At 70.5% G+C, this 56042-nt stretch carries 55 protein-coding genes, 1 tRNA gene and 1 pseudogene (1 of these 57 running past the window's edge); 21 read left to right on the top strand and 36 right to left on the bottom strand.

The window, feature by feature from the left end; translation table 11 throughout:
* The 3 genes from DI005_RS20530 to DI005_RS20520 form a co-directional block, all read right to left on the bottom strand.
* Positions 1-48, bottom strand: the 5' end (the start) of a protein-coding gene (locus DI005_RS20530) for an A/G-specific adenine glycosylase (RefSeq protein WP_113643172.1). The gene continues 828 nt to the left of window position 1, outside the view; 48 of the gene's 876 nt are visible here — the first part of the coding sequence; the start codon lies at positions 46-48; its stop codon lies off the left edge, out of view.
* A gap of 15 nt (positions 49-63) precedes the next feature.
* Positions 64-555, bottom strand: a complete 492-nt coding sequence (locus tag DI005_RS20525) for a carbonic anhydrase (RefSeq protein WP_113643171.1) — start codon at positions 553-555, stop codon at positions 64-66.
* A gap of 61 nt (positions 556-616) precedes the next feature.
* Positions 617-1717 (bottom strand): LacI family DNA-binding transcriptional regulator, encoded by a 1101-nt coding sequence (locus DI005_RS20520; RefSeq protein WP_112264859.1) that lies wholly within the window; start codon positions 1715-1717, stop codon positions 617-619.
* A gap of 191 nt (positions 1718-1908) precedes the next feature.
* On the opposite strand from DI005_RS20520, the gene DI005_RS20515 reads away from it, so the two are divergent.
* From DI005_RS20515 to DI005_RS20505, 3 genes are read left to right on the top strand one after another with little or no spacing between them, the layout of a single operon-like run.
* Complete coding sequence (locus DI005_RS20515) at positions 1909-2931, top strand: metal ABC transporter solute-binding protein, Zn/Mn family (RefSeq protein WP_112264857.1); 1023 nt, start codon at positions 1909-1911, stop codon at positions 2929-2931.
* Positions 2928-3746 (top strand): metal ABC transporter ATP-binding protein, encoded by an 819-nt coding sequence (locus DI005_RS20510; RefSeq protein WP_112264855.1) that lies wholly within the window; start codon positions 2928-2930, stop codon positions 3744-3746. The genes DI005_RS20515 and DI005_RS20510 overlap by 4 nt, the downstream gene beginning before the upstream one ends.
* Before the next feature lie 6 nt (positions 3747-3752).
* Entirely contained in the window at positions 3753-4646 is an 894-nt protein-coding gene (locus tag DI005_RS20505) for a metal ABC transporter permease (RefSeq protein ID WP_112264853.1), read from the top strand.
* Here DI005_RS20505 and DI005_RS20500 read toward each other — a convergent pair.
* Positions 4606-5835 carry a DUF445 domain-containing protein gene (locus DI005_RS20500; RefSeq protein WP_112264851.1) on the bottom strand — a complete coding sequence of 410 codons (1230 nt, stop codon included), beginning with the start codon at positions 5833-5835 and terminating at the stop codon, positions 4606-4608. The two genes, DI005_RS20505 and DI005_RS20500, sit on opposite strands and share 41 nt — an antisense overlap.
* 114 nt (positions 5836-5949) lie before the next feature.
* Between DI005_RS20500 and DI005_RS20495 the strand changes: the two genes are divergently transcribed.
* The 3 genes from DI005_RS20495 to DI005_RS20485 all read left to right on the top strand — a co-directional run bounded on the left by DI005_RS20495 (position 5950) and on the right by DI005_RS20485 (position 9457).
* Positions 5950-6885, top strand: a complete 936-nt coding sequence (locus tag DI005_RS20495; RefSeq protein WP_113643170.1) for a DivIVA domain-containing protein — start codon at positions 5950-5952, stop codon at positions 6883-6885.
* Positions 6886-7109: 224 nt separating this feature from the next.
* Positions 7110-7796, top strand: a complete 687-nt coding sequence (locus tag DI005_RS20490; protein ID WP_112266593.1) for a hypothetical protein — start codon at positions 7110-7112, stop codon at positions 7794-7796.
* Positions 7797-7843: 47 nt separating this feature from the next.
* On the top strand, positions 7844-9457 hold the full coding sequence (locus DI005_RS20485; RefSeq protein ID WP_113643169.1) for a DASS family sodium-coupled anion symporter: 1614 nt from the start codon (positions 7844-7846) through the stop codon (positions 9455-9457).
* Here the strand turns inward: DI005_RS20485 and DI005_RS20480 are convergent.
* Positions 9426-10055: a dihydrofolate reductase family protein gene (locus DI005_RS20480; RefSeq protein WP_112264845.1), complete on the bottom strand. Its 630-nt coding sequence runs from the start codon at positions 10053-10055 to the stop codon at positions 9426-9428. The two genes, DI005_RS20485 and DI005_RS20480, sit on opposite strands and share 32 nt — an antisense overlap.
* A gap of 68 nt (positions 10056-10123) precedes the next feature.
* On the opposite strand from DI005_RS20480, the gene DI005_RS20475 reads away from it, so the two are divergent.
* Together DI005_RS20475 and DI005_RS20470 are read left to right on the top strand one after the other, a co-directional pair.
* Positions 10124-10408, top strand: coding sequence for a hypothetical protein (locus DI005_RS20475; RefSeq protein WP_113643168.1), 285 nt, complete (start codon positions 10124-10126; stop codon positions 10406-10408).
* An 83-nt stretch (positions 10409-10491) separates the two neighbouring features.
* Positions 10492-10836, top strand: a complete 345-nt coding sequence (locus DI005_RS20470) for a hypothetical protein (RefSeq protein ID WP_113643167.1) — start codon at positions 10492-10494, stop codon at positions 10834-10836.
* Between the two features lie 34 nt (positions 10837-10870).
* On the opposite strand, the gene DI005_RS20465 is transcribed toward DI005_RS20470, so the two are convergent.
* The 7 genes from DI005_RS20465 to DI005_RS20435 form a co-directional block, all read right to left on the bottom strand.
* A complete protein-coding gene (locus DI005_RS20465) occupies positions 10871-12307 on the bottom strand; it encodes an MBOAT family protein (protein WP_112264839.1) in 1437 nt (478 codons plus the stop codon).
* A 99-nt stretch (positions 12308-12406) separates the two neighbouring features.
* Complete coding sequence (rlmB, locus tag DI005_RS20460; RefSeq protein WP_112264837.1) at positions 12407-13375, bottom strand: 23S rRNA (guanosine(2251)-2'-O)-methyltransferase RlmB; 969 nt, start codon at positions 13373-13375, stop codon at positions 12407-12409.
* 3 nt (positions 13376-13378) lie between these two features.
* Positions 13379-14758: a cysteine--tRNA ligase gene (gene cysS / locus DI005_RS20455; protein WP_113643166.1), complete on the bottom strand. Its 1380-nt coding sequence runs from the start codon at positions 14756-14758 to the stop codon at positions 13379-13381.
* Between the two features lie 16 nt (positions 14759-14774).
* Positions 14775-15461 carry an HAD family hydrolase gene (locus DI005_RS20450; RefSeq protein ID WP_113643165.1) on the bottom strand — a complete coding sequence of 229 codons (687 nt, stop codon included), beginning with the start codon at positions 15459-15461 and terminating at the stop codon, positions 14775-14777.
* Positions 15462-15477: 16 nt separating this feature from the next.
* Positions 15478-15942: a 2-C-methyl-D-erythritol 2,4-cyclodiphosphate synthase gene (gene ispF, locus DI005_RS20445; RefSeq protein ID WP_112264831.1), complete on the bottom strand. Its 465-nt coding sequence runs from the start codon at positions 15940-15942 to the stop codon at positions 15478-15480.
* Positions 15939-16586 (bottom strand): 2-C-methyl-D-erythritol 4-phosphate cytidylyltransferase, encoded by a 648-nt coding sequence (locus DI005_RS20440; protein WP_369973604.1) that lies wholly within the window; start codon positions 16584-16586, stop codon positions 15939-15941. The genes ispF and DI005_RS20440 overlap by 4 nt, the downstream gene beginning before the upstream one ends.
* Positions 16587-16591: 5 nt before the next feature.
* Positions 16592-17083: a CarD family transcriptional regulator gene (locus tag DI005_RS20435; RefSeq protein ID WP_009156479.1), complete on the bottom strand. Its 492-nt coding sequence runs from the start codon at positions 17081-17083 to the stop codon at positions 16592-16594.
* 309 nt (positions 17084-17392) lie between these two features.
* Here DI005_RS20435 and DI005_RS20430 point away from each other — a divergent pair, with 309 nt between their 5' ends.
* The 5 genes from DI005_RS20430 to DI005_RS20410 all read left to right on the top strand — a co-directional run bounded on the left by DI005_RS20430 (position 17393) and on the right by DI005_RS20410 (position 21946).
* On the top strand, positions 17393-17935 hold the full coding sequence (locus DI005_RS20430; protein ID WP_228714031.1) for a copper chaperone PCu(A)C: 543 nt from the start codon (positions 17393-17395) through the stop codon (positions 17933-17935).
* 36 nt (positions 17936-17971) lie between these two features.
* Positions 17972-19342, top strand: a complete 1371-nt coding sequence (radA, locus tag DI005_RS20425) for a DNA repair protein RadA (protein WP_113643162.1) — start codon at positions 17972-17974, stop codon at positions 19340-19342.
* A gap of 112 nt (positions 19343-19454) precedes the next feature.
* Positions 19455-20549: an exo-alpha-sialidase gene (locus DI005_RS20420; protein WP_233520217.1), complete on the top strand. Its 1095-nt coding sequence runs from the start codon at positions 19455-19457 to the stop codon at positions 20547-20549.
* Entirely contained in the window at positions 20550-20822 is a 273-nt protein-coding gene (locus tag DI005_RS20415) for a MoaD/ThiS family protein (protein WP_112264824.1), read from the top strand.
* 161 nt (positions 20823-20983) lie between these two features.
* Positions 20984-21946, top strand: a complete 963-nt coding sequence (locus DI005_RS20410) for a hypothetical protein (protein WP_233520216.1) — start codon at positions 20984-20986, stop codon at positions 21944-21946.
* Between the two features lie 87 nt (positions 21947-22033).
* Here DI005_RS20410 and otsB read toward each other — a convergent pair whose 3' ends face one another.
* The 3 genes from otsB to DI005_RS20395 are packed head-to-tail and all read right to left on the bottom strand — an operon-like array spanning position 22034 to position 27585.
* Positions 22034-24565, bottom strand: a complete 2532-nt coding sequence (gene otsB / locus DI005_RS20405) for a trehalose-phosphatase (RefSeq protein ID WP_113643161.1) — start codon at positions 24563-24565, stop codon at positions 22034-22036.
* A gap of 36 nt (positions 24566-24601) precedes the next feature.
* Positions 24602-26047 carry a trehalose-6-phosphate synthase gene (locus DI005_RS20400; RefSeq protein ID WP_112264820.1) on the bottom strand — a complete coding sequence of 482 codons (1446 nt, stop codon included), beginning with the start codon at positions 26045-26047 and terminating at the stop codon, positions 24602-24604.
* 23 nt (positions 26048-26070) lie between these two features.
* Complete coding sequence (locus DI005_RS20395) at positions 26071-27585, bottom strand: threonine/serine exporter ThrE family protein (protein WP_112264819.1); 1515 nt, start codon at positions 27583-27585, stop codon at positions 26071-26073.
* A gap of 224 nt (positions 27586-27809) precedes the next feature.
* Between DI005_RS20395 and DI005_RS20390 the strand changes: the two genes are divergently transcribed.
* Positions 27810-27885 (top strand) — tRNA-Thr (locus DI005_RS20390).
* 150 nt (positions 27886-28035) lie between these two features.
* Here DI005_RS20390 and DI005_RS20385 read toward each other — a convergent pair.
* The gene (locus DI005_RS20385) at positions 28036-28512 is read right to left on the bottom strand and encodes an SRPBCC family protein (protein WP_113643160.1); all 477 of its coding nucleotides are present in this window, start codon (positions 28510-28512) and stop codon (positions 28036-28038) included.
* Positions 28513-28534: 22 nt separating this feature from the next.
* Here DI005_RS20385 and DI005_RS20380 point away from each other — a divergent pair, with 22 nt between their 5' ends.
* Complete coding sequence (locus DI005_RS20380) at positions 28535-29170, top strand: TetR/AcrR family transcriptional regulator (RefSeq protein WP_113643159.1); 636 nt, start codon at positions 28535-28537, stop codon at positions 29168-29170.
* Positions 29171-29219: 49 nt separating this feature from the next.
* On the opposite strand, the gene DI005_RS39045 is transcribed toward DI005_RS20380, so the two are convergent.
* Positions 29220-29531, bottom strand: coding sequence for an SDR family NAD(P)-dependent oxidoreductase (locus DI005_RS39045; RefSeq protein ID WP_233520215.1), 312 nt, complete (start codon positions 29529-29531; stop codon positions 29220-29222).
* A gap of 105 nt (positions 29532-29636) precedes the next feature.
* A pseudogene (locus tag DI005_RS39725) lies at positions 29637-29891 on the bottom strand (hypothetical protein); the annotation flags it as partial.
* A gap of 208 nt (positions 29892-30099) precedes the next feature.
* On the opposite strand from DI005_RS39725, the gene DI005_RS20370 reads away from it, so the two are divergent.
* Together DI005_RS20370 and DI005_RS20365 are read left to right on the top strand one after the other, a co-directional pair.
* Positions 30100-31077, top strand: coding sequence for a DUF2382 domain-containing protein (locus tag DI005_RS20370; protein WP_113643157.1), 978 nt, complete (start codon positions 30100-30102; stop codon positions 31075-31077).
* A gap of 92 nt (positions 31078-31169) precedes the next feature.
* Positions 31170-32798, top strand: coding sequence for an amidohydrolase (locus DI005_RS20365; RefSeq protein ID WP_113643156.1), 1629 nt, complete (start codon positions 31170-31172; stop codon positions 32796-32798).
* Between the two features lie 3 nt (positions 32799-32801).
* Here DI005_RS20365 and DI005_RS20360 read toward each other — a convergent pair whose 3' ends face one another.
* Positions 32802-33974, bottom strand: coding sequence for an exo-alpha-sialidase (locus DI005_RS20360; RefSeq protein WP_113643155.1), 1173 nt, complete (start codon positions 33972-33974; stop codon positions 32802-32804).
* Positions 33975-34129: 155 nt separating this feature from the next.
* Here DI005_RS20360 and DI005_RS20355 point away from each other — a divergent pair, with 155 nt between their 5' ends.
* The gene (locus tag DI005_RS20355; RefSeq protein ID WP_113643154.1) at positions 34130-34846 is read left to right on the top strand and encodes an SIS domain-containing protein; all 717 of its coding nucleotides are present in this window, start codon (positions 34130-34132) and stop codon (positions 34844-34846) included.
* Between the two features lie 116 nt (positions 34847-34962).
* Positions 34963-35520 carry a TIGR03086 family metal-binding protein gene (locus DI005_RS20350; RefSeq protein WP_113643153.1) on the top strand — a complete coding sequence of 186 codons (558 nt, stop codon included), beginning with the start codon at positions 34963-34965 and terminating at the stop codon, positions 35518-35520.
* Here the strand turns inward: DI005_RS20350 and DI005_RS20345 are convergent.
* The 11 genes from DI005_RS20345 to DI005_RS20295 all read right to left on the bottom strand — a co-directional run bounded on the left by DI005_RS20345 (position 35461) and on the right by DI005_RS20295 (position 46641).
* On the bottom strand, positions 35461-36516 hold the full coding sequence (locus tag DI005_RS20345) for a sigma-70 family RNA polymerase sigma factor (protein WP_112266581.1): 1056 nt from the start codon (positions 36514-36516) through the stop codon (positions 35461-35463). The two genes, DI005_RS20350 and DI005_RS20345, sit on opposite strands and share 60 nt — an antisense overlap.
* A gap of 148 nt (positions 36517-36664) precedes the next feature.
* The gene (locus tag DI005_RS20340) at positions 36665-37498 is read right to left on the bottom strand and encodes an aldo/keto reductase (RefSeq protein WP_113643152.1); all 834 of its coding nucleotides are present in this window, start codon (positions 37496-37498) and stop codon (positions 36665-36667) included.
* A 14-nt stretch (positions 37499-37512) separates the two neighbouring features.
* Positions 37513-38361 (bottom strand): phosphogluconate dehydrogenase C-terminal domain-containing protein, encoded by an 849-nt coding sequence (locus DI005_RS20335; protein WP_112264776.1) that lies wholly within the window; start codon positions 38359-38361, stop codon positions 37513-37515.
* Positions 38358-39155, bottom strand: coding sequence for a sugar phosphate isomerase/epimerase (locus tag DI005_RS20330; protein ID WP_113643151.1), 798 nt, complete (start codon positions 39153-39155; stop codon positions 38358-38360). Before DI005_RS20330 ends, DI005_RS20335 begins: the two co-directional genes overlap by 4 nt.
* A complete protein-coding gene (locus tag DI005_RS20325) occupies positions 39155-39883 on the bottom strand; it encodes a triose-phosphate isomerase family protein (protein WP_113643150.1) in 729 nt (242 codons plus the stop codon). The genes DI005_RS20330 and DI005_RS20325 overlap by 1 nt, the downstream gene beginning before the upstream one ends.
* Positions 39877-40347: a ribose-5-phosphate isomerase gene (locus DI005_RS20320; protein WP_112264770.1), complete on the bottom strand. Its 471-nt coding sequence runs from the start codon at positions 40345-40347 to the stop codon at positions 39877-39879. Before DI005_RS20320 ends, DI005_RS20325 begins: the two co-directional genes overlap by 7 nt.
* Positions 40348-40355: 8 nt before the next feature.
* Positions 40356-42089, bottom strand: a complete 1734-nt coding sequence (locus DI005_RS20315; protein WP_113643149.1) for a dihydroxyacetone kinase family protein — start codon at positions 42087-42089, stop codon at positions 40356-40358.
* Complete coding sequence (locus DI005_RS20310; RefSeq protein WP_113643148.1) at positions 42086-43435, bottom strand: MFS transporter; 1350 nt, start codon at positions 43433-43435, stop codon at positions 42086-42088. The genes DI005_RS20315 and DI005_RS20310 overlap by 4 nt, the downstream gene beginning before the upstream one ends.
* Before the next feature lie 149 nt (positions 43436-43584).
* Positions 43585-44532 carry a sugar-binding transcriptional regulator gene (locus DI005_RS20305; RefSeq protein WP_113643147.1) on the bottom strand — a complete coding sequence of 316 codons (948 nt, stop codon included), beginning with the start codon at positions 44530-44532 and terminating at the stop codon, positions 43585-43587.
* Positions 44529-46226, bottom strand: coding sequence for a dihydroxyacetone kinase family protein (locus tag DI005_RS20300; protein ID WP_113643146.1), 1698 nt, complete (start codon positions 46224-46226; stop codon positions 44529-44531). Before DI005_RS20300 ends, DI005_RS20305 begins: the two co-directional genes overlap by 4 nt.
* Before the next feature lie 22 nt (positions 46227-46248).
* Positions 46249-46641, bottom strand: coding sequence for a hypothetical protein (locus DI005_RS20295; protein WP_112264760.1), 393 nt, complete (start codon positions 46639-46641; stop codon positions 46249-46251).
* On the opposite strand from DI005_RS20295, the gene DI005_RS37970 reads away from it, so the two are divergent.
* Positions 46640-47059, top strand: coding sequence for a hypothetical protein (locus DI005_RS37970; RefSeq protein WP_137095708.1), 420 nt, complete (start codon positions 46640-46642; stop codon positions 47057-47059). The genes DI005_RS20295 and DI005_RS37970 overlap by 2 nt on opposite strands.
* On the opposite strand, the gene DI005_RS20290 is transcribed toward DI005_RS37970, so the two are convergent.
* The 6 genes from DI005_RS20290 to DI005_RS20265 form a co-directional block, all read right to left on the bottom strand.
* Complete coding sequence (locus DI005_RS20290; protein WP_113643145.1) at positions 47050-47493, bottom strand: hypothetical protein; 444 nt, start codon at positions 47491-47493, stop codon at positions 47050-47052. The genes DI005_RS37970 and DI005_RS20290 overlap by 10 nt on opposite strands.
* A 67-nt stretch (positions 47494-47560) precedes the next feature.
* The gene (locus DI005_RS20285) at positions 47561-47881 is read right to left on the bottom strand and encodes an STAS domain-containing protein (protein ID WP_113643144.1); all 321 of its coding nucleotides are present in this window, start codon (positions 47879-47881) and stop codon (positions 47561-47563) included.
* Positions 47878-49491 carry a SpoIIE family protein phosphatase gene (locus DI005_RS20280; protein WP_112266579.1) on the bottom strand — a complete coding sequence of 538 codons (1614 nt, stop codon included), beginning with the start codon at positions 49489-49491 and terminating at the stop codon, positions 47878-47880. Before DI005_RS20280 ends, DI005_RS20285 begins: the two co-directional genes overlap by 4 nt.
* Positions 49492-49558: 67 nt before the next feature.
* The gene (ligD, locus tag DI005_RS20275; protein WP_112264754.1) at positions 49559-50464 is read right to left on the bottom strand and encodes a non-homologous end-joining DNA ligase; all 906 of its coding nucleotides are present in this window, start codon (positions 50462-50464) and stop codon (positions 49559-49561) included.
* A complete protein-coding gene (ligD, locus tag DI005_RS20270; protein WP_113643143.1) occupies positions 50461-51888 on the bottom strand; it encodes a non-homologous end-joining DNA ligase in 1428 nt (475 codons plus the stop codon). Before ligD (DI005_RS20270) ends, ligD (DI005_RS20275) begins: the two co-directional genes overlap by 4 nt.
* A gap of 31 nt (positions 51889-51919) precedes the next feature.
* The gene (locus DI005_RS20265) at positions 51920-55129 is read right to left on the bottom strand and encodes a S8 family serine peptidase (protein WP_113643142.1); all 3210 of its coding nucleotides are present in this window, start codon (positions 55127-55129) and stop codon (positions 51920-51922) included.
* A gap of 203 nt (positions 55130-55332) precedes the next feature.
* On the opposite strand from DI005_RS20265, the gene DI005_RS20260 reads away from it, so the two are divergent.
* A partial coding sequence (locus DI005_RS20260; protein WP_147263870.1) for a metal-dependent hydrolase occupies positions 55333-56042 on the top strand: 710 nt, incomplete at its 3' end.

Here is a 56042-nt window from a genome sequence, read left to right as displayed (position 1 = left end):
GCCGACCGTGTCGAACCAGTCGATGAGGGTGTCGGTGTCGATGGGCATCGACGGAGACTCTAGTCAGGACACCTCGGAGAGCACGCCCGTGTGCACGTCGTAGACGAAACCCCGCACGAGGTCCTTGTGGGGCAGGAAGGGGCTCGTCTGCACCCGCCGCACCGACTGGCGCACACTGGCCTCCACGTCCCGGAACGCCTCGACGGCCCAGGTCGGCCGCAGCCCGCTGGCCTCCTCGAGTTCGTCCTTGAAACCGTCCTCGGTCACCGTGTTCAACCCGCAGCTGGTGTGCTGCATGATCAGCACCTCGCGGGTGCCGAGCTTGCGCTGGCTGAGCGCGAGCGAGCGGATCATGTCGTCGGTGACGACGCCGCCCGCGTTGCGCAGCACGTGCGCCTCGCCCTGCAGCAGTCCGAACAGCTCGAACACGCGGATGCGTGCGTCCATGCACGTCAGGATCGCAACGTGCATGGACGGGCTCGCTGAGGAGCGGTCGCCCGGCACGACGTTGCCCAGTTCTTCGTTGCGCTTGAGCAGGAGGTCGATCGCGGTCATGCGGTCAATGGAACGGGGCCGCCGCGCGCCGCACAACTCGGGCGGATGAATGTCACTTCGGCTATGGGCCGAACCAGCGTTCCTCGGCGGTCCGGGGCGGGGCGGAGGTGGTGCCCACGCGCAGTTCGGTGGGCAGCGTGATGACCTTCGGCGCCACGCGGTCGGCGGCGCCGAGGAGGAGCCTGCCGGCGGACTTGCCCTTCTCCAGCACGGGCTGGTGCACGGTCGTCAGCCCGGCGCGCGTGGCCTCGGCGATGCCGTCGAAGCCGGTGATCGTCAGATCGGCGGGTACGCGCAGGCCGCGCCGTCCCGCCTCGGCGAGCGCGCCGAGCGCCAGGATGTCCGAGGTGCAGATCAGTGCGGTCACGCGCGGGTAGGCGTCGAGCAGTTGGCGTGCCGCGGAGGCGCCGTCGTCGACGTTGTGCTCGAAACGCTCCACCACCGGCACGCTCTCCCAGGCCACGCCCGCAGCCTCGAAGGTCCTGGCCAGCGCGGCGAGCCGGGTGCGCTGTACGTGGTAGTGCGCCTCCTGCTGGCGCGACATGGGCACGAAGTCGTCGTTGCGGTCCCGCGCCAGCCGCATGCACAGCACGCCGACCTGCCGGTGACCGAGCCCGACGAGGTGGTTGGCGAGGCTCACGGTCGCCGCCTCGTCGTCGGGTCCCACGCGGTCGACGCCCTCCACCTCCGGCTGGTCGACGATCACGGTGGGCACCGGGCGCTGGAGCACGGCGGCGAGGTGAGGGTCGTCGTCGGGAACGGAGTAGACGACGAAGCCGTCGACGCCGGCGCGGTGCACGGCGGCGACGTCCTCCCTGCCGGGGCTCGCCGGCACGAGATGCAGGCCGACGCCGGCGTCCTCGCACGCGAGCGCGAGACCCTCCAGCACGCCGACGGCCGCGGGGTCACGAAACGCGTACGAGAGGTTCTCGGTGAGCAGCAGGCCCACCGCGCCCGCCTTGCGGGTACGCAGCGACCGGGCCACCGGGTCAGGGCCGGGGTAGCCGAGGCGCCTGGCGGTCTCCAGAACGCGTTTGCGCAGCTCAGGCGATAGCTGATCCGGCCGGTTGTAGGCGTTCGAGACCGTCGTCCTGGACACGCCCAGCTCGGCGGCAAGGGACGCCAGAGTCGCCTGCCGCCGGGTTCGCATCGGCCGGTTCATGAACAAACCGTAACGGTTCAGAAGCCGATGCAGAAGTTCTGGCCCACGTGCGTCACATCTTGACGGTGCGTCGTGACGTCGGTCGCTGAGCTGTGGGTTCGTCACCGGTTGGGGTAAAGTTGAACCGACAATGGTTTCCATTATCTTCACTGAGTGTCACCCACCACGATGTTGACGGAGTGTGTTTGCCGATGAGCTCTCGCCGCGCGAGGCACCTGCTCGCCACGACCTCGGTGCTCACAGCGCTGACCCTTGGCCTCACCGCGTGCGGTGACGGCGGAGGAGGCAGCGGGCAGGCCGCCGAGGACGGCCGCATCTCGGTGGTCGCGTCGACGAACGTGTGGGGCAGCGTCGTCGAGGCCGTCGGCGGTGATCGGGTCGACGTGAAGTCGATCGTCGAGGACCCGTCCTCCGACCCGCACTCCTATCAGGCCAGCGCCGAGGACGCGGCCGATGTGCAGGACGCCCAGCTGCTCGTCTACAACGGCGGCGGGTACGACGAGTTCTTCGAGCAGCTCGCGGGCCAGAACTCCGGGGGCGAGCCCGTGGTCGCCTTCGAGGGCGAGGGCCACGCGCACGGCGAGGAGCACGCCACCGAGGAACACGGTGACGAGCACGCCACCGAGGAACACGGTGAGGAGCACGCCACCGAGCAGGGTGGCGAGGAGCACGGTCACGACCACGGCGAGGTGAACGAGCACGTCTGGTACGACCTGCACGTCGTCGCCGAGGTCGCCGACAAGGTCGCGGCCCGGCTCGGCGAACTGGACGCGGAGGCCAAGCAGACCTTCACCGACAACGCCAACGCGTTCAAGGCCGACCTCGACGAGCTGACCCAGCGCATCGAGAAGATCGGCACCGACCACCCCGGCACGAAGGTCGTCGCCACCGAGCCGGTCGCGCACTACCTGCTCCAGACCGCGGGCATCACCGACGCCACGCCGCACGACTACGCCGAGGCGATCGAGAACGAGACCGACGTGCCCGTCGCCGCCCAGCAGCAGGTCACCGAGCTCGTGTCCGGCAAGCAGGTGCAGGCGGTCGTCAACAACTCCCAGACCGTCACGCCGGTGACCGAGAAGCTCGTCCGCGCGGCCAAGGACGCGGGCGTCCCCGTGGTCGACGTGACCGAGACCCTGCCCGAGGGCGCGACGGACTACATTGCCTGGATGAGCACGCAGGTGGACGCGTTGGCGGGAGCATTGGGTCAGTGAGCCGTGGAGTCGTCGAGATCGAGGGCGCGGGGCTGCGGTTCGGCGACCGGGTGCTGTGGTCGGGTCTCGACCTCGACGTCCAGCCCGGTGAGTTCCTCGCCGTCCTCGGTCCGAACGGCTCCGGCAAGACCAGCCTGCTGCGGGTGCTGCTCGGGTTGCAGTCGCTGAGCGCGGGCGAGGCCCGCGTGGTCGGCAAGGCGCCGGGCCGGGGCAACCGCAAGGTCGGCTACATCCCGCAGCAACGCGCGATGGACGAGCAGCTCACGTTGCGCGGCACGGACCTCGTCGGGCTCGGTCTCGACGGCGATCGCTGGGGCTTCGGCCTGCTCGGAGCGGGCAAACGGCGGCGCCGCATCGCGGAGCTCGTGGAGTCGGTCGGCGCGGAGTCCTACGCCTCGTCGGCGGTCGGCAGGCTCTCCGGCGGTGAGCAGCAGCGGCTGCGAGTCGCGCAGGCGCTCATCGGCGAGCCAGAGGTGCTGTTGTGCGACGAGCCGCTGGCCTCGCTCGACCTCACCCATCAGCGCGTGGTGAGCGAGCTGATCGACCGGCGCAGGCGCGAGGCGGGCACGGCCGTGCTGTTCGTGACCCACGAGATCAATCCGATCCTGTCCTATGTGGATCGAGTTCTGTACCTGGTCAACGGTCAGTTCCGCATCGGCACGCCGGACGAGGTGATGAACTCGCAAACCCTCTCCGAGCTGTACCGCACGCGGGTCGAGGTGTTGCGGGTCGGCGGCCAGATCCACGTCGCGGGCGCACAGAGCGCGCTGTGCGAGGACGAGGTGCACCATCACGTCGACGAGCGGGTGTCGTAACCGATCATGGACAAGCTGTTCGACTTCGAACTGACCGCACGCCTGCTCGGCCTGGACTTCGTGCAGATGGCGCTGCTCGCCGCGGCCGTGCTCGGCCTCGTCGCCGGCACCCTCGGCCCGCTCATCGTGATGCGCCGGATGTCGTTCGCCGTCCACGGCACCGCCGAGCTGGCCTTCACCGGCGCCGCCGCGGCGCTGCTGCTCGGCATCGGCGTCAGCTACGGCGCGCTGCTGGGCGCGGTGGTTGCCGCGCTGCTGCTCGGGTTGCTCGGCGGCCGCGAGTCAGAGCGCGACTCCGTCATCGGCGTGATCCTCTCCTTCGGGCTCGGTCTCGGCGTGCTCCTGCTGTGGTTCTACGAGGGCAGGGCGTCCAACAAGTTCGGCATCCTCGTCGGCCAGATCGTCGCGGTCGAGCCGCAGGACCTCACAGCGCTGCTGGTCGCGGCGGTCGTGGTGCTGGTGGTGCTCGGCCTCATCTACCGGCCGCTGCTGTTCGCGAGCGTCGACCCCGGGGTCGCGGTTGCCAGGGGTGTGCCGGTGCATCTGCTGTCGCCGCTGTTCGCGGTGCTCGTCGGCATCGCGACCGCGCTGGGCGTCCAGATCGTCGGCGCGCTGCTGGTGGTGGCGCTCATGGTCACGCCCGCCGCCGCGGCGGCCAGGCTCACGGCCAGCCCGCTGCGGGCCACGGTGCTCGCCGTGGTCTTCGCGGAGATCGCCGCGATCGGCGGCATCGTGCTCTCGCTCGCGCCCGGCGCGCCGGTGAGCTTCTTCGTCACCGCGATCTCGTTCACCATCTACCTGGTGTGCCGCCTGGTCGCCTACGTGCGGGGCCGCGAGCGGCGCGGTGCCGTCGACGCCGTCAGTGCAGCATCAGCAGTACCTGCAGCTCACCAACGATGAAGCCGATGACGCCGCCCACCACGATGAGCTTCCACTCGTCCTGCCGGAAGGCGGGCCGCAGCAGGCCCTCGTACTCCACCGGCGTCAGCTTCATCATCCGCTCCTCGACCATGTTGGCGACGTTCATCGCCTTGGTGAGGTAGCCCTCCGCGTGGGAGACGGTGTCGGGCATCCGCTCGATCGCCTTCGCCGCTGCCGCACGCTTCATCTCCTCGAGCCGCCTGGTCCCGATGGCCACGGTGACCAGCGGCTTCGCGGCGCTGGCCTGCTCGTCGATCGCCTCGGCCACCATGCGCCGGATCATCGCCATCAGCCGGTCGGAGCGCGGGCCGCGCAGGATCGACTCCATCAGGTTCGGCACGGTCAGCACCTCGCGGGCGATCAGCTCGCCGTACTGCCGCGCGACCTCTGTGCGCCGCCGCTGGAACTTGCCCTGCAACGTGAAGCGGTGGAAGACGCGGACCGGCTCGCGGGGGACGAAGATCAGCTTGATCGCGAGCCAGTCGGTGAAGAAGCCGATGCAGGCACCGAAGATCGGCATCACCAGCGGTTCCTTCGTCACCGCCCAGATGACCGACTGCACGATGCCGAGCACGAATCCGAAGTAGATGCCGGAGCGGGCGATGAACGCCATCTCGGGCCGCGACGTCTCGCGGATGAGCCGCACCAGCAGCGCCTTGTCCTGCGTCAGGCGCTGCACTGTCATGTGCTTGACGTCGAGGACGTCGTCGAGGTTCTCCCGCACCTCGTCCATGAGCTGCCGGACGAGCCGGGGTGAGGACGCCTGCAGCTGCTTGACGATCAGCTCCTGGGCCATCGGCGGCAGCCGGTCCCACATGCGCGGGTGGTACTCGGCGAGCACGTCGCGAGCGATGTCGTCGACGGCCCGCAGCAACGGCTGCTCGATCTCGCGCGCGATCCGCCCGGAGTCGATCCGGTCGAACACATCGCGAATATCGAGCAAATTCGCGGTGAGCAGATCGGTCGCGATCGCGGCCATGCGCCCGCCGTGCCGGGGGACCACGCCCTGCCAGCCGAGGAACGTTCCCTTGATCCCGGTCCACTCCAGCGGCCGGAACATCATCTCGATGGCGACCCGTTTGGTGACGTAGCCGATCAGCGCGGCGACGAACGGGATGGCCGCGTACAGCGGCCAGTGCCGTGCGATGTCGTCGAGGACCGCGTCCAAGTCAGACGTCCCTCCCCACGTGGGCGCAGCGTTGCACGCACAGTATCGGGCGAGTCCAGAAAGCGTCCGTTTGGAGGTATGGGATTCAGCCTGTGGACTCATTAAGGTTGCCGAATGGCAGAAGCCGGAGCACCCCCCAACCCCACCAGGTCCACCCAGTTCACCACGGTCTTCCGGGGCTACGACCAGGTACAGGTCGACGAGCACCTGAAGAAGATGGCCGCCGAGCTCAAGCGCACCTCCCGCAGCCGGGACGAGGCCACGGCGTCGGTCGCCGACCTCACCAAGGCGCTCAGCTACGCGCAGCAGGAGCTCACCGAGGCCAAGGCGGCGCTGACCCGCATGGTCGAGGACCCGTCAGGGCCCGCGGCCATGAGCGAGCGCGTCAAGACGATGATGCAGCTCGCCGAGGAGGAGATCGCCGACCTCCGCAAGAAGGCCGAGGAGGAAGCCGCGGCCACGCGTTCGGCGGCCGACGCCTACGCGGACAAGACCCGCGAGAAGGCCCGCGCGGAGGCCGAAAAGCTGGCCGCCGAGGCCGAGCAGGAGCGCAACCGCCTCGACGCCGAGGCCAAGGAGCGCCGCACGGCGGCCGAGCGGAAGTCGCAGGAGAGCATCGCCGCCGCCGAGAAGGCCTCCGCCGACAAGATCGCGAACGCGGAGAAGGCGTCGGCCGAGAAGATCGCCGCCGCGGAGAAGAAGTCCGCCGAGGAGATCGCCGCGGCCGAGAAGAAGTCCGCGGAGAGCATCGCCGCCGCCGAGAAGGCGTCCGCGGAGAGCATCGCGGCCAAGACCGCCGAGGCCGAGCGCCGCGCGGAGGAGCTCGAGTCCACCGCGAAGGCCCGCTCCGAGAAGATGATCGCCGAGGCCGAGAGCAAGCTCGCCGACGCCAACGCCAAGCGCACCGAGGCGCTCGAACTGCGCAGCCTCGTCGCCGACCGCCTCGCCGCGAGCCACACCGCGCTGCAGGAGGCCATCGAGCGGCTCGGCCCCTCACCCGAGGCGGAGAAGGTGAGCAAGAAGAAGGAGCCCGCCACCCAGCCCGCCTGATCGCGGTCCACACCAGAGCTGGTCGGGTACTGCAGTGAAGGCCACCCTCACTGCGTTCAACGCAGTGAGGGTGGCCTTCACTGCAGTGGGGTGTGCCCTCATGCGCTCCACTGTGGAATCGTCCACTCCAGACCGTCACGGCCGGGCTCGCGCAACGTCACCCAATGCTGCGGCTTGGTAACGATCGAGCTGCCGACGCTGGTTGAAGAGTGCAGTATTTCCGGGTGAACTCGGATGTCGCAGACAAAAAATCGTTGCCCGTCGACTTCGCCGTGTACGGGCTCGACTGGGGTTTCCGGGGCCCTCGCTGGGTGGACTTCTTCGAAGGGACCCCGGACGGCCGGCCGTGGGCGTTGTGGCTCGGTCACCGGCAGCAGGAGAGTGAGCACGGGGTTCGGATCGGCACGCTGCCGAGGCCTCGCTACGACGAGACCATGTGCCCCAACGGCGGCGACCCGCTCGCGGAGGTGGCCTTCGGCGGCGCGTTCGGCCTGGTCAACCTGACCCTTCCGGACGGGTCCGTGCCGCGCCCCGATGGGCTGATCCTCGCGCTCGTCGAGCACGCGGAGAAGCAAGCAAAGCGGTACGAGGAATGGCCGCAGGTCACCTGGCGGGTCGAGGGCGAGCCGGTGCGGGCACGGGTTTGGCACTTCGCGGGCGCGTGGGCGGGCTTCACCACCGAGTTGCCCGACGCGTACGTGGTCGCGATCGGCATCGGGTTGCCGCCGGAGGAGACGCATCTGGTGCGGATCGACAAGACCGACTCCTACGGCACCGACTTCGGCGCGCCGCTGAGCCTCACGGATCTGGGCAAGCACAAGAGCAACCGGCCCGAGGCGTGGCTGCCGCCGCCTCAGCGCGACGGCTTCCACCCCGACCAGCTCGCTCTCGTGCCCGAAACCGAACATTGACCGCCGTACCCTAGTGACGTGGATCACTGACTCGATAGGGTCCCGGTATGGGACGAAGCGACGATGCTGAAGGCGGGCGTACGCAGAGCGTCACGTCGGCCCTGCTCTCCGGAAGTACCTATCGCGGGCTGGCCGAACAGAAGCTGACGCCGGCCGAGGAACGGTTCGAACGAGCGCGGAGAACGGTGGGCTTCGTTCTCGCGCCGCTGGTGACGATCGTCTTCCTCTTCGTGCCGACCGCGCTCGACTCCTCGCAGCAACAGCTCGCGGCCGTGCTGCTGGGCGTGGTGGTGCTCTGGGTGTGCGAACCGGTGCCGATCCCGGTCGGCGGCCTCATCGGTGTCGCCACGATCGTGATACTCGGCGTGCTACCCGCCGACGACGTGCTGGCGCCCTTCGGCTCGTCGACGGTGTTCGTGTTCATCGGCGCGTTCATCCTGGCGCAGGCCATGCTGCGGCACGGCCTCGCGCGCAGGTTCGCGTTCCGGATCCTGAGCCTGCCGGGTGTCGGCAAGAGCACGTGGCGCGTGATCGTCGCGCTCGGCGTTGTCACGTGTGTCCTCTCGGCGTTCATCTCCAACACGGCGACCGTCGCGATGCTGCTGCCGACGGCGGTCGGACTGCTGTCGGTGATCGCGGAGCTCATCCGGGGGCAGACGCCGGAGGGGCAGCGCTTCGATCCGCTGCGGCTGCGCGTCGGCATCGCGCTGATGCTCGTGCTCGCCTACGGCGCGAGCGTCGGCGGCCTGCTGACGCCGATCGGCTCCCCGCCGAACCTCATCGGCAGGGAGCTGATCGAGGAGGCGACCGGCGAGCGCATCTCCTTCCTGCAGTGGACGATCACGGCGCTGCCCGCCTGCGCGGTGATGTTCGCGGTGCTCGTCACCGTGCTGATCCTGCTGAACCGGCCGGAGATCAAGCGGTTGACCGGCGTCGAGGAGTACGTCGCCAGTGAGCGCGCGAAGCTCGGCAAGCTCTCGCGTGCGGAGTGGAACACGCTGATCGCGTTCCTGGTCACCGTGGTGCTGTGGGTGGCACCGGGCATCGTGGCACTGGTCGCGGGTGGTGACTCGGCGGCGTACGAGACGATCAGCAATCGCCTCGACGAGGGCATCGTGGCCGTCGTCGGCGCGGCGTTGCTGTTCCTGCTGCCGGTGAACTGGCCGGAGCGCAGGTTCACGCTCACGTGGACCGAGGCGGCGCGGATCGACTGGGGCACGGTACTGCTGTTCGGGACGGGCATCATCTTCGGCACGCTGCTGAGGGACACGGGTCTCGCCGAGCGCGTCGGCACGGGTCTGGCGAACGGACTGGGCTTCACGAGCAGCGTGTCGCTGGTGAGCTTCGCGGTGCTGATGGCGATCGTGGTGTCGGAGACGACGTCGAACACGGCCTCCGCGGCGGTCGTGGTGCCGATCATCATCCCGATCGCGGAGGCGGCGGGCGTCAACCCGTTCATCCCCGCATTGGCGGCAACGTTCGCCGCGTCGTTCGGCTTCATGCTGCCGGTGTCCACGCCACAGAACGCGATCGTCTACGGGTCCGGCGCGGTGCCGATCACGAAGATGATCCGCTCCGGCTTCGTCTTCGACATCGCGGGCGCGATCCTGATCATGCTGCTGATCCCGCTCATGATCGCTGCCGTCGGGTTGGGTGGTTGACGCGGTAGCGCAGGTGCGTCACGGTGGGCGAGCTGATCACCTCGACGGGCTCCATGGCCAGTCCGTTGACCCCGTCGAGGAGCCGCTCACCGGCGCCGATGGTCACGGGAACGAGGTGCAGCACGAGCTCGTCGAGCAACCCGGCGGCGAGGTACTGGCGCACGGTGGCGGCCCCGCCGGCGATCTCGACGTCCCGTTCCCCAGCGGCGGCGAGAGCCTGCTCGAGCGCCGACTCGATGCCGTCGGTGACGAAGGTGAACGTCGTCCCACCCTGCATCTTCAGAGGCGCCCGCTCGTGGTGGGTCAGTACGAAAACGGGCGCGTGGTAGGGCGGTTCGGCGCCCCACCACCCGGTCCAGCTCTCGTCCCAGGCGCCGCGCCCTGGCCCGAACATGTTGCGCCCCATGATGTGCGCGCCGGTGTTGGCGTGGATGTCGGCGAGCACCTGCTTGTCGCGCTCACGCCCTGGCAGATCGGTCTCGAACATCCAAGCGGTCAGCGCAGCGGCCCCGGTGCCGAAGGGGTTGTCGAGGTTCTGTCCCGGCCCGGCGGTGAAGCCGTCGAGCGAGATGGCGAGGTTGGCGGTCACGATGGTCATGCCGGGTAGACACGGGTGGGCGGCAAAACTCATCGGCGCGGCCCAGACCCGGCAGCGACAATCGTGAGATGGACGGTCGCGACCGGTTGTGCGCATTCGTAGCTGAGCTGCTGTCACTCCTGCGCAGCCGCGACCAGGATGTTCTATGGAGCTCCTTCGCCACGGTCGAGGACGCCATCGCCGAACTGGAGCACTTGCGCGACCGCATCGCCGACGGAGATCCGGACGCACGTCGTCGGCTCAAGCTGCTGTGTTCACCTACGGGCGCGATCGAGGAGATCGCCATCTCCAGCGGATGGGCCGACACCTGGGTCAGGCTCGTCGACGGCAAGTACCGATCGGCGTGGAGTTAGGAATCCGGTGCCGATGTTCGAAGGTCGTCGACGCGTGGTGCCTGACATCTTGACCGGAGGGGGCAGGAGTGCACACTGGACCGATGCCGCTCCGGGGCGACGAACTGGCCACCCCCGTCGTTTGGAGGATGACCGGTCATGGTTGCTTTCCTCATGCAGCCAGTGTCGATGGGCGATGGTGGGTGCTGCGGGTCAACCACTGGCCAGACCATCCGCTGTACTCGCTGCTCATCGATGCTGTCTGGCGCGGTGACCTCTCGTTCGACGACGGCGATGGCTGGTGGCCGCGGGCATGGCAGGAAGCAACGCGAGGAGGGCTGCCTGAACTCAGCCGCGCGGAACTGAACGCCGCGTTGGGGCCGGTGCAAGGCTTCACGGCGTACGGCAGCGAATCCGGACGGTCGTGCGATTGCTTCTTCTGTCTCTAGCGCGGACCACGTCGCAGGCCGCCGCCGATCTCGTTCAAAACTGGTAGTACAAAAACGGGCTGAAGGTGCCCGTCGCCACCAGGATCGCGGCATAGGCCAGGCCCACCGTCATGATGCCGATCCGCAGCACCGTCGCCGGCCTGCTCCGCGCCGACTCCAGCAGCGGGCCCGTCACCGGGTGCGCCGGCAGGAAGAAGATCGCCGCCGCGCCCAGCAGGAGCACGAGTCTTTGGTTCGTCAGCGACGCCTCGACCAGCTCCGACAGGCCGTCGAAATCGGGCACCAGCATGTGCCCCAGCATCGTCAGCGCCTGCCCCATGTCGGGTGAGCGGAACAGCACCCAGCCGAAGATCGCCAGCACCAGCGTCAGCGCCCGCCGCGCCACACGCGCCGCCGAGTCCTTCGGCGCCTTGTCCCAGCCGCACGCGCGCTCGATGATCAGCAGCGCACCGTGGTAGACGCCCCACACCACGAACGTCCACGCCGCACCGTGCCAGAACCCCGTCAGCACGAAAACGATGCACAGGTTCCGATACGTCTTGCGCGCGCCGGCGCGGTTGCCGCCCAGCGGGATGTAGACGTAGTCGCGGAACCACCGCGACAGCGACATGTGCCAGCGACGCCAGAACTCCGTGATCGTCACCGAGGAGTACGGCCGCGCGAAGTTCTCCGGGAGCCGGAAGCCCAGCATCCGGCCGAGCCCGATCGCCATGTCCGAGTAGCCGGAGAAGTCGAAGTAGAGCTGCAGCGTGTACCCGATCGCGCCGAGCCAGGCGATCGCGAACGTCATCTCGTCGGCCGGGGTCGCGAAGCACGCGTCGACCATCGGGGCGAGCGAGTCGGCGATCACGGCCTTTTTGACCAGGCCCAGTGCGAACCGCGGGAACCCGGCTGCGATGTCGTCGAAGCGGTGCGAACGGTGCTGCGGCAGCTGGTCGGCGATCTCCCGGTACCGCACGATCGGGCCCGCCGCGAGCTGCGGGAACATCGAGATGTACGTCGCGAACGACACCGGATTGCGCAGCGCGTGCCGCTCACCCCGGTAGATGTCGACCACGTACGAGATGTGGTGGAACGTGAAGAACGAGATGCCGATCGGCAGCGCCAGCTCCGCGATCGGGAAGTCGCCGCCGAACAGCTGGGCGAACCAGGCGATCTGCTCGGTCGCGAAGCCCGCGTACTTCCACACCAGCAGGATCGACAGGTCGAACGCGATCACGCCGATGAGCAGCCAGCGGCGCCGATTGTCCGGTCGCATCCCCCATTCGTCGGGTTCCAGCGCGGGACCCGCCGCAAAGTTGATCACCATGCACGCGAGCAGCAGCAGCGTGAACGAACCGGCGCCCGTCGCGTAGAAGAGCAGGCTCGCCACCGCGACGATGCCGTTGCGCCAGCTCCGCGGGCACAACAGCACCGCGATGAGCACCGCGGGCATGAAGTACCACAGGAAGAGTGGCGAGACGAACGACATCCGGTGGGACCCCCTGGGCACGTTGCGGCAACGTGACCCTAACGGAGTAGGGAGCCCCGCGTGGTGAAGACCGACGTGAAGTGGTCTCCGCCATGCGACCTACACGCGGCCGTCGGCCCTTCGCCGCCTCGCGACCTCGGCGAGCAGCACGCTCGCGGCCACCGACGCGTTCAGCGACTCGACGCCGGGCGCCATCGGGATCGACACGGTCACGTCGCAGTTCTCCCGCACCAGCCGCGAGAGGCCACGCCCCTCCGAACCCACCACGATCACCAGGGGGTCGGTGGCGAGGTCGAGCGAGTCGATCTCCAGCGTCGCGTCGGCGTCCAGCCCGGCGACCATCAGGCCCTCGGAGGCCCACGCCTGCAGCTGCCGGGTGAGGTTGGTCGCGATCGCGACGGGCAGCCGCGCCGCCGTGCCCGCGCTGGTCCGCCACGCCACGGCCGTCATGCCCGCGCTGCGCCGCGCCGGGAGCAGCACGCCGTGCGCGCCGAACGCGGCCGCCGAGCGGATCACCGCGCCGAGGTTGCGCGGGTCGGTCACGCCGTCGAGCGCCACGATCAGCGGCGCCTCACCTGAGTCCCTCGCCATGGCCAGCAGGTCGTCCGGATGGGTGTACTCGAACGGCGGGACCTGGAGCCCGAGACCCTGGTGCACGGCGCCGCCGGTCTTGCGGTCCAGCTCGTCCCGTGGGACCTCCAGGATCGATATCCCCTTGTCCGCGGCCCGGTGCACGGCGTCCTTGACGCGGTCGTCCGCGTCGATGTTGAGCGCCACGTAGAGCGCGGTCGCGGGTACGTTGGCCCGCAGCGCCTCGACCACCGGGTTGCGGCCCGCGATGATCTCGGGACCCTCGGCCTGCTTCTTGGCGACGTTGCGCTTCTTCTCGGCCCGCGCTGCCGCGGCAGCGGCCTTGCGCTGTGCCGGGTGCCCCTTCCGGTCCTCGGCCCTCGGCGTCGGGCCCTTGCCCTCGAGCCCCTTTCGCCGCTGGCCGCCGGAGCCGACGACCTGGCCCTTCTTCGTGCCGGTCTTGCGAATCGCGCCCCGGCGCCGGGAGTTGCCTGCCATCTCTCAGTCTCTCACTGTCCACAAGGGACCATTGGGGGTGTCTTCCACCGCGATACCGGCAGCGGTCAGCTGATCGCGGATGGCGTCGGCCCTCGCGAAGTCCTTGTCCTTGCGGGCCTGCTGCCGTGCCGCCAGCATCCCTTCGATGAGCGTGTCGAGCGCCCTGGTGTTCGAGCCCCCGGTCTCCGCCCACTGCTCGGACAACGGGTCGAGCCCGAGCACGTCGGTCATCGCCCGCACGGTCTCGGCCAGCTCCAGTGCCTTGGCCGAATCCACCGCGTCCAGAGCGGCGTTGCCGTCGCGCACGGTGTTGTGCAGCACGGCGAACGCCTGCGGCGTGCCGAGGTCGTCGTCGAGCGCCGCGGTGAACTCACCGGGGAGGCGTCCGATGTGGACCTCGCCGGCCGTGCCGGCGACGCGCCGGAGGAACTGCTCGATGCGCCGGTAGCCCTGGGCCGACTCCGATAGCGCGGCGTCGGAGTACTCGATCGTCGACCGGTAGTGCGGCTGGATGAGGTAGTACCGCAGCTCCACCGCGCGGTAGCGGCGCAGCATCTCCGGAATCGAAACGACGTTGCCGAGCGACTTCGACATCTTCTCGCCCGAGAGCGTCACCCAGGCGTTGTGCAGCCAGAACCGCGCGAACGGGTCGCCCGCGGCGTTGGACTGCGCGCGTTCGTTCTCGTGGTGCGGGAACACCAGGTCGACGCCGCCTCCGTGGATGTCGAACTCGGCGCCGAGGTAGGTCGTCGCCATCGCGGAGCACTCCAGGTGCCAGCCCGGCCTGCCGGAACCCCACGGGGTCGGCCAGGACGGCTCACCGGGCTTGCTGCCCTTCCACAGGGTGAAGTCCCGTGGGTCGCGCTTGCCCTCGGCCAGCGTCTCGCCCTGCTGGACCTCGTCGAGCCGCTGCCCGGACAGCGCGCCGTAGCCGTCGAAGGAGTTCACGGCGAAGTAGACGTCGCCGCCATCGGCGTAGGCGTGGCCCTTGTCGATCAGCCGCTGCATCAGCTCGACCATCTGGGTGACGTGGCCGGTGGCGCGCGGCGCGATCGACGGCGGCAGGCAGCCGAGTGCCGTGTAGGCGTTCTCGAACGCGCGCTCGTGGGTCGCGGCCCACTCCCACCACGGCCTGCCCGCGTCGGCGGCCTTGGTGAGGATCTTGTCGTCGATGTCGGTGACGTTGCGGACCATGAGCACGTCGAGTCCACTGTGGACCAGCCAGCGCCGGAGCACGTCGTAGTTCAGCGCGCCCCGGACGTGGCCGATGTGCGGAATGCCCTGGACGGTGGCCCCACAGACGTACATGGACGCCGTTCCACTGCGCGCGGGGTGGAACTCCCGCACGTCCCTGGTAGCGGTGTCATAGAGATGTAGGACCACGAAGAAATGGTACGGGTCAGAGCACGGAGTGCTCGCGCAGGGCGGTCAGCAGCCCGTCGCCGCGCTCGCTCGTCGGCAGTGGGTCCACCAGCGCGAACGGGCAGCCCAGCGCCCTTGCCCCGCCGTCTGCCTCGTCGCTGTCGCCGACCATCAGCGTCTGCTCGGGGGCCGTGCCGAGCCGGTCGAGCAGGTTCCGGAAGATCGCTGGGTCCGGCTTGATGGCCCCCACCTCGAACGACAGCACGAACTCGTCCACGTACTCGTCGAGCCCGCGCTCGCTGAACGCAGGCCGGATGTCGAAGGCGATGTTGCTCAGCACGCCGATGCGCACGCCCTTGCCCGCGAGCGTCTTCAGCGCCTGCTCGGTGTCCGGGTAGGGCGTCCACTCGGAGGGGTCGATGAGGCGGTCGTAGAGGGCCTTGGCCTGCTCCACGCGCGCGACTCCGGACTGGCGCAGCACCTCCATGTACACCTTGTTGTGCATCGCGGGGTCGAGGTCGCGGTTCTCCCAGGCGTGCCAGTGCTCGTCGTCCAGGTCGACGGTGAGCGTGACCGGCGCGGTCATCCGGCGCATCATCTCGGCCTGCGCCTCCACGTCGAGCGGGTCGCCGTCGTGGTCGGTCACATCGCTCAGCCAGGTCTCATTCTGCTCGAGTCGGAAGAGAGTGCCGGAGAAGTCGAACATCACTGCCTGAATCGTCACAGATCCAGGTTACCCGCTACCGGGGGAGCAGCAGTGCGGTCGCGATCGCGGCGATGCCCTCGCCCCGGCCGGTGAGGCCGAGCCCGTCGGTGGTCGTGCCGGACACGCTCACGTCGCCGCCCACGGCCTCGCCCAGCACGCGCTGCGCCTCGTCCCGGCGAGTGCCGATACGGGGCTTGTTGCCGATGACCTGCACCACCGCGTTGCCGACGCGGTAGCCCGCATCCTCGACGAGCCTGCGGGCCTCGGCCAGGAACGCCACGCCGTGCGCACCCGCCCATCGCGGGTCGCCGGTGCCGAAGACACCGCCGATGTCGCCCAGCCCCGCCGCGGACAGCAGCGCGTCGCACAGCGCGTGGGCGGCCACATCGCCGTCGGAATGGCCGGCGCAGCCGTCGACGCCCTCCCAGCGCAGCCCGGCGATCCAGCACTCCCGGCCGGCCTCGATCGGATGCACGTCGATGCCCTGACCGATTCTCACTGGCGTTTCTCCGAGGTCAGCAAGGCCTCGATGACGGCGAGGTCGAACGACGTCGCGAGTCGCATGGCGTGGGGGTGTCCTGCGACGGTGTGCACTTTGGCCCCCAGCCCGGCGAGCGGCTCGGCAGGGTCCGCCTGGCGCAGCACGTCGGCGAGAAAGCCTTGCGGGGTCTGGGTGAAACGAAGTTTCGAGCGGTCACGGGTGCCGCACACGATGTCGTCGGAGTCGACGAGCTTGATGGTGTCGGTGACGGGCTCGACGGGGACCGCTGCGAGCGCCCCGGAGCGCACCGAGTCGACGACCGCCCGGATGGTGCCGGCCGGTGTGAAGGGTCGCGCCGGATCGTGCACGAGCACCACGTCCGACGCTGTCGCCGAGCAGGCCGCGAGCGCCGACCGCACCGATTCGGCACGGCCGGCACCCCCGGCGACTACTCGTACCCGCGTGTCCGCGACCGATTCGAGCACGGTCTCGTACGCGGTCAGATTCTGCGGCGGGCCCGCTACGACCACCCGGTCCACGCAGCCCGAGTGCAGCAGGCCTCGAACGGCATGCGACAACAGCGGTTCACCCCGGAAATTGATCAACGCCCCGGAAAGGCGGTGGTCGTGCTCCTCGAGGGGAACCAGTGCGATGACGTTCAGGGTTGCTAGACCGCCGCGGTTTCCAGAACCTCGTCGAGGAGCACCTCGGCCTTGCCCTCGTCGGTGCCCTCGGCGAGCGCCAGCTCGCTCACCAGGATCTGTCGCGCCTTGGCCAGCATCCGCTTCTCACCAGCGGAAAGGCCACGGTCCTTCTCACGCCGCCAGAGGTCGCGCACCACTTCGGCCACCTTGTTCACATCGCCGGAGGCGAGCTTCTCGAGGTTGGCCTTGTACCGACGCGACCAGTTGGTCGGCTCGTCGGTGTGAGGTGCGCGCAGCACGTCGAAGACGCGGTTGAGACCGTCCTGGCCCACGACATCACGCACGCCGACGATCTCGGCGTTGTCAGCGGGAACGCGAACGGTGAGATCTCCCTGCGCGACCTTGAGGACGAGGTATTGCTTTTCCTCGCCCTTGATCACGCGTGTCTCGATCGCTTCGATGAGTGCGGCACCGTGGTGCGGGTAGACGACGGTCTCTCCGACCTTGAAAACCATGTGTCCTCTGCCCCTTTCGCTGTATCCAGCTTAGCACGGAGCATCCAGGGCTAACCAGCCACCCGCGCTCGTCCTCGCAGGTCAGTGGCCTGATCAAGGGTCGCCCGGGGGTTGACAAACCGCCGATTCGCATACTCACGCAGGTGGGCGCGGACGCGTTTCCCGGGATTAATGGAATCCATTGTGGACGTTTGATCTTGGGTTGTGGGGTGGGTCGCACCACTCGAGCGGCCACCACGTCGCGCCCGGAATATGGCGCCGGGATAGTCTGCGCGGCAGGGCAGGTCCTTAGCTAGGAGGGACTCGGAAGTGAAACGTCGCATGCTGGGCTCGGCCGTTCTCGGTCTCGGTGCCGCGTTGCTCGTCGCGGGGTGCGGGGCGGGGCAGATCACCCAGACCGACACCCAGGAGGCGGCGGTCAACGGCGCGTCGGCCGAGGTGAAGGACATCGCGATCCGCAACGCCGAGCTCGCCTATCCCGAGGGCGTGCAGCCCGCGGCCTACGTCCAGGGCTCCGACGCCGAGGTGCTCATGAGCATCGTCAACCGGAGCGGCCGCAACGACGAGCTCGTGTCGGTCTCCTCCGACGCCGCGGCCAACGTCTCCGTTCAGGGCGCCCGCGCGGTCCCGGCCGGAACGGCGCTGTCGATCGGGCCGGACGAACCCGGCGCCGGCAGGCAGCTCCAGGGCGAGATCGTGCTGGAGGGCCTCAAGCGCGAGATCCGGCCCGGCCAGACCATCACGGCGACGCTGACCTTCCGCGAGGCGGGCCCTGTCGAGGTCGAACTGCCCGTGATGGCCCCAGCGGAGCCGAGGGTCGCCGAGGAAGGACACGGCGAAGGCGGTCACTGACGCCGGTTTGTCGGTGCCCCCGGCTACGGTCTCCGCGTGGTCAAGAAGGGGTCCAGCAGCTACCGCTGCGCCGAATGCGGTCTCGAGGTCGCGAAGTGGGTCGGTCGCTGCCCGGAGTGTCAGGCGTGGGGGACGATCGAGGAGCGCGGTGACACGCGCCCGCCCATCGCCCGCGTCGCGGCAGGAGCGCCGAGTGCGCCCGCGCGGCCCATCGCCGACGTCGACGTGGAGAGTTCGCGAGCGCGTCCCACCGGTGTCTCAGAGCTGGACCGAGTGCTCGGCGGCGGGCTCGTGCCCGGTGTCGTCGTGCTGCTGGCCGGCGAGCCGGGTGTCGGCAAGTCGACCCTGCTGCTGGAGGTCGCCTGCCAGTGGGCGGCCGAGGGCGCGGGGGCCGCGCTGTACGTCACGGGCGAGGAATCCGCCGGCCAGGTGCGGCTGAGGGCGGAACGCACCGGCAACGTCCACGGTGAGATGTACCTCGCCGCCGAGAGCGACCTCTCGTCGATCCTCGGCCATGTCGACGACGTCAAGCCGGGCCTGCTGATCGTCGACTCCGTGCAGACGATGTCGTCGCCGCAGGTCGACGGCGCTCCCGGCGGGGTAACCCAGGTGCGGGCCGTGACGGCGGGGCTCGTCGCGCTCGCCAAGGAGCGGGGCCTGCCCGTGGTGCTCGTGGGGCACGTGACCAAGGAGGGCTCGGTCGCAGGCCCCCGCGTGCTGGAGCACCTGGTGGACGTGGTCCTGCACTTCGAGGGCGACCGGCACTCGACGTTGCGCATGGTCCGGGGGGTGAAGAACCGCTTCGGCGCCGCCGACGAGATCGGCTGCTTCGAGCTGCGCGACGACGGCATCATCGGCGTCCCGGACCCGTCGGGACTGTTCCTCAACCGGCACGCTGAGGCGGTGCCCGGCACGGCCGTGACGGTGACCGTGGAGGGCAAGCGGCCGCTGCTGTGCGAGGTGCAGGCCCTCGTCGGGCGTTCCCACCTCAACCAGCCGAGGCGCGCGGTGAGCGGGCTCGACTCGGCGCGGGTGAGCATGGTGCTCGCGGTGCTGGAGAAACGGGGCGGCGTGCTGCTCGGCGACAAGGACGTCTACACGGCCACGGTCGGCGGCATGAAGGTCACCGAGCCCGCCGTCGATCTCGCGGCGGCGCTGGCGGTCTCGTCGGCGTTCAGCGACGAGGCGCTCTCTCCCCGGCTCGTCGCGATCGGCGAGGTGGGGCTGGCCGGTGAGGTTCGCAGGGTCACGGGGGTCGGCAGGCGGCTGGCCGAGGCGGTGCGGCTGGGGTTCACGCACGCGCTCGTGCCGCCCGACCCGGGGCCGCTGCCGGACGGCATCAAGGCGCTGGAGGTCGGCGATCTCGCGAGTGCGGTGCACGCGGTGAGGTACGTGCCGGTGAAGTGACGAGGAGGCGGCCGGGGAGTCCCCCGACGACCTCCCGGCCGCCTCGTTGCCGGTGAGACGCGGCCGGGTTCTGTCGGTGGCGCGGCGTAGGCTCCGATGTGATGTGACTCACATGGAGGTGACCATGGAAACCCTGCTCGCCATCGGCACGCGCAAGGGCCTCTGGCTCGCGCGAAGCCGGGACAGACGGCACTGGGACGTGTCCGGCCCGCAGTTCCCGATCGCGGACGTGAAGGCGATCGGCATCGACACGCGGCGCGCGACGCCACGACTGTCGGCAGCCGTGCTGAACAGCCATTTCGGGCCCACCGTCGTCACGAGCGACGACCTGGGGGAGACGTGGAGCGAGCCCGACGACGCGCCCGTCTCCTTCCCCGAGGACACCGGGGCCGCGCTGGAGGGCGTGTGGCAGTTCGCATACGGGCCCGAGCCTGACGTCGTGTACGTGGGCGTGGAGCCGACTGCGCTGTTCAAATCCGTCGACGGCGGCCGGACGTACGAGTTCGTGCGGGGCCTGTGGGACCACCCGCACCGGGAGCACTGGATGCCGGGCGGTGGGGGCAAGGCGCTGCACACGGTGCTGCCCGACCCTCGGAACCCGGCGCGCGTGAACGTCGCTATGTCCACCGGCGGGGTGTACCGCACGGAGGACGGCGGCGAGAGCTGGACAGCGTCGAACAGCGGGATCTTCGCCGAGTTCATGCCGGAGGGACAGCAGTACCCGGAGTACGGCCAATGTGTGCACAAGGTGGCCGTGGACGCCGTGAACCCCGACCGGCAGTACCTGCAGAACCACGGCGGCGTGTACCGGAGCGCCGACGGTGGGCGCAACTGGGAGTCGATCGCCGAGGGCCTGCCCGCCGACTTCGGGTTCCCGATGGTCGCGCACCCGACGCGGTCCGAGGTGATCTACTCGTTCCCGCTCGAGTCGTCGATGATGCGGTTCCCTCCGCAGGGCCGATGCCGCGTGTACCGCAGCGAGGACGCGGGGAGTTCCTGGACGGCGCTGTCCAAGGGCCTTCCCGACGTCGGCTTCTGGTCGGCAGTGATGCGTGACGCGATGTGCGCGGACAACGCCGACCCGGCGGGCGTGTACTTCGGCTCGCGCTCCGGGGAGGTGTGGGCCAGCGCCGACGAGGGCGACGCGTGGGCGCAGGTGGCAGGCCACCTGCCCGACGTGTTCTGCGTGCGCGCCGCGGTGATCTGAATGGCCTCGGTGGGACTGCCGTCGATGCTGCGCGGGCTGGCGGGCGGGGCGTCGCACGTGGAGGTGGCGGCGGGCACGCTGGGCGCGGCGCTGGACGTGCTGGGAGAGCGGTATCCGGCGCTGGAACGGCGACTGCGGGACGAGCGGGGAGCCCTGCGCCGGTACGTCAACTTCTACGTGGACGGCGAGGAGTGCCGCCGCCTCGCCGGCCCGGCAACCCCGCTGCAACCACATACCGAAGTGGTGATCATCCCCTCAGTAGCCGGCGGCTGACCGAGGAACCCAATCGCCCCCCAAGGCCACCTTTGTTGCGTTCAACGCAACAAAGGTGGCCTTGGGGGCGGGAGAGCTGAGTTGTTCACATCACCCCGTTTATCCACAGCCCGGGAGACCAAGAGTTCCGCGCGGATGGGTGTGCGATCCACGCTTGGCAGGTGAAAAGGGGACGCTGGGCTGCTAGGCCCGATATCTTGGCGGAACGCAGCCGCCTTGGAGTCGTCAGAGCCGCCGTGCTCCAAGAGGCGGAACTGCAGAGGAGCACCGTCTACCGGCGGTGTCTCCCGGGCGGGCCGTGGCAGCGACTCCTACCTGGCATCATCCTGATGCAGAGCTCGGCGCCAACCGATGAGCAACTCGCGGTCGCGGCGTTGCTGTACGGAGGCCCGGACAGCCTCCTGACTGGAGTTGAGGCGTGCTGGCGACACGGGCTGCGTGTGGGCGACTTGCGCGATCGGCGACTCCACCTTCTCGTGCCGCACAAGCACAAACTCCTCAGCAGCGGGTTCGTGATTGTCGAGCGCACACATCGAATGCCCTTGCCAGTGTTCCGGGCTGGACTTCCTCTTGCGCCGACGAGAAGAGCCGCACTGGACGCCGCCCGGTTGCTGAGGGCAGAGGAACCAGCAGCGAAACTCCTCATCGAAGCCATGCAGCGCGGTAGCTGCACTGTCGACGAGCTGTCCGAGGAACTCGAGCAAGGCGGGCAACGGGGTAGCGCGATTCCCCGGCGGCTGTTGAAGGAGATCGCCCAGCTTCGGTCGGTCGCAGAACTCCACGCTCGACACCTTGTTCGGAAGCTATCCGTAGGGCCGACCCATTGGAACGCGTCTCTCTACGGCCCTGCTGGTCAGTATGTCGGCTGCCCGGACGCTTGGTGGGACGATGTTGGGCTCGCATGGGAAATCGACTCGGTCGACTTCCATTTCTCGCGCTTCGACTACGCCCGCACCTTGCAACGCAACACGAAGTACGCGGCAGCCGGCGTCACTGTCGTCCAGACGTTGCCGTCTCGGCTCCTCCACGAACCCGGAGGGGTCCTTGCCGAGCTCGAAGCGGCGTACCGAGCGGCGGCGGCCCGACCCCGGCCCCCTGTCCGGGTTGAAGCCGTAGCCGCGTGAGGCGTTCTCAAAGCCCCCAAGGCCACCTTTGTTGCGTTCAACGCAACAAAGGTGGCCTTGGGGGCCGGTTAGGAGCAGGCGAAGGGGTTACTGGGCTGCTAGGAGGCGGGCACAGCGGATCAGGCCGATGTGCGAGTACGCCTGCGGGTGGTTGCCCAGCGAGCGTTCCGCGATCGGGTCGTACTGCTCCGGCAGCAGGCCCGTCGGGCCCGCCGCGTCGACCAGCTGCTCGAACAGCTCCTGCGCCTCCGTGCGGCGGCCCGTCAGCAGGTACGCCTCGATCATCCACGCCGCACACAGGTGGAAGCCGCCCTCGCCGCCCGGCAGGCCGTCGTCGCGGTGGTAGCGGTAGACCGTCGAGCCGCTGCGCAGTTCGGCCTCGATCGCCGTCACCGTCTGCTGGAACCGCTCGTCCTGCGGGTCGAGCAGCCCGGACAGCCCCACGAACAGCGACGCCGCGTCCAGATCCGTGCCGTCGTAAGCCGTGGTGAACGCCTTGACCTCCGGGTTCCAGCCCTTCTCCAGCACGTCCGCCGCGATCTCGTCGCGCAGCTCCGGCCAGCCCGCCGGGACCGGCCGGTCGTAGATGTCGGCGAGCTTGATCGCCCGGTCCAGCGTCAGCCAGCACATCACCCGCGAGTACACCCGGTGGCGCGGCATGTGCCGCTCCTCCCAGATGCCGTGGTCGGGCTCGTTCCAGCGCCGCTTGACCGCCTCGGCCATCGCGCGCACCATCTGCCAGTCCTCGTCGCGCAGCATGCCGCGCGCCTCCGCCAGCATGACCACCAACTCGACCACCGGGCCGAACACGTCGAGCTGCACCTGGTGGTTCGCCAGGTTGCCGACGCGCACGGGGCGCGAGCCCTTGTATCCCGGCAGCGAGTCGATCACGGCCTCGGCGCCCAGTTGTGTGCCGGCCAGGGTGTACAGCGGGTGCAGGCGCTCTGGCCCGGCGAGCGTCGACAGCACGCCGTGCAGCCAGCGCAGGAAACCGTCGGCCTCCTCCAGTGAGCCCAGCGTCACCAGCTCACGCACCGTCATGGCGCCGTCGCGGATCCAGCAGTACCGGTAGTCCCAGTTCCGGACGCCGCCGATCTCCTCGGGCAGCGACGTGGTCGCCGCGGCCATCACGCCGCCCGTGTCGGCGTCGGCGAGCCCGCGCAGCGTCAGCGCGGAACGGGCCACCAGTTCCGGCTCCACCGTCGGCAGCTTCAGCGTCATCGCCCACGAGCTCCAGTACTCACCGGCCCTGGCGCGGCGGTCCAGCTCGGGCAGGTCGTGAGGGCCGAGGTCGGTCGTCCCGCAGCGCAGCTCCAGCACCACCGGCCTGCCGGGCTCGGGCTGCACGAGAGCGCTGGCCGTGTCGTGCAGGCCGTCGCTGGTGATCTCCCACTGGACACCCGGTGCGCGCAGCACGAACGGTTCCGACGTGCCGAGCACCCGCAGGCCGTCCTCCTCCGGCAGCAGCCGCACGGGCACGCCACCGAACTCGGGGCGCGGCGCGAACACGATCGACGCCGCCGCCTCACCCGAGATGACGCGCACGATGTCCGTGCGGTGGGTGGGGCATTCCGGCTCCATGTAGTCGGTGACCAGCAGGCGCGACCAGCGCGTCTCCACCGTCATCGTGTTGGGCAGGTAGCGCTGGCCGAGCGGCAGCCCGTTGCGGTGCGGCTTGATCGAGAAGTGGCCCGCGCTCTCGCCGCCGAGCAGGTCGGCGAACACGGCGGGCGCGTCCGGGCCGGGGTGGCACAGCCAGGTGAGCTTCGCGTCCGGTGTCAGCAGCGCCACGGAGCGTTCGGAGGCGAGCATCGACAGTCGCTCGATCGGCGGAGACTGCTCGCCGTAGAGCCAGTTCCGCCGCTCCTCGAGCATGAACGCGAGCACGGTGGCGACCTGCTCTGGATCGTCCACGTTGTACTGGGCAAGGCTTTCGCCGTCGCCGACCTTGATGCCGAGGTCGGGGCCCGCGAGCCGAGCGAACGCCTTCTCGTCGGTGACGTCGTCGCCGATGAACACGGCCGCCGTGGCGCCCACCTGGTGCCGGAGGGTGTCGAGCGCGGCACCCTTGTTGGTCTGGACAACCGAGAGCTCGACGACCTCCTTGCCGTCGGTGGTCGACACGCCCTCCCACGTGCAAGGTCCATTGTGGACGGCGTCGACGATGCGCTCGGCGTCCTCGCGCGAGGCGCGGCGGACGTGCACGGCGATGCTCGCCGGCTTCACCTCCAGCGACGCGCCCGCGACGCCCTCGATGAGCCGGTCCAGCTCCTCCTCGATGCGGCGGTGCAGGTCGCGGGCCTGCGCGTCGAGCTCGTGGACGAAGCCGATGTCGAACTCGGAGCCGTGGCTGCCGACGAGGTGCACCTCGGAGGGGAGGCGGGACAGGGTGGCGAGGTCACGCAGCGCGCGGCCGGAGATCACGGCCGTGGTGGTCTCGTGGAGGCCGGCGAGTGAGCGCAGCGCTCCGACCGACTCGGAACGAGGGCGTGCCTCGTCCGGATTCTCCATGATCGGCGCCAACGTGCCGTCGTAGTCGCAGGCGACCAGCAGGCGCGGCGTCCGGGCGATCTGCATGATCGCGCGCCGCAGCTCAGCGGGCAGGGCCTCGGCTGTCAACACTCCTCCTCAAGGAGTTCGCAGTGGTCTGGGGAGTCAGGCGGCCGTCTCGGACCCGAGAGCTTCGAGGAACGAGCGCGCCCACCTGTCGACGTCGTGCGTCAGGACCTGACGACGTAAGGCGCGCATCCTACGCCGACCTTCCGCGGGGTCGAGCGTAATAGCCTGTTCCAGCGCATTCTTCACCCCGTCCAGGTCGTGCGGGTTGACCAGGAACGCGCTGCTCAGCTCGGCCGCGGCGCCGGCGAACTCGGACAGGACGAGCGCCCCGCCGAGGTCGTGCCTGCACGCCACGTACTCCTTGCAGACCAGGTTCATGCCGTCACGCAGCGGGGTCACCACCATGACGTCGGCGGCGGAGAAGAACGCCGCGAGCTCCGTCCGGTTGACCGATTGGTGAAGGTAGTGCACGACCGGGTGACCCACGCGGGCGAACTCACCGTTGATGCGGCCCACCATCTGCTCGATCTCCCCGCGCATGCGCTGGTAGTGCTCCACGCGCTCGCGGCTCGGGGTGGCGAGCTGGACGAACGTCACGTTCTCGGGCTTGACCCTGCCCTCCTGCAGCAGCTCGTGGAAGGCCTGCAGGCGCAGGTCGATGCCCTTGGTGTAGTCGAGGCGGTCGACGCCGAGGAGGATCGTCTCCGGGTTGCCGAGGTCGCTGCGGACCTGAGCGGCCCGGTCGGCAACGGCCTTGGTGCGGGCGAGCGAGTCGAGCCCCGCGGCGTCGATCGAGATCGGGAACGCGCCGACGCGAACGGTGCGGTCGCCCACCTGCACCATGCCGGGTCTCGAACGGACGCCGACCGAACCTCTGCTGGGCTCCAGGCCGATCAGCTGCCGGGCCAGCCACAGGAAGTTCTGCGCGCCGCCCGGCCGGTGGAAGCCCACGAGGTCGGCGCCGATGAGCCCGCGCACGATCTCCGCTCGCCACGGCATCTGCATGAACAGCTCGACCGGCGGGAACGGGATGTGCAGGAAGAAGCCGATCCGGAGGTCGGGCCGTAGCTCGCGGAGCATGCTCGGCACGAGCTGGAGCTGGTAGTCCTGCACCCACACGGTGGCGCCCTCGCCCGCCACCGCCGCGCTGGCCTCGGCGAAGCGCCGGTTGACGCGGACGTAGCTCTCCCACCAGCCTCGGTCGAAGATCGGCCTGGCGACCACGTCGTGGTAGAGCGGCCACAGCGTGGCGTTGGAGAAACCCTCGTAGTAGTCGCGGACGTCGGTGGAGGTGAGTGTCACCGGATGGAGGACGAGTCCGTCGTCGCTGAACTCGTCCACCTCGACGTCCGGAACCCCGGGCCAGCCCACCCAGGCCCCCTTGCGGGAGCGAAGGAACGGCTCCAGCGCGGACACGAGACCACCGGGGCTCTGTGTCCAACGCCGAGTGCCGTCTTCAGCACGGTCGAGGTCCACCGGTAACCGGTTGGCGACGACGACGAACTCGGCGCGTGCTTCGGACTTCGTGGCTGTCGCGGGCATGTGAAAACACTATCGCGATGTGCTTACTCCAGACGGCTTCCAGCATCCAGCGGACCGGCCATCCGGGGGCCGGCGAGTTTGCGCTCGAGCCTGCCGAGGCCGGTGCGCAGCGGCTGCGCGAGCCACTCGCCGAGCACCACGCCCGCGGCCAGTGCCAGGCCGATTGCGACCGCCTCCATGAGCTGGGTCGCCGTGCCGAAGTCCGCCAGCTGCGAAAGGCCGCGGTACGTCGCGAAACCGGGAAGCAGTGGCGTGATGCCGGACACAGCGACCACGAGCGGGGTCACCCGCAGCCTGCGGGCAAGCACGCCGCCGCCGAGACCCACCAGGGTGGCGGCGAGGGCGGAGGCGATGATCTGGCTGGAGTCCGTCATCGTCAGCGCCCCGTAGGCACCCGCGCCCACGGCGCCCGCCGCCGCCGCAACCGCCATCGGGCGCAGGCTGGAGTACGACGCGAGGGCGAAGCACGCGGCCGCGCCGCTACCGGCGAGGATCACGATGGGCAGGTTTACGGCCGTGAGCGCGTCGATCGCGGGGATCGGCGTGCGCTCGACGCCGAGGCGTTCCGCGAGCCCGATCGCCGCCGCGACGCCGGTTATCAGCCCGGCACTCATCAGCGCGACCTCGAGACTTCGGCCCGCCGCCGTGACGTAGTAGCCGGTGATCGCGTCCTGCACCGCCGACACCGTGGAGAGCCCGGAGAGGAGCACGGTCAGTGCCGCGGCGACCACGAGCGTCGGCCGGTCCTCGGGGATGATGTCGAGGTTGACGAAGGTGATCGCCGCCAGCGTGGCGACGAACCCGCCGACCACCTGCTGGAAGAAGAACGGCAGCGACAGCTTGTTCAGGATGCGGCCGACGCGGTCGACGACGGCGCTGATCACGAACGCGACCATCGCCGCCCAGCCCGAGGCGCCCAGCAGCAGTGAGATCGAGGCCGCCATGCCGCCCCAGGCAAGGGTGGACACCCAGCGCGGGTACGGGTGCTTCGCGTTGGTGATGCGGTGCAGCTCGGCGTAGCCCTCCTCCGCGCTGATCGTGTTGCGCAGGAGCCGCTGCACGAGGCGCTCGGTGTCGGAGAGCCGCGTGTAGTCGAGGCTGCGCGCGCGGACCACGCGCACCGCCGTCACGGGTGAGAGGTCGCTGCCTCGATGGCAGCTGACGGTGATGGACGTGAAAATGACGTCCACCTCACAGTGGGGTAGACCGAGGGCGCGTGTCAGGGCAAGGATCGTCGCGGTCACGTCGGAGGCGCCCGCGCCGCTGGCCATCTGGACCTCGCCGATGCGGACGACGAGGTCGAGGACCAGATGCAGGGTCGCTTCGTCGGGGAGTTCGGGGCCCATGGTCGCGGGGGGCTCGACCACGGGAAGCTCGCCGGTCGGCGCTTCGAGGATGTGCCAGGCTCGCTGGCGCAGCATGCGGCCGCGCTGTTGCCGTGGGACTCGCTTCTCTGCCCGCTCCTCGGCCGGTGCTTCCAGGATCTGCCACGCGTGCCGGCGGTTCAGCGCCGTTTTCGCGCGCGGCCGTAGTTTCATCAGCCACCTCCTTACTGGTTTCCCGCGCGTAGCATCGACCGGCGCGCTCCGGCCGTTGCATGCTGACCACCGTGGCGTCCGCCACGTTTTTCGTTGACCGCGACCGGCGACCAATCTAACTTTCCGCCGGCCGTGCGGCAGTCGGGCGAACACGCGCGGCCGGGCGCTCTCGGGCGAGCCGGTGGCGGATATAGTGGGCCCGCGCTCGTGTGTCCGCGAGCCAGGCCGGTATAGCTCAGTTGGTAGAGCAGCTGTCTTGTAAACAGCAGGTCGCAGGTTCGAGTCCTGTTGCCGGCTCCATCCAGATTACGTTCTGACGTGGGAAAACGTGCCCAGTTGACCTGTGACGTGCACCCTCTGCGCTGAGGTCCCGAAGTCCGCGCGGCCTTCGTCCGGCGGTCTCGCGGTCCTCACCGGGTTGGAGCCGCCGCGAGCTGAACGCCGGCCGGCTCACTGTCCTTTCCGTCTTGTCCGCTCCAGAAGTTCCTTCGCGCCGTCGATCTCACGCTCGACGTCGGGGCGCAGTGCCCGGCGCAGGAGCGGCTCGGTCAGCCAGCGCAGCGCGGGCGGGAAGCCGATCTCGATCGACCTGGTCACTTTCGTGCCGTCCTCCGCGGGCTCGCAGACGAAGCTCGCCGCGAAGGTGGAGAGCCTGCGGACGAGGCGGTTGTGCGGCGGCGGGGCGTACTCGATGTCGACCCGCTCGCCCGGGGTGAGCCGCATCCGCGAGACGACCTTCGGCGCGGGCCCCGGCAGGCCGGGCAGCCGCGAACGGAACTTGAACTGCGTGATGTCTCCGTCGCGGCGCACCCAGTCGATGCGTCCTAGCTTGTCGTCGATCTGCGCGTACCGCTCGGCGTCCATCACCAGCGCGAGGAATTCCTCTGGCGTGCACCGGACGGTCCGCTCCACCGTCACTCGAGCCATGGTAAGAGAGTACTCTCTTTCTATGGCTCGAACAACGCCCGGCGAGACGCGGCAGCGCATCCTCGACGAGGCCATCAGGCTCTTCGCCAGCCGCGGCTACGACGCGACGTCGGTCGTGGACATCCAGGTCGCCTGCGGGCTCACGCGTGGATCCGGCGCGCTCTACAAGCACTTCCCCTCGAAGAAGGCGCTGCTCGAACACGCCGTCACGCGCAACGTCGAGACGCTCGCGAGGAAGCACGCCGAGGCGGTAGCCGAACTACCCACGGACCCGAGGGAGGCGCTGAAGCTCCTCGCGGACGTCGTGTGGACGGTCATGGACAGCGAACGGGACCTGATCAGGATCATGATCCGCGAGTTCGGTGGCTTCCCGGAGCTGTTCGAGCGGATGTGGCAGGGCGTGCTCGCCCACCTCTACCGCGTCTGCGGCGAGTGGATCGCCGGACTGTGCGAGCGGGGCGAGGCGGAGGTGGCCGATCCGGACGCGACGGCGGCCGTGCTCCTCGCGTCGCTGACCTACTACCCGATCCTCGACACGCTCATCGGCCACACGCCCGGCGACACGGACCCCGAGCGGTTCCTCGCCGCGTGGTTCGACCATGCGGCTGCGGCGCTCCGGCTCGACCAATCGAACTCGACCGCCGGTGGGCCCCGCTGACGCCCCGGACCCGGGAGGCTTCCTCGAGCGGTTCAACCGGAACAGAGCCTCACCACACCGACCAGCCGCCGTCGACGACCCATTCGGCACCGGTGACGAACGCGGCGTCGTCGGAAGCGAGGAACTCCACCACGGCGGCGACGTCGTCGGGAGTGCCGAGCCGCCGCAACGGCGTCGCGTCACACAACAGCTGGGCCAGCTCGGGACTGACGTCGTGCTCGGGAGTCTTGATCGTGCCGGGCGCGACGGTGTTGACGCGGACGTTCCAGCGAGCGGCGACGACCGCGAACTCGCGAGTCAGCGCCGCCAGCCCGCGCCCGACGTTGACCACGGAGCCGCCGGTGTGCCCCGCCTGCTCCATGGCCCATCCGCAAAGTGCCCGGACGGTTCGTGGGTCTTCGTGAGGCCCAACGTTGACGAGAAGCGCGATACTCTCGGTCATGCTCGTCGCGAGGGAGGTCAACCTGTGCCTGCCGTCCTGGCTCGCGACGTCACATGGGCACACCGCGATCGTGCAGGCGGATGCCGAGGTCGACTTGGCCGTCATCGTCAGCTCGGTCTCGTCGGGTCCGGCTACCAGGCAGTCCCACCCGGACTCGGCCAGCCTGAGCGCGATCGCGCGGCCGAGGTAGTGGCCGCCATCGGTCACCACGGCGAGCCTTCCGGGCGGGGAGTCCCGGCTGGAACGCAACGGCGCGTCCTGCGGGCATCGGTCGCGCATGGGGCTCCTCGGGAACGCGGGATTCCGGGCCGATGCCACAGTGTTCCCGTGCGCGACTGCCGAGGGCAGGAGCCGCCTTCCGCTGGCCGGTCAGCGGGTTCACCCACATGAGCGGTTAGACGGTTGCCGCCCCGGGGCCTCGGGCACTCGCTCAGTACCTGGATCCCCATCGGGTCAGTGACAACGGCAACCGAGAGGAACCGTGATCATGACCCACACCATGAGGCCGGACGATCTTGTCGACAGCACGGTCGTCGACGAGCGCGGAAGCAAGATCGGCAAGGTGGGCACCGTCTACCTCGCCGACGACACCCACGAGCCCGAATGGGTCACGGTGCGGACCGGCATGTTCGGACAGAAGGAGAGCTTCGTGCCTCTCCGTGGCGCCAGCCTCGACTCCGACGGGCTCCACGTCCAAGTCGCGAAGGACAAGGTGTCCGACGCGCCGAGGATCGACGCCGACGGGCACCTCTCGCAGGAGGAGAGCGTCGAGCTCTACCGCTACTACGATCTGCCCGCGCCTCGTAGCACCATGGAGAACGCCCGCCGTGGCAAGGACGACCGCCAGTCGATGGCAGGCATGCAGGGCATGGGCACGCGCTCCGACACCGGGCTGTCCAACCAGTCGGGCCAGGCGCCCGAGTCCATGACACAGACCGGCCCCAGCGGCAGGCACGCGGCCGCCCAGCAGACCGGGCAGGCGACCGGACAGACGACCGCGCGGTCCGGTCAGCAGGCCCAGGGCCAGCGCATGGCGGGCGCCGACAGCCTGCGCGGCCAGCAGCGGGACCGTTCGAGTGCCACCGCCGGCGAGACGATGACGCGCAGCGAGGAGCAGCTCAAGGTCTCCACCGAGCAGGTCGAGACCGGCCGCGTGCGCCTGCGTAAGCACGTCGTCACGGAGGAGCAGCGGGTGAGCGTGCCCGTCAGCCACGAGGAGGTGCGGATCGAGCGCGAGCCTATCACCGACGGCGTCCACGACGGCAAGGCCAAGATCGGCGAGGAGGAGCAGGAGGTCGTCCTGCACGCCGAGCGGCCCGTCGTGAAGAAGGAGACGGTGCCGGTGGAGCGTGTGCGCATCGGCACCGAGCAGGTCACCGAGGAGCAGACCATCACCGACGAGGTCCGCAAGGAGCAGATCGAGGTCGACGACGACTCCGCCAAGAAGGACCGCCGGCAGCACTGAGGTCCGCGTCCTCGACGGTGCACGGCCCCGGCCGTGCACCGTGCGCCTAGGCTGCCGTTGACGGTACGACAACCTGGCGTGAGAGGACACGGATGCTGGACTTGCTGCTGCGTGACGTGCGGGCGCTGACCCTGACCGGCGACCGGCCCCGCGCGCACACGGTCGGCGTGCTGAACGGACGAATCGTCGGGGTGGACGAGGAGGTCGAGGGGCTGACCGCGCGGCACGTCGTCGATGGCGACGGCGCCGTGCTCACGCCCGGCTTCGCCGACGCGCACAACCACATGGTGTGGTACGGCCTTTCGCTGGCGGAGCTGGACCTTTCGGTCTGCCGCACGCCGGAGGAGGTCTACGACGCGGTCGCGGCGCGGGCGGCGAACCTGCCGTCCGACGGCTGGGTCATCGGCTCCGGCTACGACGACTTCGTGCTCGGCGGGCATCCCGACCGCGCCGCGCTCGACCGGGCCGGTGGCGGCAGGCCGGTGTGGCTGAAGCACCGTTCGGCGCACATGTGCGTTGCGAGCAGTGCCATCCTCGCGCAGGCCGGGGTGCTGGACGGCACCGCGACGGTGCCCGAGGGCGGCGTCGTGGAGCTCGACGACGACGGCGCGCCGACGGGCCTGCTCGCCGAGCAGGCGCAGCAGCTGGTCGACGCGCTCGTGAAGCCGTACCCCGTCGAGGAGTTGGTGGAGGCTATCGACCGGGCGGCGCGCGTCTACGTCGCCGAGGGCCTCACCCACGTCACCGAGGCCGGGATCGGTGGTGGCTGGATCGGGCACAGCCCGGCGGAGGCCGCGGCCTACCAGGTGGCGCGACAGCGCGGGCTCCTGCCGCTGCGGGTGGAGCTCATGCCCGCCAGCGAGGTGCTGCACCCGCTGCACGGCGACGCCTTCGGCCTCGATCTGGGTCTGCGCACGGGTTTCGGCGACGACTTCCTGCGCATCGGGCCGATGAAGATCTTCACCGACGGCGCGCTGTCGAGCCGCACCGCCGCGGTCACGGAGCCGTTCTGCGGGCACGGCGGGCTGGGCGTGCTCGGCGACGACCCCGACGTGCTGCGCGAACGCATGCTCGCCGCGCACAAGGGTGGCTGGCGCATCGCCGCGCACGCGATCGGGGACCGCGCGATCGACCTCACGCTCGACACCTTCGAGGAGGCCCAGCGCGTGCTGCCGAGGCCCGGCGTGCGGCACCGCATCGAGCACGCCGCGATGGTGCGTCCCGAGCAGCTCGCGAGGATGGCCGCGCTCGACGTCGTCCCGGTGCCGCAGGCCCGGTTCCTGTACGAGATCGGCGACACGATGGCCGAGGCGATCGGCGAGGACCGGGTGCCGTGGCTCTACCGGCACAAGTCCTTTGTGGACGACGGGCTGCGGGTGCCCGGCAGCTCCGACCGGCCGTGCGTTTCGGCCGGAGCACCGCTGCTCGGTATCCGCTCGATGGTCGAGCGCACCACCAAGGCCGGTGCGGTCCTGAGCGCCGACGAGCGGGTGGACGCCGAGGAGGCGCTGCGGGCATACACCCTCCACTCCGCCTACGCGGCCGGTCAGGAGCACGAGCGAGGCCACCTCGCGGCGGGAGCGTTCGCGGACATGGTGCTCCTCGATGACGACCCCACCACCGTGCCCAGCGAGCGGATCGGCGACATCGGCGTGCTGGCGACGTTCGTCGCGGGCCGCGCCGTGCACGGGGCGGAGAAGTTCGGGAACGCGCCGAGCTGAGCGTCAGGGAAGCGGGATCGGCAGCCGCTCGAAGGCGATCGTCTCGTAGCTGCCGCCGATCCCGGTCTCGTAGAGCAGGCCGACGGTGCGCGCGTCGAGCTGCACCAGATCGGAGTACGCGGCGGGCGCGTCGGACACGGTATGCGCCGTCCGCCACGTGCGGCCCCGGTCGTCGCTGACCCGGACACTCATCGCGCGACGAGCGTCCGGATCGGACGGTCCGGCGAACAGCAGCACGTCACCCCTGGACGTCTGCAACACGCTGCCCTGCACGCGAGGGCCCGCGAGCCCGGGCTGCTCGCGGTAGGGCGCGTCGAGCGTCTCGCCGCCGTCGCTGCTGTAGGCGTCGAGGCGATGTGCGGGCGATTCGCCCTGGTCGCGGCTGTTGAAGTACAGCCTGCCGTCGGGTAGCTCGGCCACGGTGGTCTCGTTGGCGGCGATCCAGCCGTCGGTGCGGGTGTCGGTGAAGCCGATGCGCCACGTGTGCCCGCCGTCGTCGCTGAGCAGGCAGTGCCCGCCGTAGTACTTCGCCTCGGCCCCGGTGTCGGGTGAGCCCGCCTGCGGCGAGGCGGAGTGGTTGGCGGGCACCACGATGCGGCCCACGTGCTTGCCGTGCCGCAGCTGGATGGCGTGGCAGGGGCCGGTGGCGTACCAGCGCCAGCCGGGTTCCTTCGCCTCCGCCGTGATCTCCCTCGCCGGGGAGAACGTGTGCCCGTCATCGGTGCTGCGTTGCACGAACACCCTTCTGGTGTCCTCTTCGGACACCGTGCCCTCCATGATCTCCCGTTCGGTCACGCGGCCGTTGCGGGTGGTGAGCAGGACGATCTCGCCATTGCTCAGCACGACCGGGGCCGGGTTGCCCGCGGTGGCGTCGCCATTGCTCGACACCACGGAGAGCGGCCCCCACGTGCGCCCGCCGTCGGCGGAGCGGCGCAGCACCACCTCGATCGCACCGGTGTCGCCTGCCGACTCGACGCGTCCCTCCGCGAACGCGAGCAGTTCGCCGGAGGTCGTGCGGACGAGCGCGGGGATGCGAAAGGTGTGGTAGCCCTCGGTGCCCGACGTGAACGGCACCGACGCGGCGCGGGTCGCCGCGGTGGCGGATGGTGCAAGCGCGAGGCCGGCCACGGTGGCTCCGGCGAGGGAGAGGGCGGTGCGGCGGGATACGGCGGGCATCGACAGCCTCCTTGCTGCGGGGAGAGGAACTAGACATAGGACGTCCTATCTAGGAACCTAGAGTGGTTCGCGGACGGTGGTCAAGATCCGAATTGGTCTCGACGAATGGCGTCGGCGAGCTCTAGCGTGGCCAGGCGATCGAAGGAGGCGCCAGCATGCGGGAGGACGTTCGCGCGCTGCTCGACGGGCTCGACGCGCAGCACGGGGACATCGAACGGGCGGCGACCCTGGTGCTCGAAGCCGTGGCGGGCGACGGCCTCGTCTACGCCGCCGGTGCCGGGCATTCCCTGGCGATGGTGTGCGAGACGTTCTACCGCGCGGGCGGGCTCGCCGCGGTCCGGCCGCTGTGGGATCCGCAGGTGCTGCCGCTGATGGGGGCGCTGCGCAGCTCGGGCGCGGAGCGGGAGCCGGGGCGCGGGCGGGCGTTGATCGAGGCGACGGCGCCGACGCCCGCCGACGTGGTGGTCGTGTTCTCGACGAGCGGACGCAACCCATACCCGGTGGAGATCGCGCAGACGGCGCTGGCGAGAGGCGTCCCGGTGATCGCGGTGACGTCGCTGGCGGCATCGGCACAGGCGAGCGACCGGTCCGGCACGCGGCTCTCCGACCACGCGACGGTGGTGCTCGACACCGGGGTGCCGCCGGGCGACGTGGTGCATCCGGCTGCCTCACCTCGGACGGCGGCGGTGTCGACGATCCTCGGCGCGTACCTGTGGTCGGCGTTGCTCGCGGCTCTCGACGGGCTCGCCGAGGAAAGGGGCGTGGTGCTGCCGCTGTGGACGAGCGCGAACGTGCCTGGTGGCGACGAGCGCAACGCGGAGCTGGTCGCCCGGTATGCGGACCGGATTCCGGAGCTGAACCTCGGGCTCTAGCCGCCGTCGGGAACGGGCGACTCGCCGTCGGGAGCGGGGGACTCGCGGTCGGGAGCGGGGGACTCGCGATGAGTTTGCGCGGTTCCGTCTGTCTGTACTCCTGACGGAGGTGGGCGATGGGCGACGGGTTGGACCTGCTCGAACGGGCGATCGGCTACACACTCGGGAGCCTGCGCCTGGTCAGCCTCGAGGCGCTGTCCCGGGCGACACCGTGCCGGCTCTGGGACCTCGGCGACCTGCTCGGGCACCTGGACGACTCGCTGCTCGCGTTGTCCGAGGCCGCGGACCTCGGCGTCGTCGCGCTCGATCCGCCCGGCCGAGCCGACCCTGCCGACCTCGTGGGCGCGCTGCGCGAGCGGGCCTGTCACCTCATGGGTGAGTGGACCGCCACCGGGGGCGCGGGCACGATCTCCGTCGCGGGCAGTCCGCTGCCCGGCGACCTCGTCGCGGGTGCCGGTGCAATCGAGGTCGCCGTGCATGGTTGGGACGTCGCCCGCGCCTGCGAAACGAACCGGCCCATCCCGCGAGCCCTCGCGCGCGAGCTGCTGGAGCTCTCGCCGCTGTTCGTCAGCGGTGCCGACCGGCCCGCGCGGTTCGCCGCGCCGGTCGCGGTCTCACCGCTGGCCGGCCCCTGCGACCGGCTGTTGGCCTTCCTCGGCCGAGACCCCGGCTGACGGGTGCGTGAGCGGCAGGCCGAACAGCTCGAACAGCCGCGTGTCCATGAAGTTGGCGACGTGGCTGATCCCGCCGCGGGTCAGCGTGAGCACCTGCAGCGTGAAGGCGCGGAAGTCACCGCTCTCGGGGTCCCGCAGGTACTGGGCGAACGCGGGCTGCCCGTTGGCCTCGACCGGCACCATGAGCACGCCACCCGGGCGGGCCGGGCAGCGCTCGGCCAGGTGCGTGCCCACGTCGGTGGCGCCGGAATACCAGGACGCGAAGGGCGGCATCTCCCACACGATGTCGGCGGTGAACAGCTCGACGAGCGCGGTGACGTCCTTGCGCTCGAACGCGTCGACGTACTTCTCGAGCAGCTCGCGTTGCTCCGCCGCGGCCGGCTCCTCGACGTCGTCCGGAGTCGGTGACGCCTGCGCGAGCTGGGCGCGGGCCCGCTGCAGGATGCTGTTGACGGCCGTGGTGGTGACGCCGACGGCCTCGGCGACCTCGGCCGCCCGCCACTTGAGCACGTCGCGCAGGATCAGGACCGCCCGCTGCCGGGGTGGCAGGTGCTGCAGCGCCGCGACGAGTGCGAGGCGGATGCTCTCCCGCTCGGTGACGATCGTGGCGGGGTCGCTCTGCGCGGTGCCCGCCAGCGCGTCGGGGATCGGCTCCAACCACGGAACCTCCGGCCGGTCGGCGAGGTCGTCGCCGGGATCGGCGCTGCCGCCGCCGAGCCCGGTGGGCATGGGGCGTTTGCTCCTGCTCTCCAGCGCCGTCAGGCACGCCGTGGTGGCGATGCGGTGCAGCCAGGTGCGCAGCGACGAGCGGCCCTCGAACCTGTCGTAGGCCCGCCAGGCGCGCAGGTACGTCTCCTGCACCAGATCCTCGGCGTCGTGTGCCGAGCCGAGCATGCGGTAGCAGTGCGCGAGCAGCTCCCGCCGGAACGGATCCGCCTGGCGCAGGAACTCGTCGTCCACCTTGGTGTGCGGCATGGCCGTGCCCTTTCGCTGCATCGAGGTCCTCATCCTGACAGACCCCACCGACAGGAAGAACTCATCGCGACGGCCGTCGATGAGCTCGGGCTCGCCATCCGACCCATCCGCAGTGAAGGCCACCTTCACTGCGTTGGGCGCAGGCATGGTGGCCTTCACTGCAGATGGGCTACAGCACTTCGAGGGGTTCCGGGCGGGTCGGTGGGGGGAAGCGGGTGTCCAGGGCCGAGAGGTCCTCCTGCGTGAGGCGCACCTCGAGGGCCGCCGCGTTCTGCTCCACGTGCTCGCGGGTCGCCGCCTTCGGGATCGCGCACACCCCCGGCTGGTGGAGCACCCACGCGATCGCGATCTGCGCGGGCGTCGCGCCGTGCCGCTCCGCGACCTCGGCGAGCACCCGGTCACGCAACAGCCTGCCCTGCTCGATCGGCGAGTACGCCATCACCGCCACCCCCCGCTCCCGGCACCACGGCAGCAGGTCGAACTCCGGGCCACGCCGCGTGAGGTTGTAGAGCACCTGGTCGGTCACCACCTGCTCGCCGCACGGCGTCCGCCACGTCTCACGCAGGTCCTCGCGGTCGAAGTTGCTGACCCCGAAGTGCCGGATCTTGCCGTCCGCGCGAAGCCGCTCCAGCGCCCGCAGCGTCTCCGCCAGCGGGTGCCCGCCGCGCCAGTGCAGCAGGTACAGGTCGAGCCGGTCGGTGCCGAGGCGGCGAAGGCTGCGCTCGCACGCCTCGATCGTGCCGCGCAGGCTCGCGTTGTGCGGCAGGACCTTGCTCACCAGGAACGTCTCGTCGCGGCGGCCCGCGATCGCCTCGGCGACGACCTCCTCGGCCCCGCCGTCGCCGTACATCTCCGCGGTGTCGATGAGGGTGAGGCCGAGGTCGAGGCCCGCTCGCAGGGCCTCGACCTCGGCCTCCCGGTCACGTCCGCGTTCACCCATGTGCCAGGTGCCCTGACCGAGGACGGGCAGCCGGTCGCCGGGGCCGAGCCGGAGATAGCGCATGGCCCCATTGTGGGTCAGGAGCGCTTCACCGCGTCGATCTTGAGCATCCGCGCGATCACCTTGTCGAGCTCGCTGTCGTCGAAGATCTTCTTCCAGTCGTCCTTGACGATCGTCTCGCGCCCGTAGTCCATCGCGATGAGGCACGCGTCGGAGAACGGGTTCGACCCGCGCAGGGTGTTGGTGAGCGCCACCTGCACGTGGCCGAGCAGCATCGCGCGCGCGGCGGACTCGGGGACGCCGACGGTGTGCACCGTCTCGTGCAGGGCCTCGTTGAGCAGCGAGCCCACCATGCAGGCCACCGTCTCCACCAGCGTGGGCTCCAGCACCGCGAGCTGCTTCACGGTCACCCAGTGGACGTCCACCACGGGCGCGTACATCACGCGAATGACGTCGTCGGCGAGCTTGCGCGCGGTCTCGTTGTCCGACTCGAACGCGGCGACCACCTCCTGCGGCGCCGCGATGCCGCCGAACGTGTCTGCGTACTCCTCCTTCGTGGTGCGCTCGAGGAACACCGAAGGGTGGCACGGGTGTGCCACGGCGTACTCGATGTCGTCGCGCTTGTGCAGCAGGCCCGCGTACGCCGCCGCCGGGTCCAGGGTCAGCACGATCGCGCCCGGCTTCAGCTCCGGCACGAGCGCCTCGGAAACCTTGCCCAGCACGACGTCCGGCACTGCGAGGATCACGACGTCGCTCTCGCGCGCGGCCTCGGCCGAGTCGGTGAGCTCGCGATCCTGGCTCCGCAGCAGTTCCTGCCCCTTGGGCGAGTTCTCGCTGTAGAGCACCCGGTAGTCGCTCTTCGCGAGGTTGTTGGAGACGCGCTGGCCCATCTTGCCGCCGGCGCCGACAACGGTGACCGTGGTCATGAGTTGCTCCTTAGGAATTCCACACTGTGCCGCGTCCACTCGTCCTCCAGCCGGCAGGTCGTCTCGAAGTCGTCCTGCAGCGGAAGCCAGTGCTCCACGATCTGGTTGATGTTCTTCTCGGCGGGCTTGACCCGCTCGATCATGGCGCCGTAGTCGAGGCGCCCCTCGCCGAGCCTGCAGCCCGAGAGCGTGAACCCGACCCAGCCCGCCTGCCGGGCGAAGTCGAAGTCCTTGACGTGGAGGTTGGCCACGTGACGGGCGGTGGTCTCCACGACCTGCCTGGGGTGCTCCAGGTTGGCCACGCAGTTGGCGGGGTCGAGGCAGATGCCGAGGTGGTCACTGCCGACGGCCTCCACCACGTCCACGAGGTCGGCCGAGGCCACCTGCTCGTAGGTCTCCAGCGCGAGCGTCACACCGCGCTCCGCGTAGCCGGGCACGGTTTCGCGCAGCCACTCGGCGGCCTCGGCGAGCGTCGGCCGGTCGGTGGCGGAGTACAGCATGCTGCGCACGAGCGTCACGTCCAGCGCCTCGGCGAGGTCGAGGTAACGCTTCAGGTGCTCCGGCCGCACGCCCCGGGTGCCGAGTTCGAGGGTCACGCCGAGGTCGCGGGCCACCGAACGCAGTTCCCGCAGCTCCACTGTGGACAGCCGCTCGACCGGGGCGTGGTCGCAGATCTGGAAGACGTCCGCGCCGAGCTCCCTGGTCTGCTCGAGCTGCTGCGCGAGCGTCAGCGGCTTCTCGGCGCGGTCGGAGATGCGCCAGAAGAACGCGTAGGTGCTCAGTCCGATGGCCATCAGGATCCCTTCGCCAGTGTCAGCGCCTCGTCCAGGATCTTCCCCACGGCGGCGGGGTCGTGCGCGAACCGGCCGAGGAACAGGCCGTCGACCGACCTGCCGAGCCGCGTCAGCAGGCCCGGCCCGGCGCTGCCGCCGTAGATCACGCGGACGCCGAGGCTGTCCTTGAGCGTGCCGCACACCTCGGCGATGTGCGACTCCGGCGCGGGCTCCTCGGCGCCGATCGCCCAGTGCGGCTCGTAGGCCACCACCACCGGGCCCGCCGAGCCGCCGAGCGCGGACTCCACCTCGGCGACGCACGCTGCGGCGGCGTCCGCGGCGGGCACGCGGCCGGGCTCGCCGACGCACAGCACCGGCACCAGCTCGTTGCGTAGCGCCGCCGCCGTCTTGCGGGCGACGGTCGCGTCGTCCTCGCCGTAGAGGCGTCGCCGTTCGGCGTGGCCCACCTCGGCGTAGGCGCAGCCGAGCTCGCGCAGCAGCGGCCCACCCACCTCGCCGGTGAACGCGCCGCTGTCGTCGGCGCACAGGTCCTGGGCGCCCACCCGCACCGGCGTGCCCGCGAAGATCTCGGCCACCGCCGGGATGCTGGGGAACGAGGGGAGCACGAACAGCTCGGCGTGCCCGCCCTCGATCGCCTCGTGGCCGGCGAGCGCGGCCACGTCCCTGCTCCACGCCAGTGTCCTGGCGTGGGAGAAGTACAGCTTCAGGCTGATGCCAAGGCTCAGCACGAACCCACGCTCTCGTAGTCGGTGAGCACCTGCACCTTCTTGGCTGACGCTGAGTTCTCGTCGAAGGTGTAGGTGAGCCACTCGCGGGCGAGCCTGCGGGCCAGCTCCAGGCCGATCACGCGCTGGCCGAACGTGAGCACCTGAGCGTTGTTGCTCAGCACGGAACGCTCGACGGAGAAGCTGTCGTGCGCGGTGACGGCGCGGATGCCGGGCACCTTGTTGGCCGAGATCGCCACGCCGAGGCCGGTGCCGCACACGAGCAGGGCCCGGTCGGCCTCGCCCTTGGCGATCAGCTCGGCCGCGGTGACCGCGACGGTCGGGTACGGGGTGTGCCCCTCCGCGTCGACTCCCACGTCCACAACGGACTCGACGAGCTCACTCGCCTCCAGGTCCGCCCTCAACGCCTCCTTGTAGTCGAAGCCGGCGTCGTCCGACCCGACCACGATGCGCCACTTCTGAGCCATCCCAGCCATCACACACCTTTCCTATCGGCGAGCACGCCGTGCACGACGTCGGTGATCAACGCCAGCGACACCGCGCCCGCATCGGGCGTTCCCACGCTCTTCTCGGCGAGCGGCCTGGCCCTGCCGATCTTCGGAACCAGGTCCGCCGTCGCCTTCGCGGCGGCGTCGGCCTGCTCGGCCGCACGGCCCCACGCCTCGGTGAGTCCCCTCGACTCGCCGACCGCTGTCGCGAGCGTCTCGGCGAAGGGCGCCAGCACGTCGACCAGAGTCTTGTCGCCGACCCGCGCCCCGCCGACCCTGAGCACGTTCTCCAGCCCGGCCGCGACGCCCTCGCTCACGGTCGCGGCGGTGGGCTTCTCCTTGTCCCCCAGCGTGTTCGCGATGGACCGCAGCAGCAGGCCCCACAGCGCGCCTGACGTGCCGCCTGCCTTGTCGGCCCACGCGTCGCCCGCGAGCGCGAGCAGCGTGCCCGCACCGGCGCCGAGCCGCAGCGCCTCCCGCGCGGCGTCCACGGCGGCGACCGCTCCGCGCTGCATACCGATGCCGTGGTCGCCGTCGCCCGCGACCGCGTCGATCCGGCCCAGCTCGTCGGCGTTGCCGTCGATCACCTTGCGTACGGCCTCCAGCGCGGTGAACACCACGCGTGCGGCCTCCCGCGACTCCTCGCTCGCCTCGGGCACGGTCTGCTCGGCCGACTCCACGGCGAGGTCCTCAGGCGCGGGCGGTGCCGGGGTGAGCGAGCCCTTGCGGAACGCGGGCGCGTCGGCGGGGGCCGTCCAGTACCGCTCCAGCTCCTCGTCCAGCCAGAACAGGGTCAGCGAGGCACCGGCGAGGTCGAAGCTCGTGACGAACTCGCCGACCTCGGGGTCCACCACCTCGACGCCCGCCTCGGCGAGCAGCTGCGCCACGCGCCGGTAGACGACGAACAGCTCCTCGTGCTTCACGGTGCCGAGCCCGTTGAGGATCACGCCGGCCCGCTGCCCGCGCACGTCGGTGATGTCGGAGGGCAGGTCGGCGAGCAGTGTCCGCACGAACAGCTCGGCCAGCCCGTCGGCGCTCGGCACGTCGGCCTCGCCGATGCCGGGTTCGCCGTGGATGCCCATGCCCACGGCCATCTTCCCCTCGGGGACCGTGAACAGTGGCGCGTCGGCGCCCGGCAGTGTGCAGCCGGAGAACGCGACGCCGAGCGAGCGGGTGCGGTCGTTGGCGCGCTCGGCGACGCGGTACACCTCGTCGAGGTCCAGCCCAGCCTCGGCGGCCGCGGCGGCGGCCTTGAACACGGTGAGGTCGCCCGCGACGCCGCGCCGCTTTGCGGTCTGGTCGGCGGGCGCGCTCGACACGTCGTCGGTGACCGCGAACGCCTTCGTGGGTATGCCCTGCTGGGTCAGGATCTCCGCCGCGTGTCCGAAGTGGAGCACGTCGCCCGCGTAGTTGCCGAACAGCAGCAGCACGCCGCCGCCGCTCTCGGCGGCCCTCGCCACCGAGCACGCCTGCTGCGCGGAGGGCGAGGCGAAGATGTTGCCCGACACCGCGCCGTGGGCGAGACCCTGGCCGACGAGCCCGGTGAACGCCGGGTAGTGGCCGGAGCCGCCGCCGACGAGCACCGCGACCTGCCCCGGCGTCTTGGCCGTGTTGCGGACCACGCCGCCCGGCACGCGCCGGACCCACCGCTGGTGTGCCGCGACGAAGCCGTCGAGCACCTCGCCCGCGAACTCCGCAGGGTCGTTGTACAGCCTGGTCATGCCTTGGTCACCGCTCTCTCGTCGAGGTCACCGGTCTGCGCGCGGCCGCGCTTGGCCAGCGCCACCATCAGCACCGCGGAGAGCACCATCAGCCCGCCGACGACGAACATGGGCACGACGTAGGAGCCCGTGGCGTCGTTGAGGAATCCGGTGACGTACCCGGCGGCGAACCCGGCGATGTTGCCGAACGTGTTGATGAGCGCGATGCCCACCGCGGCGGCCGCACCGGTGAGGAACTGCGCGGGCACGGTCCAGAAGTTGGGCAGTGCCGCGAAGATGGCGCACGCGGTGATGGTGATGACCACGATCGTCGCCGCGGGCGAGCCCATGAACAGCGCGATCGGGACGCTCACGCCGCCGACGAGCGCGGGCAGCGCGATGTGCCACGTCTGCAGGCCGCGCCTGGTCGCGTCCCGCGACCACAGGTACAGCACGATCGCCGCGGGCACGTACGGGATCGCGGTGATGAGGCCCTTCTCGAGCACCGTGAACGTGGTGCCGAAGCCCTCCTCGAAGCCGCTGATGATCGTCGGCAGGAAGAACGCGAGCGCGTAGAGGCCGTAGATGAAGCCGAAGTAGATGAGCGCGAGCGTCCACACGCGACCGCTGCGCAGCGCGGCCATGATGCCGCCCTTGTGGGAGGTTGCGCCCGTCTTGTTCTTCGCCTCACCCTCCAGCTCGGCGGTGAGCCAGTCCTTTTCGGCCTGCGTCAGCCATTTCGCGTCGGCGGGCCGGTCGCTCAGGTAGAACCAGGTCGCGATGCCGACGACGATCGCGGGCACCGAGACGCACAGGAACATGAAGCGCCAGCCTTCGAGGCCGAACACGCCGTGCTGCTCGATGAGCGCGCCCGCGAGCGGGGCGCCGATGACCGTGGTGAGCGGCTGCGCGAGGTAGAACAGCGCGAGGATCTTGCTCCGGTGCCGCGCCGGCACCCACAGCGACAGGAACAGGATCGCGCCGGGGAAGAACCCGGCCTCGGCGATGCCGAGCAGCAGGCGCAGCGTGTAGAGGCCGCCGACGCTGTCCACCCAGGTGAACAGCAGCGAGACGACGCCCCACGACACCATGATCCGCGCGAGCCACTTGCGGGCGCCGAAGCGGTGCAGTGCGATGTTGCTCGGAACCTCGAGCAGGATGTAACCGATGAAGAAGACCCCGGAGGCGAAGCCGTACTGGGCGGCGGTGAGCCCGAGATCGTCGTTCATCCCGTTCGGGCCCGCGAACGAGATCGCGGTCCGGTCGAGGTAGTTGATGAAGAACATGAGTGCCACGAAGGGCACGAGCCGCACGGCGACCTTTCTGATCGCCGAGCGCTCAACTGGGGACTGCTGGGTGGCGTCCACGTCGACACACTCCTGACACGCGCTGAAGATTGCGGCGATGCTAAGCACGCGTAACCGAAACGGCCCAGTGTCCATGAACGGAGTTGCAGCCATTGGACGCGGTGCGTCCAGCCGTTTCGATCCAGAAGGGGGTACCGGTGAGAATGCGTTCAGTCGACGAGGGGTTCGGCGGCCTTCGTGTCGACGATCAGCTCGGTGACGGCGCCCGCGAGCAGCGCGGCTCGCAGCACCGGGGCCTTGGCCTCGCCGAGCGCGACGCAGAGGCGGCGGGGGATGCGACGCAGCGTCTCGATCGGCAGTCCGCTGGAGCGCTGGTTCATCGCGATGTCGGTGCTCGACCCGGTCGCGTGCAGGAACACCGTCCCGAGATCGCCCACCACACCCTGCTCGGTGAGCGAGCGCAGGTCGTCGCGGTCGAGGTAGCCGGCCCGGTAGAGGTGACCGGGGATGCCACCGCCGAGCGCGCCGACGGAGAACAGCGCGACGTCGGCCCGCTGCTGCAGGCGCAGGATGCGCTGGACGCTGTGCTCGGCCCACAGCGCCGCCCGCGTGGCGGCCGAGTCGAAGAACGCGGGCACGGGGAAGTGGTGCACGCGGGCGCCGAGCACCGCGCCGAAACGGTCGAACACCCCCGAGGCGTACTCGGCGCCGGAGGAGAACGTGTTGCCCGACCCGCTCATCTGCACCACCTGCAGGCCGGGGACCACACCGGGGGTGAGGTTGCGGGCGAGCGTTGCGATGGTGATGCCCCACGTCACCGCGATCGTGGTGTCGGGCGAGAGCGTGAGCCGCAGCTTCGCGGCGGCCTGTGTCGCGACGTGCAGCAGCCGCTCGCCCTCGGTCGCCCGCTCCGGCGGCGCGATCACGGTGGCCTCCACGCCGTAGCGGTCGGCGATGAGGCGCTCCAGTGTGCTCGCCGCGCGGCCGCTGCGATGCACGGTGATCTCCACGAGCCCGGCCGTGCGGGCCTCGCCGACGAGGCGGGACACGGTCGCGCGCGAACAGCCGAGCTCCTGCGCGATCGCCTCCATCGTGAGGTGCTCGCTGTAGTACAGCTCCGCCGCCCGCAGCACCGTGGCCCTGCGCGCGGTGTTCATGCGACGTGCTCCGCGATCGCGGTGACCACCACGGCGAACGAGACCGCGCCCGGATCGCGGTGGCCCAGGCTGCGCGCTGCCAGCGGGCGAGCACGACCGAGCCGGGGACTCAGCGATGCCGTCGCCTCGGCTGCCCTCGCGGCGACGGCCGAGGCGTTGACCCACGCCGGGCCGAGCGGCAGCTCGGCGGCGAGGTCGGCCTCCAGGCTCTCGGTGAACGGCAGGAACGCGTCCACCACGGTCTTGTCGCCGACGCGGGCGTTGCCGTAGGCCGTCACGGCGTCGAGCGCGGAGCGGCACGCGGCCTGCACGGCGTTCGCGGGCGGGTCGGTGTCGGAGAGCACCCGCGCGGCCGCGCGCAGGCCCGCGCCCCACAGCGCGCCGGAGGAGCCGCCCGCCCGGTCGCTCCAGGCGTCGGCGGCGAACAGCAACGTCGTGGCCGTGCCGGCCCCGGCTTCGACGGCCCGGCGCGCGGCCGCCGCCGCCGCGCGGGCGCCCCTGGCCATCACGCGCCCGTGGTCGCCGTTGCCCGCCACCGAGTCGAGCTCGCCCAGCTCCGGCTCGGCCTCGGCGAGTGCGGCCGCCGCGGTCTCGAACGCCGCGTGCACCAGCTTGGCGACGCGCCGCGACGCCTCGCTCGACTCCGGGATGGCGCGCTCGGCGACCTCGGGCACGGGCCTCGGCGTGAGTGGAGCGGCCTCGGCGGGGCCCTTGCGGTAGGCGGGGCTCTGCGCGGGCGCGCCCCACAGCGCCTCCAGCTCGTCGTCGAGCCACGTGATCGTGAGCGAAAGACCGGCCATGTCGAGGCTCGTGATGAGCTCGCCGACCTCGGGCTCGACGATCTCGACACCCTCGGCCTCCAGTGTCGGCACGACCTCGTTCCACAGCACGAACAGTTCCTCGTACTTGGTGGCGCCCATGCCGTTGAGCAGCACGGTCGCCCGCCGAGCGCCATCGGGGCGTTCGGCGAGGACCCGCCCGACGAGCAGCCCCGCCAGCTCGCGCGCGCCCAGCAGCGGCTCCTCCGACACCCCCGGCTCTCCGTGGATGCCGAGGCCGACGCCCATCCGGCCGTCGCGCACGGTGAACAGCGGGCCGCGGGAGCCGGGTGGCGTCGGCCCCTCGAAGGCGATGCCGAGCGACACCGTTCCCGCGTTGGTGCGTTCGGCGACGCGGACCACGCCCTCCAGGTCGTATCCGGCCTCGGCCGCGGCGCCGGCGATCTTGACGACCACCAGGTCTCCCGCAGTGCCGCGGCGAAGGGACCGCTCGTCCCGTGGCGCGCTCGCGAGGTCGTCGCTCACCACCACCGAGCGCACCGGGATGCCGTCCTCGGTGAGCTGTGTGCGGGCGGCCTCGAAGTTCAGCACGTCGCCCGCGTAGTTGCCGTAGCTGAGCACCACGCCCGCGCCGGCGTCGGCCGCCGTCGCGACGGCCACCACCTGCTGCGTGGACGGCGAGGAGAACACGTCGCCCACCACGGCGGCGTCGGCGAGACCGGGACCCACCCAGCCCGCGAACGCCGGGTAGTGCCCGCTGCCGCCGCCGACCACCACAGCGACCTTGCCGGGTGTGGCCTGCGTCGCCCTGACGACGCCGCCGGGCACGCGCTGCACGAACCCGGGGAACGCGCGCGCGAACCCGGAGAGCATGTCGCTCGCGAAGTCGGAGGGGTCGTTGAAGATCTTGGTCATGGAGCCCTTTCGTGCGGATCCGCTACAGCGGCGGGGTGAGGTCGACGAGCCAGCGGCCGCCCGTCTCACTCACGCTGAGGTCGTAGGAGAACGGGCCGCCGTCCTGACGGGTGCCGCTCACGGTCGCCACGCGGGGGGCGGTGACGTCCGGCCGCAGGGAGACGCTCAGTCCCGTGGTGCCGCGCAGTTCGTCGACGTAGGTCTGGGCGAAGTCGGCGGCCTGCTCGCCCGGCTCGCCCAGCAGCAGGCCGAACTCGTCGGCGTCCCGCTCGGTCAGCGCGCGTTCGAGCCGGTCGCGCAGCTCGGCGGGCGAGGCGGCGCCGGTCTCGGGCTCGCGCGAGATCAACACGGTGACCACCAAGATCCACACCACGACGATCGCGACGACGCCCGTGACAAGCGTGTTCCTGCGCATGTCCGAACGGTATCTCACGGCGGTTCCAGTGCGGGCACCTCGCGAAGCGGCCCTTGCCCTAGCCGAGCAGCGCTACCTCGGCGCGGCCCCGGCCGCCGTGCACGCGATCTGCCCGGTGGCCACAGTGGACAGCCGGCCCGGCGATACGGAGAGCGTCACCACCACGCGGCCCACGCTGCCCGCCGTCACCGTGAACGGCGCGGCCTCGGGCGCTACCCCGGTGCCGGGCCCGCGTGCTCGTTCCTCTTTCCGTCGGGCCGGCCGCGAGCATCGCGAGGGTGTCCGCATAGGACAGCGGCGGTCCGTCGCGCACCACAGGGAACGGCTTGCCCTCCGGAGGAGGCACGGCGTCACCGTCGCGTCCTGCGCCGCCGCGCCGGTTGCCGTACCCGGTGTGGCCGCACCGGTCTACTCCTGAGCGCTCGCCCGCTCGCGATGCTTGCCGAGGGTGAAGAGGTGGTAGGTCACCGGCCCGGCGGCGGGCAGACCGAAGATCGAGAGCACGACCGCGAGGAACTCGGTGACCCCTTCCGGCAGCACGAGCCCGAACAGGTGCACGAGCCCGCCGACGATGCCCAGGTACGCCACCGCGCCGAGTGCCGTCGCGCCGACGCAGACGAGGATCAGCCGCGCCATCTCCGCGAGCTTGCCGTCGCGGATCCGGCCGGGCAGCACGCGGAGGCCGACCGCGATGGCCATGCCCGTCAGGCCGCCCACCGCGATCCCGGTGACCGAGACGGGGATCAGCACCGCGGGGTCGTCGGCCAGCAGTCCCGAGTCCCGCGCCAGTGTGCCGAGCCCGAACGCGCCCGCACCGGCGCCGCCGATCATGAGCACGAGCAGGAAGACCACCCAGCTGGCGCCGAGTACCTTGTTGCTCTCTTGCTCCGGAGCCGGGGTCCTAGCGGATTTCCGTTCGTCAGGGCCGGAGTTCGACCAGGCTGCCGAGGCCCGAGAGTTCGATGACCCGCCTGCTGGCGGAGCCGAAGGGCGCCATGATCTGGCACTCCGTCTGCAGCAGCCGGAGCCGTTCCACGAGCGCGAACAGGATGCGCAGGCCCGCGCTGTCGAGATAGGTGACGCCAGCGAGGTCCAGCCGCACGGTCACCAGGTGGTTGCTGATCGCGGCGAAGATGTCGTCCTGGATGACCTCGCAGTTGGAGAGGTCCACCTCGCCGGTGATCGCGATCTCGACCGTGCCGGTGTCGGGGGACAGTACCTCGATGTTCGCCGTCGTCATGCTGGATCTCCGCCGGTGACGTTCTTGCGGATGTGCACGAGGGTTCCTCCCGGTCCGTGTTCGAACCTGAGGTCGTCGCTGAGCTGGCGCATGAGCTCCGTTCCCTTCCCCCGATGGGTGCCGCGGGGTGACCGCCAGTGGCCGGTGTCGCCCACGGTGGCGATCACCTCCCCTTCCCTCGCCTCGAAGCGCAGCGAAAGCGTGCCGCCGAGCGGGCCGTACGCGTGCTCGATGACGTTGGAGCACGCCTCGCCGACCACCACCAGCATGTCCCCGACCTCGTCCGGCGACGCGCCCGCCGACGGCAGCCAGCGGCGCAGGGTCGCGCGCACGTCGGCGAGCACCTCGGGGACCGCGTCCAGGTCGAAGCTGATCTCACGCAGCTCCTCGGCCTCCTGTCTGCGCAGGGCGAGTACGGCGATGTCGTCGTCGGTGGGGCTCGTGCCGACGAGCCGCGACATCACGCGCGAGCACAGCTGCTCGGTCGGACCCGTGGTGACTGCCTCGCACAGGAGCCGCAGCCCGTCGTCGAGCGTGCGGTTCCGCCGCTCCACGAGGCCGTCGGTGTAGAACAGCACCGTCGCGCCCTGCGGGACGTCGATCGTGCCGCTGCGGCGCTGAACGGGGGCCGTGCCGATGCCGATCGGCGGATCGATCGGCAGGTCGATCAGTTCCCCCCGCTCGCCCGGCAGCGCCAGCACCGGCGCGAGATGCCCGGCGAGCGAAAGGTGCAGCCTGCTGAGCGAGGGCTCCCACATCGCGTACGCCATCGTCACCATCGTCTGTGGCTCGAAGTGGCGCATGTGCCGGTCGAGCCGGGCGAGCACCTCGGTGGGGCTGTCCGAATCCAGCGCGTACGAGCGGGTGGCCGTGCGCACCCTGGTCATCACGGTCGCCGCGGGCAGCCCACGTCCGACCACATCGCCGACCGTGACGCACAGCCAGCCCGAGGGCAGGGTGAAGACGTCGTACCAGTCACCGCTGACGCCGCTCTCCTCGCCGGGCGCGTATCTCGCGGAGAGCTGCAGACCGGGGATGGTGGGCAGCCGGGCCGGAAGGAGCGTGCGCTGAAGCGCGGACGCCGCGGCTCGCTCGCCGCGCGTGAGCCCGGTCCGGGTCGCCAGCGCCAGCCGGTCGCCCGCTACCTGCAGGATCTCGACGTCCTCCTCGGTGAACGGCGTCGAGTCGAGCGTGCCGACGTGCAGCACGCCGAGCATTTCGCCACCGGCGAGCAGCGGGACACCGGCGAGCGAGCGGATGCCCTTCTCCCACAGTAGCGGGTTGACCACCGTCGTCGGGTCGACCTGCTGGATCACCAGTGGCTTACGGGAGGCCGCGATGTGCCCGGCGAAGCCCTCCCCGATCGGGATCCGGACGCCCTGGCGCACCTCCTCCTCGATGCCGGAGGACGCGGAGGCCACCAGATGCTCACCGCCGCTGTCGAGCAGCAGCACGGTGGCGGTGTCGGCATCGAGGAGGTCTCGCGTGCGTTTGAGCAGCTCAGGCAGGAGCTGCTCCAGATCGAGATGGGCGAGGGTGCTGTCCGTGACCGCCTCGATGCGGCGGAGCCGGCTCTCCGCGTTGCCCCCGGAATCGACCGACCTCGGCATGAGGAGGAGCATAACGTCGGCCATGCCGTGCGGCAGCGCCCGACTTGTTGGCCAGGGCGAACGGCCATCACAGCCCAGGACGCTCCTCGGCCAGCAGCGGCTCGAACAGGTCGCCGTACTCCTCGACGCGCTCCAGCACCTCGTCGGCGGTGAACACGAGGTCTGCCGCGGTCTCGCACTCGGCGACCTCGTCCCACAGCAGCGGGGTCGACACGGTCGGTGACGGCCGCGCGCGCAGCGAGTACGGCGCCACGGTGGTCTTCTTCGTGTTGTTCTGGCTCCAGTCGATGAACACCTTGTGCGGCCGCAGGTTCTTCGCCATGCGTGACACCACCAGCTCGGGCATGGCCTGCTCGAGCCGCTCGGCGAGCTGCTTGGCGTACTCGCTGGTCCGCTCCGCCGAGCGCACGCGCACCGGCGCGTACAGCTGCATGCCCTTGGAGCCGCTGGTCTTGGGGTGCGCCTCGATGCCGTCCTCGGCGAGCTCGTCCCGTAGCCGCAGCGCGACCTCGCAGCACTCCACGATCGTCGCGGGCTCGCCGGGGTCGAGGTCGAACACGAGCAGGTCCGGTTTGCGCCTCGCGCCGCGCGGTCCCACGGTCCACTGTGGAATGTGCAGTTCGAGGCTCGCGAGGTTGGCCACCCACATGAGCGTGGGCAGGTCCTGGATCAGCGCGTAGTCGGCCTTGTCGGAGCCACGGGAGCTGCCGGGCGTCTCGATGCACACCGTGCGCACCCAGTCCGGCGCATGCCGGGAGACGTCCTTCTCGAAGAACGACTTGCCCTCCACGCCGTTGGGGTAGCGCTTGAGCGTCAGCGGCCGGTCCTTGACGTGCGGCAGCAGCACCGGGGCGACGCGGGCGTAGTAGTCGAGCACCTCGCCCTTGGTGAAGCCGACGTGCGGGTAGAGGATCTTGTCCAGATTGGACACCCGCATGCGGCGGCCGTCCACCTCCACGAGCGGGCTGGTCATGAGCCGAGCTCCTTCGGGTCGAGGTCCGGTCGCAGCCCGCGCCAGGCGGGTGCCCGCAGCCTGCCGTCCTCCGTCCAGTCCTTGAACACGACCTCGCCGACCAACGTCGGCCGCACCCAGCGGGCGCCCTTCGCGCGTTCCCTCGGGATCTCGCCTGCGAACGGGGAGGACTTGCGTTCGAGCCTGCGCAGGCGCTTCAGCAGGTCGCGCAGCATGTCGTCGGTGAACCCGGTGCCGACCTGCCCGATGTAGCGCAGCCCGCCGTCCTCAGGCAGCCCGAGCATGAGGGAGCCGAACGTGTCCGAGCGCTTGCCCTCGCCGGGCCGCCAGCCGCCGATCACCGCGTCGAGCGCGCGCAGGTCGGTGATCTTGAGCCAGTCGGTGCTGCGCTGGCCCGGCGCGTAGGGCGAGTCGGTGCGCTTGGCGATCACGCCCTCGAGGCGCTGCTCGTCGGCTGCCTCCACCACGGCGGCGCCCTCGCCCGCGAAGCTCGGCGACAGCTGCCAGTGCGGCCCGCCCAGCTCCAGCTCCTCCAGCAGCTGCCTGCGCTGCGCGTACGGCAGCCGCACGCACGAACGGCCCTCCAGGTGCATCAGGTCGAACACGAGGTAGGTCACCGGCTGCTGCTTCGAAAGGTGCCGCGCCCGCTGTTCGTTCGCGTGCATGCGGGACTGCAGTGCCTTGAAGCTCGGCCGCCCGTCGCGCAGCGCCACGATCTCGCCGTCCAGCCACACCTGCGTGCTGCCGAGCTGCTCGCCGAGCCCGCGCAGCTCCGGGTAGGTGGCGGTGATGTCACCGCCGCGCCGGGAGAACAGGGTCGCCCTGCCGCCCTCGACGCGGGCGAGCGCGCGCACGCCGTCCCATTTGAACTCGTACGCCCAGTCGTCGTCCTCCTCGGCCGGCGGCAGGGTGCCGGCGGTGGCGAGCATCGGCGCCAGCAGCTCCGGCAGCGGTTCCCAGTCCGGGTCCTGCGGCGGATCCTTGCGGATCACCTGCCAGTCCTCTCCACTGCGGAAGAAGACGTACTTGCCCTCGACGCGGCCGCCGTGCAGGACGATCGACACCTCGCGGTCGGACCACTTCAGCGTCTCGTACCGGCCGCTGTCCCAGATGAACATCTCCCCGCCGCCGTACTCGCCCTTCGGGATCTCCCCGGAGAACGTGGCGTACTCGAGGGGATGGTCCTCGGTGTGCACGGCCAGCCGAAGTGTGCCCTGCTCCGTGGGCAGCCCCTTCGGGACGGCCCACGAGACCAGCACGCCGTCGCGTTCGAGCCGGACGTCCCAGTGCAGGCGGCTGGCGTGGTGCTCGTGGATGACGAACGTGTCGTCGTCACCACGAGGCACCACGTCGCCTTCCGGCAGTGGTTCCGGCGTGTGCCCGGCACGCCGTTTCCGCCGGTACTCGTCGAGTTTCGACCCCATGGCAAGGGTCTACCCGATCCGGGCGCTCAGGTCACCCGCTCACCGACTCGACGAGCACGGCGCCGCTGCCGATCCGCAGGTCGTCCGGGGTGCGAACGGTGACGAGACCGCGCAGGACCCGGCCGTCGGCGGGCTGCCCGGTGGCCGTGACCGTGCCGGGAACCGTCCACGTGGCGCCGGTCGGCCTCGGCGCGTCGGTGTCGGTCACCGCGATCGTGCCGAACGCCGGGTTCGCGAACAGGTCGAGGTAGTCGTACTCCGTGGAGCCCGAGGGCACCGCGTAGCCGTCGACCTCGACGCGCCACGTCCCCGCCGCCGGGTTGCGGATGGTCACCGACTCCTCGGAGTCGCCGTCGGCGCTGTAGTTCGCCAGCGCGCACGTCCCGCTCGTGCAGTTGTAGACGTACAGGTCGAGGTCGGCGCCGCCGTCGGAGGTGTTGCCGATCGTCGCGGTCAGCGCCGTCGACCCCGGTGTCACCTCGATGTCGTAGCTCTGCAGCTCGCCCTCGGCGACCGACGGCCTGGCCACGCGGGCGCTGTCGAGCGGGCCGCCGGTGAGCCGCCCGGTGAACTGGCCGAGCGTGCTCGTGACGGTGTACTCCCGGTCGATGGGCGTGCCGAGCCGTGCCTGGGCGATGACGTCGGGGTCCGGGCTGATCGTCGTGCCCTGCGCCGCGATGGTCAGCGCCCACGGCACCTCGGCCGCGTCGGAGGTCCGCCGCGCTTCGACCACGATCTCCCACACGCCCGGCATGGGGTCGGTCACCGCGCGGCTCGTCGGCGAGCCCGTCGGGCAGCCCGCACCGGCGTCGGGGTTGTAGCAGTTCGTCGACGACGTCGGGTCCACCGGGACGCCGGTCGGGTCGTAGCGCACGAACCGCACCTGGCCGGTTCCCGGCTCGGGGCCGCCCGCCGCCATCTCGATCTGCAGGTTGCTCGTGCCCTCCGGAACCCGGACGAACACGCTCCTCGCCTGGTTGCGCTGGATCGTGCCGGAGGCCTCCACCACGTAGCCGTCGGCCGCAGTGAGGTCGTAGGGCGCGAACACGGTGTTCATGGTCTGCACGTCGATGCCCGTGGTGCGCACGTCGTCCAGCCGCAGCAGCGCGGAATGCGTGCCCGCGGTGCGGGGGTTCACCCGGACGTCGAACGTGACGGGCCGATCGAGCGGCAGCCGCACCGAGCGGGCGGAGGAGAACGTGCCGTCGTTCCCGACCCAGCTCACGCGGTAGTTCACGGGGGTCGACGGCCCCGTCGTGCGCTTGAGTGTGTAGGTCCGCGTGTACGCCTTGCCGATCGTCACGCCCTCGCGGTCGTGGATGCCCACACCGGTGTTGGGAGTCTGCAGCTGTCCGGAGAGGACGGTGCTGACCGGCACCGACGTGGTCACCTCGTGCACGCCGGGGCCGCGGAGTGCCGTGAGAGCCCGCAGCGTGTCGATCAACCCCGCGCCCTGCGCGTTGGCGTCGATGCCGTCGACGAACCGCGAGGTGGACGTCAGCGCGGAGCGAAGTGCGGTCACCGGAGGGCGCTTGCCGCCGTGCAGTGCCTTGTAGGCGCTCACGAGCAGCGCGGCCGCGCCGGCCGCCTGCGGCGCCGCCATCGACGTGCCGTTGAACATGCCGTACCCGGCGGGCAGCTCGTAGGTGCCCGGCACCGGCTCCGGCGGCTGCCAGCGCGGGATCGACGAGACCGCCGCGCCGGGCGCGACGAGGTCGGGCTTGAACCCGCCGTCCTCGCGAGGACCGCGTGAGGAGAACGGGTGCAGCGACTCGGCGACCGGCGAGGAGGAGCCGTAGTTCGACAGCCACGTGTCGTCGGTGATGTAGGAGCCCACGCTCAACGCGTCGGTCGCCACGGACGGGTCGCCGACGGAGTTCGCCCCGGCGCCGCTGTTGCCCGCCGAGATGAACAGCTGCACGTTGTAGGTCTCGATCACGCGGTTGTACAGCTCGGCCCGCGCGTTGTTGCCGTCGTTGAGCGCGGGCAGGCCGCCGATCGAGATGTTCACGACGTCGGCGCCGTTCTCCGCCGCGTAGACCACGCCGTCGATGAGCCCGCTGGACGTGCACGACGGAGTGGAGAGGCACACCTTCACCGACATCAGCTTCGCGCCGGGCGCGGCGCCGTCCATGTTGCCGCCGAAGAGGTCGTTGCCAGCCGCGATGCCGGCGACGTGGGAGCCGTGCGCAGCAGCGGCGACGCCGACGTTGACGTAGCCGGCCTTGTCGGTCTGCACCACGAACGCCACGCGCTCGACGACGCCCGTGGCCGGATCGTCCGCGCCGAAGTAGCCGACGTCCTGGCGCACCTTGTAGTCGATCATCGACTTCTCGTCGGTGAAGTCGCCGTCGCCGTCGAGGTCGACGCGGACCTCCTTGGACGCGGTGTCCTGCAGGACGCCGTAGCTGTCGGAGCGGTCGCCGTCGCGGTTGATGTCCCCGCCGATCTCGCTCGCGGCGGTGCCAAGATCGCCCGCGACCTCGGAGAACACACCGAAGCTGAAGGCGCCCTCGGGGGCGGTCCACTGCCTGCCGTTCGCGGTGAACGTGCCGGAGTAGGTCTCGCTCGACATCGGCACCCACGTTCCGTCGCCCGATGTGGGGGAATTGGCCGTGTACCAGTCGACGATCTTGCGCTGGCCCGTGCTGGTCCGCGCGAGCGCCGGGTGGTCGAGGTCGACCCCGGAGTCCAGCACGGCGACGGTGGTGCCCCGCCCGTCCCAGAACGGGAAGGTCCTGCCGAACTGCGCGGCCTTGGTGTCGCCGGTGGGCAGATAGGGATTCACCCTCGGCGTGTTCTCGTCCGGCGCCGGCTGCGGCGACGGGTCGGTCGCGCCGACGGGAGCGGGCTCGTCGCGTGCGATGAGCCCGTCGATGTCGACCGCGTCCACCGACTTGAGCTTCGGAGCGACCTCCGCCTGCCCGATGGGCACGGTGACCTTGAGGTAGTCGAGTTGCTCGTTCGCCGAGCGGACCACACCGCCGATCGACTCCAGCTCACCCGCCGCGGCGTCGGCGCGCCCTCGCTGCGCCGCGACCAGCAGGGTGACCTGCGACCGCCCGGAGTCCTTCGCCTGTTCGAGGAGGGTCAGATCCTCCTGGTCGAGGATCTCCTCGTCACCGGGTGGCGGCGGTGCCGGTGGTTGTGCCAGCGCCTGCGGGGCGCTGAACCCCAACGTGCTCACGGCGACGATCAGTCCCGTGATGCCGGCCCGCTTCAACGAACGTCTTCCGCTCAACTGCCTCGACCTCCCGCCAGCGCGATGCTCCGAGCATCTGCGTGAGGCTCACAAACGTTTCACATCCAGGTGAACCTGACCGAAAATCCCAACTTTCGTAGGGTCGGCCGCCAAGGGCGTGTCCGCGGGACACGGGAGGGGTTCGTTCGAAAGGATGTTCGACGGCCAGACCGCCCCCGTGTCCCCTGGAGGATCGCCCGCCCATGATGGGTCGTACCCACGCGCTCACCGGCTGGTGCGCCGGACTCGCCGTCGCCCCCTTCGCCGGGGTCACCACGCTCGCGCAGGTGCTGGTGTTCGCGGCGACGACGGCCGGTTTCGCGCTCCTGCCGGATCTCGACCATCCCGGAGCGCGGGCTTCGAAGCTGCTGGGCCCGCTCACCGGCGGGCTGTCGTGGTTGCTGCGCAAGGCATCGGCCTGGCTCTACGCGGTCACCAAGGGGCCGCGCGACGAGCGGGGCAAGGGCACCCACCGGCACCTGTCGCACACGTTGCTGTTCGCCGTGGCGCTCGGCTTCGCCACGTCGGCGGGCACCGAGGCCGGTGGCCCGTGGGCGGTCGCGGGCGTGGTCCTGTTCGGGCTGCTGCTGGCGGAGGACGCACTCGGCGACTGGCTGCTGCCCGTTTCGGGCGGCGCGGTGGTGTGGTGGGTCTACGAGAACAACCCCAACGCGCTCGCCGAGCTCGACGCCGTCACCGGGCTCCTCGGCATCGCGGTGGCGCTGGGCTGTTTCACGCACTGCCTCGGCGACGCGCTCACCGAGTCCGGTTGTCCGTTCCTCTTCCCGCTCCCGATCGCGGGCGAGACGTGGTACGAGCTGCGCCCGCCGAGCTGGCTGCGGTTCCGCACCGGCAAGGGCTTCGAGAACGGCTTCGTCTTCCCCGCGTTCGCGGTGCTCGCGGTGCTGCTGAT

This window comes from Prauserella sp. PE36 (assembly GCF_003311655.1).
GTDB classification, from domain to species: Bacteria; Actinomycetota; Actinomycetes; order Mycobacteriales; family Pseudonocardiaceae; genus Prauserella_A; species Prauserella_A endophytica.
This window is presented reverse-complemented; position numbering and strand designations above follow the sequence as displayed.

Bases quoted from the DNA above. Each gene is read 5' to 3' on its own strand.
- DI005_RS20525 (WP_113643171.1), bottom strand. From the start codon at position 555: ATGACCGCGATCGACCTCCTGCTCAAGCGCAACGAAGAACTGGGCAAC.
- DI005_RS20520 (WP_112264859.1), bottom strand. From the start codon at position 1,717: ATGAACCGGCCGATGCGAACCCGGCGGCAGGCGACTCTGGCGTCCCTT.
- DI005_RS20515 (WP_112264857.1), top strand. From the start codon at position 1,909: ATGAGCTCTCGCCGCGCGAGGCACCTGCTCGCCACGACCTCGGTGCTC.
- DI005_RS20505 (WP_112264853.1), top strand. From the start codon at position 3,753: ATGGACAAGCTGTTCGACTTCGAACTGACCGCACGCCTGCTCGGCCTG.
- DI005_RS20495 (WP_113643170.1), top strand. From the start codon at position 5,950: ATGGCAGAAGCCGGAGCACCCCCCAACCCCACCAGGTCCACCCAGTTC.
- DI005_RS20485 (WP_113643169.1), top strand. From the start codon at position 7,844: ATGGGACGAAGCGACGATGCTGAAGGCGGGCGTACGCAGAGCGTCACG.
- DI005_RS20480 (WP_112264845.1), bottom strand. From the start codon at position 10,055: ATGACCATCGTGACCGCCAACCTCGCCATCTCGCTCGACGGCTTCACC.
- DI005_RS20475 (WP_113643168.1), top strand. From the start codon at position 10,124: ATGGACGGTCGCGACCGGTTGTGCGCATTCGTAGCTGAGCTGCTGTCA.
- DI005_RS20470 (WP_113643167.1), top strand. From the start codon at position 10,492: ATGCCGCTCCGGGGCGACGAACTGGCCACCCCCGTCGTTTGGAGGATG.
- DI005_RS20465 (WP_112264839.1), bottom strand. From the start codon at position 12,307: ATGTCGTTCGTCTCGCCACTCTTCCTGTGGTACTTCATGCCCGCGGTG.
- rlmB (WP_112264837.1), bottom strand. From the start codon at position 13,375: ATGGCAGGCAACTCCCGGCGCCGGGGCGCGATTCGCAAGACCGGCACG.
- DI005_RS20435 (WP_009156479.1), bottom strand. From the start codon at position 17,083: ATGGTTTTCAAGGTCGGAGAGACCGTCGTCTACCCGCACCACGGTGCC.
- DI005_RS20420 (WP_233520217.1), top strand. From the start codon at position 19,455: ATGGAGGTGACCATGGAAACCCTGCTCGCCATCGGCACGCGCAAGGGC.
- DI005_RS20415 (WP_112264824.1), top strand. From the start codon at position 20,550: ATGGCCTCGGTGGGACTGCCGTCGATGCTGCGCGGGCTGGCGGGCGGG.
- DI005_RS20400 (WP_112264820.1), bottom strand. From the start codon at position 26,047: ATGCCCGCGACAGCCACGAAGTCCGAAGCACGCGCCGAGTTCGTCGTC.
- DI005_RS20395 (WP_112264819.1), bottom strand. From the start codon at position 27,585: ATGAAACTACGGCCGCGCGCGAAAACGGCGCTGAACCGCCGGCACGCG.
- DI005_RS20385 (WP_113643160.1), bottom strand. From the start codon at position 28,512: ATGGCTCGAGTGACGGTGGAGCGGACCGTCCGGTGCACGCCAGAGGAA.
- DI005_RS20380 (WP_113643159.1), top strand. From the start codon at position 28,535: ATGGCTCGAACAACGCCCGGCGAGACGCGGCAGCGCATCCTCGACGAG.
- DI005_RS39045 (WP_233520215.1), bottom strand. From the start codon at position 29,531: ATGGAGCAGGCGGGGCACACCGGCGGCTCCGTGGTCAACGTCGGGCGC.
- DI005_RS20370 (WP_113643157.1), top strand. From the start codon at position 30,100: ATGACCCACACCATGAGGCCGGACGATCTTGTCGACAGCACGGTCGTC.
- DI005_RS20365 (WP_113643156.1), top strand. From the start codon at position 31,170: ATGCTGGACTTGCTGCTGCGTGACGTGCGGGCGCTGACCCTGACCGGC.
- DI005_RS20360 (WP_113643155.1), bottom strand. From the start codon at position 33,974: ATGCCCGCCGTATCCCGCCGCACCGCCCTCTCCCTCGCCGGAGCCACC.
- DI005_RS20355 (WP_113643154.1), top strand. From the start codon at position 34,130: ATGCGGGAGGACGTTCGCGCGCTGCTCGACGGGCTCGACGCGCAGCAC.
- DI005_RS20350 (WP_113643153.1), top strand. From the start codon at position 34,963: ATGGGCGACGGGTTGGACCTGCTCGAACGGGCGATCGGCTACACACTC.
- DI005_RS20345 (WP_112266581.1), bottom strand. From the start codon at position 36,516: ATGCAGCGAAAGGGCACGGCCATGCCGCACACCAAGGTGGACGACGAG.
- DI005_RS20340 (WP_113643152.1), bottom strand. From the start codon at position 37,498: ATGCGCTATCTCCGGCTCGGCCCCGGCGACCGGCTGCCCGTCCTCGGT.
- DI005_RS20335 (WP_112264776.1), bottom strand. From the start codon at position 38,361: ATGACCACGGTCACCGTTGTCGGCGCCGGCGGCAAGATGGGCCAGCGC.
- DI005_RS20330 (WP_113643151.1), bottom strand. From the start codon at position 39,155: ATGGCCATCGGACTGAGCACCTACGCGTTCTTCTGGCGCATCTCCGAC.
- DI005_RS20320 (WP_112264770.1), bottom strand. From the start codon at position 40,347: ATGGCTCAGAAGTGGCGCATCGTGGTCGGGTCGGACGACGCCGGCTTC.
- DI005_RS20315 (WP_113643149.1), bottom strand. From the start codon at position 42,089: ATGACCAGGCTGTACAACGACCCTGCGGAGTTCGCGGGCGAGGTGCTC.
- DI005_RS20305 (WP_113643147.1), bottom strand. From the start codon at position 44,532: ATGAACACCGCGCGCAGGGCCACGGTGCTGCGGGCGGCGGAGCTGTAC.
- DI005_RS20300 (WP_113643146.1), bottom strand. From the start codon at position 46,226: ATGACCAAGATCTTCAACGACCCCTCCGACTTCGCGAGCGACATGCTC.
- DI005_RS37970 (WP_137095708.1), top strand. From the start codon at position 46,640: ATGTCCGAACGGTATCTCACGGCGGTTCCAGTGCGGGCACCTCGCGAA.
- DI005_RS20295 (WP_112264760.1), bottom strand. From the start codon at position 46,641: ATGCGCAGGAACACGCTTGTCACGGGCGTCGTCGCGATCGTCGTGGTG.
- DI005_RS20285 (WP_113643144.1), bottom strand. From the start codon at position 47,881: ATGACGACGGCGAACATCGAGGTACTGTCCCCCGACACCGGCACGGTC.
- DI005_RS20280 (WP_112266579.1), bottom strand. From the start codon at position 49,491: ATGCCGAGGTCGGTCGATTCCGGGGGCAACGCGGAGAGCCGGCTCCGC.
- ligD (WP_112264754.1), bottom strand. From the start codon at position 50,464: ATGACCAGCCCGCTCGTGGAGGTGGACGGCCGCCGCATGCGGGTGTCC.
- ligD (WP_113643143.1), bottom strand. From the start codon at position 51,888: ATGGGGTCGAAACTCGACGAGTACCGGCGGAAACGGCGTGCCGGGCAC.